This is a genomic window from Dyadobacter endophyticus, assembly GCF_014641595.1.
Classification (GTDB): Bacteria; Bacteroidota; Bacteroidia; order Cytophagales; family Spirosomataceae; genus Dyadobacter; species Dyadobacter endophyticus.
Genome location: NZ_BMIA01000002.1, coordinates 1,670,268 through 1,727,938 on the forward strand (window position 1 = coordinate 1,670,268; position 57,671 = coordinate 1,727,938).

General features: G+C 50.3%; 42 protein-coding genes (2 of these 42 cut by a window edge). 29 read left to right on the forward strand and 13 right to left on the reverse strand.

All coding sequences use genetic code 11. From position 1 onward, the window contains the following. The 3 genes in view from IEY24_RS19125 to IEY24_RS19135 are tightly spaced (at most 46 nt apart) and all read right to left on the reverse strand, a layout consistent with a single transcriptional unit that may run on beyond the window. Positions 1–616 carry the beginning of a sugar MFS transporter gene (locus IEY24_RS19125; RefSeq protein WP_188934939.1) on the reverse strand. 641 nt of this gene lie to the left of the window's left edge, so the window shows 616 of its 1,257 coding nt (coding positions 1–616); it begins with the start codon at positions 614–616; the stop codon falls past the left edge of the window. A gap of 21 nt (positions 617–637) precedes the next feature. Continuing rightward, complete coding sequence (locus tag IEY24_RS19130) at positions 638–1,468, reverse strand: ROK family protein (protein ID WP_188934941.1); 831 nt, start codon at positions 1,466–1,468, stop codon at positions 638–640. A gap of 46 nt (positions 1,469–1,514) precedes the next feature. Then, positions 1,515–4,118 (reverse strand): family 20 glycosylhydrolase, encoded by a 2,604-nt coding sequence (locus IEY24_RS19135; RefSeq protein WP_188934943.1) that lies wholly within the window; start codon positions 4,116–4,118, stop codon positions 1,515–1,517. A 189-nt stretch (positions 4,119–4,307) separates the two neighbouring features. On the opposite strand from IEY24_RS19135, the gene IEY24_RS19140 reads away from it, so the two are divergent. Genes IEY24_RS19140 through IEY24_RS19150 form a run of 3 tightly spaced genes read left to right on the forward strand, consistent with a single transcriptional unit; the run spans position 4,308 to position 8,662 of the window. Continuing rightward, positions 4,308–5,408 carry an acyltransferase family protein gene (locus IEY24_RS19140; protein WP_188934945.1) on the forward strand — a complete coding sequence of 367 codons (1,101 nt, stop codon included), beginning with the start codon at positions 4,308–4,310 and terminating at the stop codon, positions 5,406–5,408. A 3-nt stretch (positions 5,409–5,411) separates the two neighbouring features. Next, the gene (locus IEY24_RS19145) at positions 5,412–7,835 is read left to right on the forward strand and encodes a hypothetical protein (RefSeq protein WP_188934947.1); all 2,424 of its coding nucleotides are present in this window, start codon (positions 5,412–5,414) and stop codon (positions 7,833–7,835) included. A gap of 14 nt (positions 7,836–7,849) precedes the next feature. Then, the gene (locus IEY24_RS19150; protein ID WP_188934949.1) at positions 7,850–8,662 is read left to right on the forward strand and encodes an HpcH/HpaI aldolase family protein; all 813 of its coding nucleotides are present in this window, start codon (positions 7,850–7,852) and stop codon (positions 8,660–8,662) included. A gap of 6 nt (positions 8,663–8,668) precedes the next feature. Here IEY24_RS19150 and IEY24_RS19155 read toward each other — a convergent pair whose 3' ends face one another. Together IEY24_RS19155 and IEY24_RS19160 are read right to left on the reverse strand one after the other, a co-directional pair. Further along, the gene (locus IEY24_RS19155; RefSeq protein WP_188934951.1) at positions 8,669–9,643 is read right to left on the reverse strand and encodes a nucleoside hydrolase; all 975 of its coding nucleotides are present in this window, start codon (positions 9,641–9,643) and stop codon (positions 8,669–8,671) included. A gap of 101 nt (positions 9,644–9,744) precedes the next feature. After that, positions 9,745–15,132, reverse strand: coding sequence for a S8 family serine peptidase (locus IEY24_RS19160; protein ID WP_188934953.1), 5,388 nt, complete (start codon positions 15,130–15,132; stop codon positions 9,745–9,747). 256 nt (positions 15,133–15,388) lie between these two features. On the opposite strand from IEY24_RS19160, the gene IEY24_RS19165 reads away from it, so the two are divergent. Continuing rightward, positions 15,389–16,162 carry a shikimate dehydrogenase family protein gene (locus tag IEY24_RS19165; protein WP_188934955.1) on the forward strand — a complete coding sequence of 258 codons (774 nt, stop codon included), beginning with the start codon at positions 15,389–15,391 and terminating at the stop codon, positions 16,160–16,162. Here the strand turns inward: IEY24_RS19165 and ribD are convergent. Beyond that, positions 16,159–17,223 (reverse strand): bifunctional diaminohydroxyphosphoribosylaminopyrimidine deaminase/5-amino-6-(5-phosphoribosylamino)uracil reductase RibD, encoded by a 1,065-nt coding sequence (gene ribD / locus IEY24_RS19170; protein ID WP_188934957.1) that lies wholly within the window; start codon positions 17,221–17,223, stop codon positions 16,159–16,161. The two genes, IEY24_RS19165 and ribD, sit on opposite strands and share 4 nt — an antisense overlap. Positions 17,224–17,313: 90 nt before the next feature. Here ribD and prmC point away from each other — a divergent pair, with 90 nt between their 5' ends. Both prmC and IEY24_RS19180 read left to right on the forward strand, forming a co-directional pair. After that, positions 17,314–18,174: a peptide chain release factor N(5)-glutamine methyltransferase gene (prmC, locus tag IEY24_RS19175; protein ID WP_188934959.1), complete on the forward strand. Its 861-nt coding sequence runs from the start codon at positions 17,314–17,316 to the stop codon at positions 18,172–18,174. Positions 18,175–18,195: 21 nt separating this feature from the next. Continuing rightward, entirely contained in the window at positions 18,196–19,149 is a 954-nt protein-coding gene (locus IEY24_RS19180) for an AAA family ATPase (protein WP_188934961.1), read from the forward strand. Between the two features lies 1 nt (position 19,150). Here IEY24_RS19180 and yidD read toward each other — a convergent pair whose 3' ends face one another. Further along, complete coding sequence (gene yidD / locus IEY24_RS19185) at positions 19,151–19,360, reverse strand: membrane protein insertion efficiency factor YidD (RefSeq protein ID WP_188934963.1); 210 nt, start codon at positions 19,358–19,360, stop codon at positions 19,151–19,153. 50 nt (positions 19,361–19,410) lie between these two features. Between yidD and lgt the strand changes: the two genes are divergently transcribed. Both lgt and IEY24_RS19195 read left to right on the forward strand, forming a co-directional pair. Continuing rightward, positions 19,411–20,241, forward strand: a complete 831-nt coding sequence (lgt, locus tag IEY24_RS19190) for a prolipoprotein diacylglyceryl transferase (RefSeq protein ID WP_188934965.1) — start codon at positions 19,411–19,413, stop codon at positions 20,239–20,241. Between the two features lie 84 nt (positions 20,242–20,325). Continuing rightward, on the forward strand, positions 20,326–20,940 hold the full coding sequence (locus IEY24_RS19195; RefSeq protein ID WP_188934966.1) for a hypothetical protein: 615 nt from the start codon (positions 20,326–20,328) through the stop codon (positions 20,938–20,940). 79 nt (positions 20,941–21,019) lie between these two features. Here the strand turns inward: IEY24_RS19195 and IEY24_RS19200 are convergent, their stop codons facing one another. Further along, the gene (locus IEY24_RS19200; protein WP_188934968.1) at positions 21,020–21,559 is read right to left on the reverse strand and encodes an RNA polymerase sigma factor; all 540 of its coding nucleotides are present in this window, start codon (positions 21,557–21,559) and stop codon (positions 21,020–21,022) included. Between the two features lie 574 nt (positions 21,560–22,133). Between IEY24_RS19200 and IEY24_RS19205 the strand changes: the two genes are divergently transcribed. Genes IEY24_RS19205 through IEY24_RS19225 form a run of 5 tightly spaced genes read left to right on the forward strand, consistent with a single transcriptional unit; the run spans position 22,134 to position 30,984 of the window. Next, positions 22,134–24,059 carry a PfkB family carbohydrate kinase gene (locus IEY24_RS19205; protein WP_188934970.1) on the forward strand — a complete coding sequence of 642 codons (1,926 nt, stop codon included), beginning with the start codon at positions 22,134–22,136 and terminating at the stop codon, positions 24,057–24,059. After that, complete coding sequence (locus IEY24_RS19210; RefSeq protein ID WP_188935263.1) at positions 24,059–26,302, forward strand: ligand-binding sensor domain-containing protein; 2,244 nt, start codon at positions 24,059–24,061, stop codon at positions 26,300–26,302. The genes IEY24_RS19205 and IEY24_RS19210 overlap by 1 nt, the downstream gene beginning before the upstream one ends. A 15-nt stretch (positions 26,303–26,317) precedes the next feature. Then, positions 26,318–27,367: a polysaccharide deacetylase family protein gene (locus IEY24_RS19215; protein WP_188934972.1), complete on the forward strand. Its 1,050-nt coding sequence runs from the start codon at positions 26,318–26,320 to the stop codon at positions 27,365–27,367. Between the two features lie 12 nt (positions 27,368–27,379). Next, positions 27,380–29,599, forward strand: a complete 2,220-nt coding sequence (locus IEY24_RS19220) for a ligand-binding sensor domain-containing protein (protein WP_188934974.1) — start codon at positions 27,380–27,382, stop codon at positions 29,597–29,599. A gap of 56 nt (positions 29,600–29,655) precedes the next feature. After that, entirely contained in the window at positions 29,656–30,984 is a 1,329-nt protein-coding gene (locus IEY24_RS19225; RefSeq protein ID WP_188935264.1) for a DUF3748 domain-containing protein, read from the forward strand. Here the strand turns inward: IEY24_RS19225 and IEY24_RS19230 are convergent. Beyond that, positions 30,981–31,550 carry a Uma2 family endonuclease gene (locus tag IEY24_RS19230; protein ID WP_188934976.1) on the reverse strand — a complete coding sequence of 190 codons (570 nt, stop codon included), beginning with the start codon at positions 31,548–31,550 and terminating at the stop codon, positions 30,981–30,983. The two genes, IEY24_RS19225 and IEY24_RS19230, sit on opposite strands and share 4 nt — an antisense overlap. Positions 31,551–31,621: 71 nt before the next feature. After that, positions 31,622–32,650, reverse strand: coding sequence for a LacI family DNA-binding transcriptional regulator (locus tag IEY24_RS19235; RefSeq protein ID WP_188934978.1), 1,029 nt, complete (start codon positions 32,648–32,650; stop codon positions 31,622–31,624). A gap of 168 nt (positions 32,651–32,818) precedes the next feature. Between IEY24_RS19235 and uxuA the strand changes: the two genes are divergently transcribed. From uxuA to IEY24_RS19255, 4 genes are read left to right on the forward strand one after another with little or no spacing between them, the layout of a single operon-like run. Further along, a complete protein-coding gene (gene uxuA, locus IEY24_RS19240; RefSeq protein WP_188934980.1) occupies positions 32,819–34,024 on the forward strand; it encodes a mannonate dehydratase in 1,206 nt (401 codons plus the stop codon). Positions 34,025–34,047: 23 nt separating this feature from the next. Then, positions 34,048–34,839: an SDR family NAD(P)-dependent oxidoreductase gene (locus IEY24_RS19245; RefSeq protein WP_188934982.1), complete on the forward strand. Its 792-nt coding sequence runs from the start codon at positions 34,048–34,050 to the stop codon at positions 34,837–34,839. A gap of 24 nt (positions 34,840–34,863) precedes the next feature. Then, positions 34,864–35,721, forward strand: coding sequence for a ThuA domain-containing protein (locus IEY24_RS19250; protein ID WP_188934984.1), 858 nt, complete (start codon positions 34,864–34,866; stop codon positions 35,719–35,721). A gap of 41 nt (positions 35,722–35,762) precedes the next feature. Continuing rightward, positions 35,763–37,196, forward strand: coding sequence for a Gfo/Idh/MocA family protein (locus tag IEY24_RS19255; RefSeq protein WP_188934986.1), 1,434 nt, complete (start codon positions 35,763–35,765; stop codon positions 37,194–37,196). Positions 37,197–37,233: 37 nt separating this feature from the next. Here the strand turns inward: IEY24_RS19255 and IEY24_RS19260 are convergent, their stop codons facing one another. Further along, positions 37,234–38,094: an AraC family transcriptional regulator gene (locus tag IEY24_RS19260; RefSeq protein WP_188934988.1), complete on the reverse strand. Its 861-nt coding sequence runs from the start codon at positions 38,092–38,094 to the stop codon at positions 37,234–37,236. Between the two features lie 258 nt (positions 38,095–38,352). On the opposite strand from IEY24_RS19260, the gene IEY24_RS19265 reads away from it, so the two are divergent. From IEY24_RS19265 to IEY24_RS33120, 8 genes are all read left to right on the forward strand, one after another. Next, positions 38,353–38,781, forward strand: a complete 429-nt coding sequence (locus IEY24_RS19265; protein WP_188934990.1) for an META domain-containing protein — start codon at positions 38,353–38,355, stop codon at positions 38,779–38,781. A gap of 245 nt (positions 38,782–39,026) precedes the next feature. Continuing rightward, positions 39,027–39,854, forward strand: a complete 828-nt coding sequence (locus tag IEY24_RS19270) for a sugar phosphate isomerase/epimerase family protein (protein ID WP_188934992.1) — start codon at positions 39,027–39,029, stop codon at positions 39,852–39,854. A gap of 214 nt (positions 39,855–40,068) precedes the next feature. Then, the gene (locus IEY24_RS19275) at positions 40,069–42,543 is read left to right on the forward strand and encodes a TonB-dependent receptor (RefSeq protein ID WP_188934993.1); all 2,475 of its coding nucleotides are present in this window, start codon (positions 40,069–40,071) and stop codon (positions 42,541–42,543) included. A gap of 24 nt (positions 42,544–42,567) precedes the next feature. Continuing rightward, on the forward strand, positions 42,568–43,743 hold the full coding sequence (locus tag IEY24_RS19280) for a PepSY-associated TM helix domain-containing protein (RefSeq protein WP_188934995.1): 1,176 nt from the start codon (positions 42,568–42,570) through the stop codon (positions 43,741–43,743). Positions 43,744–43,914: 171 nt separating this feature from the next. Continuing rightward, a complete protein-coding gene (locus IEY24_RS19285; RefSeq protein ID WP_090151881.1) occupies positions 43,915–44,127 on the forward strand; it encodes a hypothetical protein in 213 nt (70 codons plus the stop codon). Positions 44,128–44,189: 62 nt separating this feature from the next. Continuing rightward, positions 44,190–44,474 (forward strand): hypothetical protein, encoded by a 285-nt coding sequence (locus IEY24_RS19290; protein ID WP_188934997.1) that lies wholly within the window; start codon positions 44,190–44,192, stop codon positions 44,472–44,474. 188 nt (positions 44,475–44,662) lie between these two features. Next, a complete protein-coding gene (locus IEY24_RS19295; RefSeq protein WP_188934999.1) occupies positions 44,663–45,145 on the forward strand; it encodes a Panacea domain-containing protein in 483 nt (160 codons plus the stop codon). Between the two features lie 106 nt (positions 45,146–45,251). Then, a complete protein-coding gene (locus tag IEY24_RS33120; RefSeq protein ID WP_369009292.1) occupies positions 45,252–45,575 on the forward strand; it encodes an MAG6450 family protein in 324 nt (107 codons plus the stop codon). 20 nt (positions 45,576–45,595) lie between these two features. Here IEY24_RS33120 and bioB read toward each other — a convergent pair whose 3' ends face one another. Beyond that, positions 45,596–46,576: a biotin synthase BioB gene (bioB, locus tag IEY24_RS19300; RefSeq protein ID WP_188935001.1), complete on the reverse strand. Its 981-nt coding sequence runs from the start codon at positions 46,574–46,576 to the stop codon at positions 45,596–45,598. 146 nt (positions 46,577–46,722) lie between these two features. Beyond that, on the reverse strand, positions 46,723–48,153 hold the full coding sequence (locus tag IEY24_RS19305; protein ID WP_188935003.1) for a glycoside hydrolase family 125 protein: 1,431 nt from the start codon (positions 48,151–48,153) through the stop codon (positions 46,723–46,725). A 507-nt stretch (positions 48,154–48,660) separates the two neighbouring features. On the opposite strand from IEY24_RS19305, the gene IEY24_RS19310 reads away from it, so the two are divergent. The 4 genes from IEY24_RS19310 to IEY24_RS19325 form a co-directional block, all read left to right on the forward strand. Then, the gene (locus IEY24_RS19310; RefSeq protein ID WP_188935005.1) at positions 48,661–49,785 is read left to right on the forward strand and encodes a Gfo/Idh/MocA family protein; all 1,125 of its coding nucleotides are present in this window, start codon (positions 48,661–48,663) and stop codon (positions 49,783–49,785) included. Between the two features lie 150 nt (positions 49,786–49,935). Next, positions 49,936–53,682 (forward strand): PVC-type heme-binding CxxCH protein, encoded by a 3,747-nt coding sequence (locus tag IEY24_RS19315; RefSeq protein ID WP_188935007.1) that lies wholly within the window; start codon positions 49,936–49,938, stop codon positions 53,680–53,682. A 294-nt stretch (positions 53,683–53,976) separates the two neighbouring features. Then, positions 53,977–54,849: an AraC family transcriptional regulator gene (locus IEY24_RS19320; RefSeq protein ID WP_188935009.1), complete on the forward strand. Its 873-nt coding sequence runs from the start codon at positions 53,977–53,979 to the stop codon at positions 54,847–54,849. Positions 54,850–54,926: 77 nt separating this feature from the next. Then, positions 54,927–57,671 carry the 5' portion of a hydantoinase B/oxoprolinase family protein gene (locus IEY24_RS19325; RefSeq protein WP_229222622.1) on the forward strand. It continues 1,011 nt past the right edge of the window, so only the first 2,745 of its 3,756 coding nucleotides appear in the window; the start codon lies at positions 54,927–54,929; its stop codon lies beyond the right edge, outside the window.

Sequence of the window (57,671 nt, forward strand, 5' to 3'; positions counted from 1 at the left end):
CCACTTTCGGAAACTTCACCACCGCGATTACCGCTACCATTGCCAGCGCGATCACCGCGAAAACCCAGTAAAGCGACACCCATTTTAAATTATCTGGTACCAATCCGTTCAAAATATCGATTAAAAAATTGGAAGTTTTCGAATGGACATTCAATACTAAATAGCTGTAAAGCAATGGACTCAGAAACGATGCCGCGCCAAAAAACAGCTGCGCCAGCACGGAATAGAATGCAAACTTCTCTTCTCCACCCGAAACCCTCAATAATGGATTTATGACCACCTGCAAAATGGCCATTCCAATGCCGATCAGGAACAATGAAGACAGCGCTATCGAAAAGCTGGGAACCAACGCAAATAGTAACGCCCCGCCAAATGCCAAAAGGAACGCCCCGATCAGCATAATCTTTTCACCGAACTTTTCCACCATGAGTCCCGCCGGGATCGACATGACGCCGTACGCGACGAAGAATGCAAAAGGCAGAAATCCCGCCAGACCAATGCTCAAATCGAAACTCTTGACAATATCGGGAATAATCGGACCCAGGATGTTGGTCAAGAAGGAAATGACAAAGAAGATCAGGAAGATCAGGACTACGATGAAAATGTTCCTTTGCATGAAGGGCGTGGTTTTGTTACATTAATTGTCGAGCAATGCCGCTGCACCCAGCAATGCGATATTTTCGTTTTCAGACACCAGCAGTGTCAGCTTTTTCAGAGACTCGGGATAGGCAAAGTCCTGGATGCTTTCCAGCATACTTTCCTGGAAAAACCGGTTCGCTTTGGCAATGGAACCTCCCATGACGATCGCCTCGGGGTCGTAGGTGTACATGATAGCCTTGATAACAGCACCTAAATGCACCCCGAATTCTTCCCAAACCTCAATCGCCTCCTTGCTGCCTTTCAATGCCGCTTCATGCGCGGCAAATGCGTCGATGCCCAGGGAATCGTCAAAAAACCGGCTGCATACATAGTTTTCCAGCACCGAATCCCTATAAGGCAGCATCCCGATTTCCCCTGCCCCGCAATTCCTTCCCGCGTATAAATGGTTATCGATGATAATACCCGAGCCAAGCCCCGTCCCGATGGCCATACCGATCACCGACTGGAATTTCCGCGCCAATCCGAAACGGTGCTCGCCGAGTACGAAGCAATTCACATCATTATTTACCGAAACCGGCAGATTGAACTCCTTTTCCACAATATCCCGCAATGCCACCTCTTCCCACGATGGGATGTTCAGCACATTATAAACTATGCCTTTGTTGACATCTACCACCGAAGGTACGCCTATGCCGATACCTTTGACCGGATAGGCCGTCAGGGGACGGATCACGTCCATGAGTTGGTCGAGCGTTGCCGACAGCGAATGTTTGTTGGCCAGTAATGTCTGATTTTGCCGGGTAATGTGGCCCCCCGATTCGATACCGGCACGAATGTTCGTGCCGCCGATATCTACACCAATGTTCATGGACAGAGAAGAGTTGAGCGCTGAGCTGCGTGTACGATTTGATTCGTCAACGGGCTGTTATTTCACTGCTGCGGCTCGATCGTCCGGCCAGATCGAAGCTTTTCAGTTTGACAGTGCCTGAAACCTTCACAGGGTTTTCAAAAAGCTGTGATGTTTCAGTAGGCTCGGAACCGTCGGTCGTGTAGCGGATCGCCAGGCCCGGCAGTTCCACATTCGCTTTCAGCATTCCGTTTTCTATGATCGCGCCTGGTTGAGGCAGGCGGTAATTATAGCCCCCGTTTATATACTTTAGTCTCGGCAGGTGCTTTTGGGCTATCGAGTTTGCAAAAATATTCCAGCCTTCGGCCATCATGGCTTTTCTGGCGGCATCGTCGGCCACATTTTCCCACTTTCTTTCGGCCGCCCAGGCGCTTTCAGAAAAGCCCAGCAGCTTCGGCAGGATCGAATATTCCATCATATCCCGGCCTTTGATCGTCTCACTCCAAAGCTGTGCTTCAATACCGAAAACGTTCTTGCGCGCCTCGGGCTTCATGAGCTGTTTGCCTGCAAATTCCTCCTTCATAGGCTTGCCCATCGAAGTCTCCTCCGTCGTACGGAACATATTGAATGGTGCAAACGCCCAGTTGTCGCGCGTGTCGACAAACCCGCCCCAATACAGGCCCGGCTCTTTGGGATCGTTGTTATAGGACATGTCAAAATAGAAGTTGGTAACATTGCAAAGCACCACAGGATAACCTGCATTGGCCATGCGATTACCCAAATCGACATCATACACATTGTTCCAAACGTAGGGATATACCTGGCGCCCCACGAACTCCGGATTAGCCAGGTAGGCGCCGGTCTCTGATTTGTTTAATGCGACCTCTTCCCAACCATGTACTTTAAGGTTACGCTTTTCGAGCATAGGAAGGAGTTTTCTGAAAAAATAGGTCTGCAAATAGCGCGGCCCTTTCACCTCGGGATGCTCCTGCAATAGTTTGGCAGCCATTGGCGACTTCGTCCACACGCCATCCGCCACTTCATCGCCACCAGTATGAAATGTATCCATTTTCAGGCCTGCCTGCCCGTACAGTTTCGCGATTTCATCCACCACCTTCACAAAGAAATTGTAGGTCGACTCCCGCGCCACGCTAACCACATTATTCTTGTAGCCCTGTGCAGAAATATAGACTGACTTGTCGTCCGGGTCTATCAAACGGTATTCATTTGCTTCTTTTTCCTTACCCTCCTTCATCAACCTTTCGTACCGCGCCTCCATCGACTTGATCGCCGCCAGCGCGTGGCCGGGGAAGTTCAGTTCCGGGATGATTTTAATGTGCCGCTCGTGGGCATATTTGAGTATTTCAATGAAGTCGGCCTTGGTATAATAGCCGCTTCCGTGCTTGCCTTTCTCGTTCGCAACCGGCCCTGAGCCGTAACCCGGATGCAATGCATTCGCGTTCATGCCCGACGTGTGCTGGCGTTGCGCGCCTACCTGCGTAAGCTCCGGCAAGCCGTCGATCTCGATTCGCCATCCTTCGTCTTCCGTCGTATAGAGTAATAAGTGGTTGACCTTATAGCCTGAAAGCAGGTCGATAATTCGTTTGACCGACTCTTTCGTCTGGAAATTACGTGCTACATCCAAATGCAGGCTCCTGAACTGGAACCGCGGCGCATCCTGCACCTGCACAAATCCGAAACCAACCGAAGCCACCGGTTTCTGGTAAACGTCCGTCGGAGCAAGTTGCAAAAGGCTCTGGACGCCGTAGAAGACGCCCGCAGCATCGCTGCCTTCGATGGTAATGCCGCTTTGGTTGATATTCAGATTGTATGCTTCGCTGGAAACGCCATTCACCGCAACTTTGCCGGTTTTCAAAACGATAGCAGCCCCCTCAGAACCCTTGCCTGGTAAGCCAGCCTGGATAGGCAAGTCCGTTCCGGTCAGCGTTTTCAATTTGCTGATCAGATATTTGGCCTCATTTTCAAGGCCTTCCTGATAAAATACATTTGTTTTACCCGTGAGCGTGAATGTACCAGCGCCCGGAACCAGTTTCACAGGACTTGGGATGATCTTCAAAAGCTGCTCTTCCCTTATTTTGGTAAATCCGGCATTGGCTTTATAACGCGTTTCTGCCGTCGGAACCTCCTTCAAATCCATTTTGCCGCGCAAGATTTGCTCTTTCGTAACAAATGGCTCGATCTTGTAATCTGCGACCTGAACGATTTCTTTCTCCTTGCCTTCGTTATCATAAAACACGAAGTACAAACCCAGCGGCGCATCCGTTTCCTTGACCACGCCCTCGGTACCGGTGTAGGTAATGGTCATCGAGTCCTTCGGGCGCATGATAAAATCCTTCGCGGGCACCATTTGGTACCAGTCGCCATTGATATGCTCCACTACCGCAGGCTGCGGCGTTTTGTTCGACTGGATCGGCCGTGGCGACATGTTCCAGAACAGCTTCCAGTTAGAACCGTCCAACGTAAAATCGCTTCCGTTGCGAATCGTAAACTGCGCTTTAAACGTCCCGTCAGGTTCAGTAAAATTGCTGACGAGCTTCCACGAAACCGCAATTTTTTCGGCCTGTTCTTTGGATACGTTGCCTGATCTTTTGCAGCTTGCAAGCAGCAGGACGCCGAACAGGATCAGCGAAAGCGGGAATAGTTTCTTCATAGGGTCAAAAAGGCTTGGGATGATTTTCCGGGTGTTCAGAATACAACTTCCTAATTACTGACAATTGCGCAAAATATACTAGTGCAGGGTGCAAAAAGCGTCGAGGTAAGCTGGTTATAAATGATTTTCTATCGTATACAGTAGTACGCCTGACCGCTCTTTCCGTACATAACCCTATAAACGGTTGATATGGAAAACGCTTCGGGCTCATTGTCTAGATTGCTTTCGTTGGATGCAATGCGTGGTTTTACGATTGCGGCGATGATCATGGTTAATTTCCCCGGGCATGAGGATTTTGTGTTCCCCACGCTCAGGCATACCCAATGGAACGGGCTTACTTTCACTGATCTGATCGCACCCACGTTCCTTTTTATCGTAGGCGTTTCGATTACATTGGCTTATTCGAGGAAGCTCGATGCGCCAAAAGGGGAGTTGTATCGTAAGATTGTCATCCGCTCGCTGAAAATATTTGCCGTCGGCATGTTCCTTAATATGCTGCCCGACTTTAACTTTTCCGACCTGCGTTATACCGGGACGCTCCACCGGATCGCGATCGTGTTCCTCGTGTGTGCGATCCTGTTTTTGAATACTACCTGGAAACAGCAGCTCGGTATCGCCGTCGCCATTCTCGTGCTCTACTGGCTTGCATTGACGACCATACCTACGCCAGGAATTGGCAAGGTCATGCTCGAACCTGGCATAAACCTGGCTGCCTGGGTTGATGAGCATTATTTACCAGGTAAAATGTGGCGGGGAAACTGGGACCCGGAAGGAATTCTGAGCACGTTCCCGTCCATTGCAACCACCATTACCGGAATGCTCGCGGGCAGGCTAATGCTTCAACCCATTTCACCGAACGAGAAAAGCAATTTTCTGCTAACCGCCGGCTTTGCTACTGCCGCATTGGGCTACTTCTGGAACCTGGTTTTCCCTACCAACGAAAACCTGTGGACAAGCTCGTTCGTACTCGTGACTTCGGGCTTTGCCTCCATGTTGCTCGGTGCATTGTATTTCCTGATTGACATTCGCGGCAACACCACCGGCATTAAACCGGGCATCATTTTCGGGGCCAATGCCATCGCCGCTTACGTGCTGGCGGATATTCTCGCATTGGTATTTTATATAATGCCCATAGCCGGAGATACGATAAACCACCATGCCGTAGCCGCTTTGTCGCAAACGGGAATGGACCCACGTCTTGCCAGCATGCTTTACGCACTCATTTTTGTGTGTATTAATTTTATTCCGGCTTACGTACTCTACAAAAAACGGATTTTCATCAAGCTCTGACCTATGCGTTACGGAACACCTCTGCGTTTTTTAATACTGCTCCTTCTGACCCTCAGGAGTGGCATTGCATTCCCACAATCCATTGATCTATCCAAAAGCCAGATATTCAGCACGACCGACAAAGCTACGTTGCTCAGAAGTATCGAAGTTCTTCAGAATGAGGTTGAAAAGCGGACAGGGCTCAGGCTGCCGGTCGCGAAAAAGATGCCGAAAAGCGGAGGAGTAATTTTGATTGTCCAGGAAAACGACCTGGGCAAATTGCCCGAGCCGTACAGGAAAGCGATTGCCGCCCTGCCGGAAACAAAGAGCGAGGGCTTCAAACTGACAACCGCCGGACAGCCTAATACGATCATTATAGCCGGAAAAGACGCGCGGGGGATTCTGTATGGCATCGGTCGTCTGCTGCGGAAAGCGGAAATGACACCGGGAAAATTCGGAATAAACAACCAGGTAAGCCTTAGTACCAGTCCGAAATACCCCATGCGCGGCCACCAGCTCGGTTACCGTCCTAAAACCAACGCTTACGATGCATTCACGGTCGCCGGGTTCGACCAATACATCCGCGAACTGGCCTTGTTTGGCGCGAATACCATTGAAGTACTTCCACCGCGCACCGACGACGACCCGACCAGCCGGCATATGAAAATACCGGCAGCGCAGATGATTGTGGAGCAATCCCGCATTTGTAAGTCATATGGGCTCGATGTCTCGATCTGGTATCCGAATATGGGTAAAAACTACGTCCACCCCGACTCCATTGCGAAAGAGCTGGCAGAGCGCGATCAGGTATTTGCCAGCTTGCCCAGGCTCGACGGCGTGTTCGTACCGGCAGGCGACCCCGGCGAACTGGAACCGGACGTACTTTTCGCATGGCTGGAAAAGGAAGCGGCAGTTTTACAGAAATACCATCCCAAAGCTAAAATCTGGGTTTCGCCGCAGGTATTCCGCCCCACTCAGAAATGGTTTGATGCGTTTTTTAGCCATGCCAATAAGGAATACAGCTGGTTTGGCGGGGTGGTGTTCGGGCCGTGGGTGAAAATCCCCGTCGGGAAGATCTGGGAAATGCTCAAACCGACCATCCCGATACGGCATTATCCCGACATTACGCATAACTACTCCGCACAATACCCCGTGCCGCACTGGGACCTTGCCTGGGCGATGACGCTCGGGCGCGAGAGCATCAATCCGCGGCCATTTGATGAAAAAGCCATTCACAATGCATTAGACCAATATGGCATTGGGAGCGTAAGCTACTCGGAAGGTACCAACGATGACGTTAACAAATTTGTCTGGAGCGACCAGGACTGGGACCCGGAGATGCCGGTTATGGAAACCTTGCGCGATTATTCCAGGTTGTTTTTCGGTCCTGAATACCAGGAAGCAGGCGCGCAGGCTCTCGTACACCTTGAAAAAAACTGGCGCGGTGAAGTGCTGACAAACGAAGGCATCGACATTACCCTCCGCCAATGGCAATCCATGGAAAAGAGCGCGCCATTGAAATTACTCCAAAACCCTCGTTTTCAAATGGGGTTGATCAGGGCGTATTTTGATGCATATACCCGCCAGCGGCTTGTTTACGAAACAGAACTGGAACAGCATGCCCGCCGGACGCTTACCTCGGCGGCAACAATCGGGAGCGTCAAAGCGATGCGTGAAGCCGAAACCTCGCTCGCAAAGGCATGGAAAGAACCGATATTGCCCGATTACCAACAGAAATGCTATTCGCTGGCCGATTCTTTGTACAAAAGCATTGGCGCCCAACTTACCATGAAAAAGCACGGCGCGATGTCGGGCAGGGGCAATTTTATCGACCTGATCAACATGCCGCTCAACGACGCACCTTTTTTGCTGGATCAGTTCAAAAGGATTGAACAGCTGGATAGCGAAGCGGCTATGCTGCGGGAAATTGATCAGCTGCTGCATCGTACAGACCCCGGCCCGGGCGGGTTTTACGACCATTTCGGCGATCCTGAAAGCTGGTACCGCGTTGTGCCGAACCTGCCCTGGGAAGAAGATCCGGGGAGTTTACAATCGCCTCGCATCGGTTTTGGGGTCGGCCTGGTCGGTGAAGAGTGGGTGGACGAGATCCAGGCTACCGGTTTCAAAGGGCAAGTCACACCGCGCGCCTGGATGAAGCAAGCTAAAACGCTTTACGACCAGCCGTTGCGTATTCGTTACGACAACCTCGACCCCGACGCCACTTACCGCATCCGCATTTCGTACACCGGGCGTTTCCGCTCGCGTATGAAAATGACAACGGACAACGGTCAGACCATCCACGATTTTATCCAAACCGGCGAACAGCCCACATTTGAATTCAATGTACCGAAAACCGCTACTACTGACGGGAAGGTAATATTTGAGTGGAGTTGCGGCGAAGGTGAGCGCGGCTCGCAGGTGACGGAAATATGGTTGATGAAACAATAACCAAAGATCTCGCAATGGAATCCACATTACTTGAAAAACTGAAAAACGGGGGAAACGTATACGGCACCTGCATTACCTCCACCGGCCCGATGTGGCCTGCTGCTGTTAAAAGAACGGGTGTCGATTTTGTATTTCTGGATACCGAACATGTACCCTTGGGCAGAACAGAGCTGGCTGCTTTGTGCCAGCAATTCCGTCATCTGGGCATTACACCCATTGTCCGCATTCCCTGTCCGGATCCTTACCTCGCCTGCCAGGCTATCGATGCGGGTGCCAAAGGCATTGTGGCCCCCTATCTCGAATCGGTGACGCAGATTAGAGAGCTCGTGGGTGCTACCAAATACCGCCCGCTGAAAGGCGAGGTGTTGGAGAATTACCTCAGCGGAGCTTTGCCGATGCCCCAAAATTTGCAGGATTATGTAGCGAAATACAATGCGGGGAATATTTGCATTGCCAATATTGAAAGCGTTCCGGCGATGGACAAGCTGGATGCACTGCTGTCGGTACCCGGCCTGGATGCCGTTTTCATCGGCCCCCACGACTTATCGGTAAGTCTTGGCTTGCCAGAGCAGTACGACCATCCGGAGTTTGAAAAAGCGGTTTCTTATATCATCCGCACGACGCGTGCCAAGGGATTGGCGATCGGCATCCACTTTTCGCTGGAACCGGAACGGCAGATCCAGTGGATGAAAGAAGGCGCGAATATCGTCGTGCATAGCTTCGACGTCGCGCTTTTCACCCAAAAACTGAATGCAGATTTCGATATAATAAGAACGGCAGCGGGAGATGCCCCTGCTGCCAAAAGTAACAATGCGATGGTAGTATAGATCCCCCTATTTGCCCTGCCACATCATCAGTCCTTCGATCAGCGCCGTGAGCTGTTCGAAGGGCATACTGGGCGTGAGGTAAGCGTGCGGGCCCATGGGATCGTCCTGCCAGCTGTTGTTACCGCCTTCCAGAATAATTTTCCCGCGTTTTACACCAAAATAAGGCTGAATCCCCCGGACCGCTACCAATACGGCTGTCTGGTCCCAGCTCATCCGGCCATCGGCATCGCCTTTGGACAAAGGCATTGACATCGCAAAAACTTCTTTTACCGGGCTTTTCAAATTTTCGTTAGCAATTACCCGCTTGCCGGTTTTGATCTCCTTACCTATTTCCAATCCGCTGAAAAGTATTTCGGTGGGCCATTCGGCGAAAACTTTTGCAGATGCAACCGAGTCGACCAGCACATTATACTCCCGGCCTTTCGGGAATCCGCCAGCCATTGACACAAGTTGCTTTACTTTTTTCCGGACGAGGCCACTACCTGAAAGCGGTGAGCTTGCATCGGGGCCGGAGTCCAGCAAATCTGCCAGATTTGTAAGGAAACCAACGGTCACGATGGTAACGCTCTGGTCGGGCTGTTTGGCGAGGATTTTGCGATAAATCTCTACCGCATTGGGCGCGTCCGACGTTTTGGCAATTTTGTGAGGGTATTTCTCTACCAGCATTTCCGGCCATTTTTGCGTGGCCCCGAAATTCGCTCCTTTCCCTTTCGGCGCACCGGTAGGCAATTCAGGGCGCCCGAAATAAGTATTCAGGATTTCGATAGTGGGGACTACCAACTCATTTTTGTTGGAAGAAATTACTGCCAGGGGCTTTACCTCTCCCTTATCGGCCAATGCGTGCATGACCGCCATCGCGCCGACATCGTCGTAATCGGGGCCGATATCGGTGTCCAGGATCAGTGTATTGACCGTTCTGCCGGTTTGAGCGTAGGAGGTGGAAAGGGTAAAGAGGCAAAGGATCAGTAAAACTTTGTTCATGACATTCATTATTCAAAAATGCGGTCTGTTGTAAAGCTATTCGCTTTTCCCTGCCGATATGCTGCATGGCTAGGATTTTTTAAACGATAGCAAAGGTTACATCAGTTTTTCAACACCTGGAATGCCTGTTTTGTTTCTCCGTTCACTACTTCCAACACATATATGCCCTCCTCAAATTCCAGTCCGGACAGATCAACCATGCGTTTCTTTTGCGGGCTTAACGCATTGCCGTCGAGCTGCTTCAAAATTCTGCCATGCAGGTCGTACACATTCACCGATACCGACGGGCTTGCAGGCACATCGTCACCCAGGTAAAAGACGCCTTTGGATGGATTAGGATAAACCGACCATTCGGGTTGCCCCTCGAATGCGACCGGCCGCACGCGCGAGTATTGATAAGTGCTGTCGACATCCACCATTTTGAGCCTGTAATATAAGTTGCCCCATTTGCCCGGCACCTGGTCTGTGTATTCGTATTTCCTGCCGCTTTTCAAATTACCCTCCCCGAACACCTGCGCCAGCCTTACAAACCTTCCCTGCCTGTAAGCTTCGTCACCTGCTGCGACCTCGATATCGAAATGGTCGAAATTCTCTTCCGAAGCGGTTTCCCATTCGACTATGACATCTTTTGAATGCTCAACACCCTGCTTTTTCCGGGCATTAAAACTCACCAGCGCTACCGGCAATGCGCCCGGATTTCCGACAAACGCCTTCGAAAGCCAGAATTCCGAGAAAGTTTTCAATTTCATTTCGGCATAATAGCCTTTGTCGTAAGGGACGATCGCAATTTCCCCGGCCGGGTGGAACGACCACCCGCCCTCGGTACTGTTGGCCAATGAGCCATCCTCTTTCGTCCTGGCTCCCGGATTCCGGTATTTGGAGATACCCAGTTCAAATGGATTCGCGGGTTTACCGCATGTTCCGCAACCTACCGCGTTGATCAACGCTTCGCTCTCGGTTTCGAGGAAGAAGAACCGGACCGTCGCCAAATTCGCGAGTTCGTCATTCGCCGGTTTTATCGTGAAACTTCTATCGAGATAATATTGGCCATTGCCGTTTCTGACCCCGACCGTGTTCAAATACGTCTGCACCTGCGTATTGCCCATATCCTGACCGTTGGCGTTAATAGCAGCCATCAGCTTTCCATTACTCATAAAATTCACCCATCCCGAACCAGACACCTGCTGACTGGCCACCCCGCCGGCATTGTCCAGTATGGGCGAAACCTTGTCGAAAATATGAATGTCGTCCAGGGCAATTCCTTCCCGGTGCGTAAACCCGTCAGAAATCAGGACAAAACGCAACTTGAGGTTAGCAACACCGGTGGGCAAAGGAATGCTCGCCACGTGCCACCGCAGGTAGTCTTGCATAGCCCAGGCTCCATTGCCCGAATAAGTCTTATTATACCAGTTGGTCCCCTGTCCTACCGCGCCGAGGCGTGTCCAGGGCCCGCCGTTTCCGGAATATTCGATATACACGTAATCACAAGGTGTGGGTTCGCAGACTTCGAGGTCGATCGCCACGCTGAAACTTAGTGTAGGGGTAGTCAAACTGCTTACATTGAAACAGGGTGAATACAAATAAGACTCTTCCTTGTCGTTATAGCCTCCTGCCAGGTTGGTCTTCCATACTTTCGTGCCGCTGGCCGCTTTGTTTAATGCCGCGGAGGTCGGCGTTCCATATTTCCACGAGCTATTCGTACCCTTGGCACTCCAGAAGCCGTCGCCATTTTCAAAATTTTCGAGATACGGGAAAGTGCTCAGCACCGGTGCATTGTAAACTTTGACCGCCAGGGTGTCGTTGTCTCGGTAACTGTCGGTTGCCAGCCCCGACCATGCTTTGAGATTCAATGCCCCGATCGCTGAAAAATCGGCTTTGGGTCCGAATGTAAAATCGATGGTCGTCCGTTTGGCGAGCGTAGGAATCGTGTCGCGAAGGATGGTCCCATTAGGCAAAGAAACTGCCACGGGCACGTTGGTAATATCCCGTGCCGAGCTGTTTCGGATACGGATGGCGATTGTTTCCGCATTGCTCAATCCGCAACTTTCGGTAGGCGGGGCGAGTAGTGCCAGCATCTGAATATCGTCCGTAACGGAAACAATGCGGATATCGTCAAAGGAATATCCCGCCCCATTGCTATAATCGGAAGTGATCATTTTGCCCCACTGCCCCCAGCGTACCTGGAAGCTCGACGAAAAATTCTTGGCATTCGCCGATAGCAGGGCACTTAGTTCCAGCGGAGCGGTCGTCTTATATCCGGCTGTTGAAAGATTCTGGTTGGCAAAAAGATCGTAAATCTCGATCCATGCATCGCTGTCCTTCCCCCTTATCCAAACCTTATTATTGGCATTCGCCTTTTGTCCGTGGTTTTTGTAAGAAAACGTCAGTCGCAGGTCATCGTTGTTGATATTATATCCGGCCAGGTTGAAAGTGCCGGTCAGATAACTCGTATTGCCCGCTGGAAAAGCACGGTTGACATCAAGCGTCAATGCTTTTTGACCCGACGCAGCGAACCCCGTATTAACAAACGTCCTGATCCTTCCTGATTCGGTACTGGCGCTGAAATCGTAGCGGCCGTCGCCTGTGAGCCCCATTTGCGCGACGGATACCGCCTGCGCAGGGAGGTTTTCCATGTCGTCGAGAAAGGGCAATGCCAGCTGATCATTAGGCAATTGTCTGAAAAGTTTTGCCAATGTATCGTTTGCCGATACCACATCCGCATTACTGTGGATAAACACTTTAATATTGTAATCTCCCGGATTGGCCAGGTTGGCGCCCACTGCGAATGTATGATCGTACGTTTTCCCTTTTTCTATGAAAGGGGTGATCGTCTCAACCGGTACCGCTACGCCATTGAGCACATAGCCTACGTCAACCGATCCGTTGAAATCCACGTCGTCGAGGTTCTTGATCCTCATTTTCACAAAAATGGTCCCGCTCAATTCCGTCGACGTGTTTTTCCTGCCCGACGACGCCGGCGTTACGATCGACTCCACTTTCAGGTCATTATTTGAAATAGCGCCCGCGCATGTTCCGGTATCCGGCTTGCGCGAAATAGCCAACGCTCTGCGTCCGGGCTGCCCTGCCACCCTTGCCCGAACGGAAACATAATAGGTTGAGTCTTTCAGTAAGCCGCCCAACGCGTAAGTGGTAGCTGTGGTCGTCGCTACCGGGACCATATCATTGCCCTTCAACATCATCACTTCATAGTCAGTTGCCCCGGTGACGGCCGTCCAGTCTAAAGAAATATAGCCTTCGCATTGCAGCGCCGACAGCGTGGCACCCGGAACGCCGATCACCGTGAAAGGTTCGGAAATGCTTTGGGCACCGGTGCTATTCTGGATCACCTTTACCCGCATTTTCTCGGACGACAGGCCTGCGGGTATCGTCCACGCAAGCTGGCTTGTTCCCGCGGCAACTGTCGAAAGGTTCGTCCAGGCCGTCCCGTTATTGCTACTGTATTGCACCGTGAAAGTGCTGGCGCTGTTTCCAAACGCATCCCATGAAATATAAATCGGATCACCGTCTTTCAGGCGTTCTCCGCCTATCGGGTTGGTTATGGTCAAAGAGTTTGGAATAACATCATAAACCACAAAATATTCCTGCGACGGTGTCTGGCCTACCGTGGTACCTTTGACCGAAATCGTATAGCTCCCCGCTGCCGGACTATTGACCACCACTTGTTCCATATTATTGAGATTGTCGACGCCGGTGGTTGCCGCATTATTTACATTGGCTGCCGTGCGATCGAGTATCTGTGGCAGGACCACTTTCGATGCGGGGTTCGTTACCTTGAGATCGAGGTTGTGTACCAGGTTCTGCGACGCCAGCGTGCTGCCTGCCGGGTCGTTCCAGTAAAGCATTATTTTAAGCTGCGCGGTATTGGCCGGAACATTAATGGAAAAATCATTGGAGCCCTGATGCGAAACCTGGGCCGTTGTATAGCTCTGGGATTCGAGCATTTTAACCGAGCGGAGCAGGTTAAGCCAGCCATAACCATAGCGGTAATCGGGACCTTCGTTGCCTTTGTCTACGGCGCCGTTCACCAGCAATGCCTTCATCAAACCATTTTTAGGATTCTGGTTCCCGTTCAATTGCCTGTATCGCTCATATAGCATCGCAAGACCTCCCGACACGGCGGGTGAAGCCATACTTGTCCCGCTTCCGCCGGTATACAGGTTCACCGGAATCGTAGAGGTGATTCCGCTTCCCTGGGCGGTGATCTCCGGTTTTACCCGCCCGTCCTTGACAGGCCCGCGGCTGGAACCCGACGCGATCACGCCGGTCTCGTTGGTGCTACCTACCGTGATGACGTTTTTCGCCGTCTGATAACCTCCAAGGACAGTTCCAAAACCCACCGCAAACGGTGCACAGGTAGTAGCACCGCTGTTCCCGGCGGCAAAAACGTGTTGCAGGTAAGGCATGTCGAATGCCTGCTGGTCGAGAATATATGAATACAGGTCATAAGCCCCGTTCGTTTCGCAGGTAATTACATCGGAACCGTAGGAGTTATTAGTAACGACCATGCCAAAATCCTGCACATACTGCGGCGAATAGGCTATGATCGAGGAGTAACTTTGGACCACAACGGTCGCTTTGGGGGCATAACCCGCATAGCGCTCATCCATAATGCCGGCGCCAGCCATCGTACCCATCACATGCAAGCCATGCGAACCGGCGTCGATCGGCGCCCTGTTGATGATCCGGGTATTAAAATCGATGTGCCGCAATGGGTTGGACTCATCACCGATCCCGACAACTACACCTGCTCCCGACAGCATTCTGTTTCCAGGCAATGCCGATTTGAGCACATTGGCGCGACCGTTGACGGTACTTTTATTGTTCAGCAGGCGGTCTGGCTGCGGTACTGCCTGTACATATTGTATAAATGGCTGCCCGGCAAGCCTTTTAAGCTCCTTCACCGGCACCCGGACGGTGAGTATCTGGTAATTTTTGTATTTATCCGAAACGACTTCGTAGCTATTTTTTTGCAGCGCCGCCTGAATCTCGTCGTCAGTGAAAGACTTGGGATAGCTGATCCATAAATCGACGGTCGTGGGGCCTGAAAATGCATGGGGCGGAATATTGCCGTTGGCGAGGTCGGGCTGCATTTTTTGTTCCGGGCTGAGTTCCACGATAGCCCGCCCTTGGGTCCGGGCTAATGCGCCCGGGTTACTGCCCGCGGCTATGGTCGCCGTGTAGGCGTAATTCGGTAGATAATCAAGCAATTCGATACCCTCCGTTCTCAGCTGGCGCCGCTCTTCCTCGGTAGGAATGTCGTCGAACTGTATGACAACAAATGATTTCTGCCCAGCTGTCGAAAGGCTGAATGCTGCATTGGCACGGCTCGTCGCGGAAGCAACATTGCGCTCGGGGACGAAAGAGCCACTTTTAAGGAGGATTTGAAAATCCTGCCGTTTTTGGCCCTTAGCATTGCTAAGCGGTAGCGTTGTCAGCAATAGTGTGTAGCAAAGATTTTTCCAATTCATAAATTTTAGTACAGATAAAGGATAGGTAATTCTACTTCATTTCACATTATTATGCAAGTTAATTCGGTTATAGTTTAATATAAACTAACATCAACAGCGAACTATTTGATATACAACGGAATGCCACATTGCGACTATCCAACCTTCCGCTCTATACGCGAATTTACCAGACCCTTATTTTGCACGCATTTGTAATTAGCTGATGGCTCGTATAACTTAGCAGCCTTAAATTTTCCCTGTTATTGCACGCATCCTTATGAACTTATACGGCCTGATCGGATTCCCGCTTACCCACTCTTTTTCCAAGCGATATTTCACGGACAAATTCACGAGAGAGAAGATCAAAGAGAGCAGCTATGAGCTTTTTGAGATAAAATCCCTGGAAGAATTGCCCGAATTGCTGAAACAGAAGCACGGTCTCCGCGGGCTGAACGTGACGATCCCCTACAAGAAGGATGTGATTGCCTATCTGGACGACCTCGATGATGCTTCGGCCGAGCGCATTGGCGCGGTCAATACCATCAAAATTTACGCCGACGGAAGCACCAAAGGCTTTAATACGGATTACTACGGCTTCCAGCAATCGCTTATAGAGTGGCTCGACAAACGCGGAGAGTCGTGTTCTAATTTCAAAGCCCTGATATTAGGTAACGGCGGCGCAGCGAAGGCTGTCCAGGTTGCTTTGAAGGATCTGCAAATGGAATATATGCTGGTGTCGCGCCAGAACAGCGACGATTGCGTGCCCTACGAAGGACTCACACAGGAAATAATGGACAACTACCGGTTGATCATTAATACCACCCCATTAGGAACCTATCCCAATACGGAAGAATGCCCCATGATACCCTACCAGTGGGTAACCAGAAACCATTACCTGTACGACCTTGTGTATAACCCGGCCGAAACTTTGTTCCTGAAAAAAGGCAGCGAACAAGGTGCCGCCACCATGAACGGGCTGAAAATGCTCGAATTACAGGCAGAGAAAGCCTGGGAGATATGGACGACGGAGGAAAACCTCTGGAGCGTTTAAAGCCGGTTGTAGAAAGTCCACAAATCATCCCCGATTTGCTCCCAACCCTGGAATATACCCCGGGGTACCGGAGCATTTACGCCTTCACCGATCGTCAGCTTGCCCTGGCAGCGCCGGATTTCATCCCATAAGCCACTTTCGAGGAATGCATTGATTACTGCTGCGCCGCCTTCCACCAATACCGATTGTATTTTACGCGCATGCAACCCTTCCAGGAGCTGGGCTATTTCATCACGCTCCCTGTCTATTTTTAGGTACGCGGTCGAGGGCGTTGCATAACGCTCGGGTTCGGATGGAATTTCGGTTCCACGGTCGTAGTTGACCAGGATCGTGCTTTGCGAATTATCCAATAAATGCAGGTGCGCAGGCAATTGGAGGCGCCGGTCGGTGACGATCCTCACCGGGTTCGTTCCTGTCCAGTGACGTACATTCAGGCGGGGATTGTCCATTAATGCCGTTTTATACCCTACCATAATGGAGTCCTCCTCGGTACGCCACTTATGAACGCGCATGTTGGACAATGCGCCGCTGATCTGAACCGGATTACCTGCATGATAACCCAGAAACCCGTCGGCAGTTTCGGCCCATTTCAGGATTACATATGGCCTTCCGAGCGTCATTGCCGTGAAAAATCGCTTGTTCAGTTCCAGTCCGCGCGCTTGCAGCACATCGCATTCCACTTCAATACCGGCATCGCGCAAGCGACGGATTCCACGTCCCGACACCAGCGGATTGGGATCGCTATTACAAATGACCACTTTTTTTAGCCGACGATTCACGAGCAGGTCTGCGCAGGGTGGTGTTTTACCGGTGTGGGAGCAGGGTTCCAGCGTAACATACGCTGTGGCTTGTGGCAGCAAATGCGAATTACCTTTCGCGTCCGCATCTGCGATCGCCCGCACTTCCGCGTGCGGTTCCCCGTAGGCGCGGTGCCATCCTTCCCCGATAATCCGCCCGTTATGGACAATCACACAGCCAACCATCGGGTTAGGACTTACCTGCCCGCGGCCATATTCAGCGAGCTGCAAGGCCCGTTCCATCCATTGATTGTGCGTCTCCATGTGGCAAAAATACAAATGCCCTTTTAAACTCAACTTTCGGGAGTCCTTGTAATTTGCTAACTTTCCGACATTGGATCAAAATCAGTGAAAATGACTTCCGCACGCCAGCTTTATTTATATATAGTAAAAAACATCACAGTTTATCCGGAAAAAGAGGCTCAGGCAATCTCGTACATGCTGTTGGAGCATTATATGCGCCTCCGCAACATCGATGTGCTGGTAGACCGCCCCATACCCGAAAACACGGCACAGCCCGACTGGGAAAGCATTATCAAACGCCTGAACAACAACGAACCTGTTCAGCACATCATTGGCTCCACCGAGTTCTGCGGCCTCGAATTCCGCGTTTCTTCGGCGGTGCTCATTCCCCGTCCGGAAACCGAGGAGCTGGTGCAAATGGTCACTCGCGACTATGCGGAACCTGATAAAAACATTTCCATTCTCGACATCGGGACGGGCAGCGGCTGTATCGCCATCGTGCTCGCACGCTTCCTCCCGCATGTGAGCGTACACGCGTGGGACGTTTCCGACGAGGCTTTGGAAGTGGCGAAGGAGAATGCCCGCCAGCTCATTGCGGACGTGACGTTCGCGAAACAGGATATGCTCAATGTAACGTTCCCGCTGCCCGGCAACATCGTACAGTTCGACTGCCTGGTGAGCAACCCGCCCTATGTAACCTATTCCGAGGCCGAAAGCATGCGCCCTAACGTGCTCCGTTTCGAGCCGCACGAAGCATTGTTCGTTGAAGACAGTGATCCGCTGCTTTTTTACAAAGCTATTGCCGACTTCGGTGTGCATCATCTGAAACAGCAAGGCAAATGCTATGTCGAGATCAACGAGCATTTCGGCGCCGAAACCAAAAAGGTTTTTGAAGAAAGAAATTATAAAAAGGTAGAGATCCTTCGTGATATCAATGGTAAGGACCGCTTTGTGAGAGCTATCTGGGCCTGATCCATTTCTAAATTTGTTTTCATGTATATAGAAAAAATCAGGGAGGTCCTGGACGAAATGGGCAAGGTGGTCGTGGGGCAGGACAAACTGCTGAACCGACTGCTGATTGGCCTTTTTACCGGCGGCCACATTCTGCTCGAAGGCGTCCCCGGACTAGCTAAAACCTTGACCATTAATGTAATGGCCAAGGTTCTCCACCTGGAATTCAAGCGTATTCAATTCACTCCCGACCTGCTTCCCGCGGATTTGATCGGGACCATGATCTATAAACCCAAAATAGGCGATTACGAAGTCAAAAAAGGGCCTATCTTCTCCAACCTGATCCTTGCCGACGAGGTGAACCGCTCGCCCGCGAAGGTACAATCGGCACTGCTCGAAGCAATGCAGGAAAGACAGGTGACGATCGGCGACGAAACTTTCCTGCTCGACCGCCCTTTTGTCGTTCTTGCAACCCAAAACCCGGTAGAACAAGAAGGTACCTACCCGCTGCCCGAGGCGCAGATCGACCGGTTTATGATGAAAGTTTACGTCGATTACCTCGACAAGATGAAGGAGCTGGAAGTAATGCGCCGGATGTCGGATATTAATTATGAATACAAAATCCGGCCTATTCTGAACAAAGAGGAAATTTTCGCGATCCGCGATGAAGTCAACAAGGTCAATATCTCCGACACGCTCGAACGCTACATTATCGAACTGGTATTTGCCACCCGACGTCCGCTTGACTACGGGTTGCGCGATGAGGCACGTTACATTCAGTTCGGGGCATCGCCACGGGCTACCATTTACCTCAATCGTGCCGCAAAGGCTTTGGCGTACCTGGAAGGCCGTGATTATGTGCTACCCGAGGACATCAAGGAACTCGCGCCCGATATCATGAACCATCGTATTCTTTTGAACTACGAGGCGGAAGCCGACGGCGTGCGCACGACAACCATTATCGACTCCATTCTCCGGAAGGTTGCCATAGGATAATTCATGGCACCGGGTCGTGGCCGTGGCCGCCCCAGGGATGGCAACGCGAAAAGCGTTTCAACCCCAGCCAGCCGCCTTTCCACGGGCCATGCTTCTGCACGGCTTCGATCATATATTGCGAACAGGTGGGCGTGTAGCGGCACGAATTGGGCAAATAAGGCGAAAGTGCTGCCTGATAAAACCGCACGAGGGCTATGAGTAAAAATTTCATTTCGCGTCTTGTCTCATATTAGTATATTTGACCATTAACATCACAAACGCATGCTTTCATATATTATGTGGGACGTGAGTCCCGAAATATTCACCATTCCGGAAATCGCCGGTTTTGGTCCCTTCCCTGTCCGTTGGTATGGTCTCCTTTTTGCAGCTGGTTTCCTGATCGGTCAGCAAATTATGATCTATATTTTCAAGAAAGAAGGAAAGTCGCTGGAAGATATCGACTCGCTCACGCTTTATATGGTGCTATCGATCGTCATCGGTGCCCGCGTAGGCCATTTTCTTTTCTATGAACCCGAAGTACTGTTCAAAAATCCCCTGGAAGTTATATTGCCTCCTTACGCCGGGCTTGCGAGCCATGGTGCGGTGATTGGGACAGTGACCGGGCTCTGGCTGTATGCGCGCTCGCGCCGGGGCACAGGCCAAACGTTCTTCTGGGTAACCGACCGCCTGACAATTACCTTCGCATTGGGCGGCTCTTTCATCCGCTTTGGTAATCTGATGAACTCCGAGATCGTCGGAAAACCGTCCGACGCACCTTGGGCATTCATTTTCAGGCATAATATCGAATTTACGCAAATCCCACGCCACCCGGCACAGCTTTACGAATCCATTACCTGCTTCATCCTCACGTTCGTCCTGTTCGCGATCTGGAACAAATACAAGGCCGCCACACCACGCGGGCTGATGGTCGGCGTGTTCCTCGTATGGGTGTTCACACTGCGCTTTCTGTTCGAATTCCTGAAAGAAAACCAGGAGGCATTCGAAGCGAACTATGCATTGAACATGGGACAGATACTGAGTATTCCCGCCGTATTGCTCGGCCTGTACTTTATCGTTCAGTCACGCAGGAACCCCGCGGAGCTGGCCAGCTAATCGTTCACAAATGCAGTAGGCGTGCATCAGTGCGGTGTTTTCATTACATTGTAATTAGTTTGAAACAACTCTAACAATTGTCAGATGAAAACATCCTTTATAGCCGCATTTCTTTCTTGCGCCCTGCTCTTAAATGGTTGCGGCAGCAAACAGGAAGAAAAAGAAGCCGAAGAAAAAGCAGCCAGCGACAGCCCGGCCGACGCTCTCCAGGCTATTGCCGATAAAGCCAAGGAAATGGGCGACCGCGAGGCCGTCGACCCGGTGGATTTCCGGAAGCTCAAAGACCTCCTGCCCGAAACCCTGGCCGGTATGAGCCGCACGGAAGCGACAGGCGAGAAAACCGGGGCAATGGGCTTTACCGTTTCAACGGCCCAGGCCAAATACAAAGGAAGTTCCGACGAATCATTGAATGTGGAAATCGTGGACACCGGAGGCATCGCCGGCGTTTCGACGATGGCACTCGCAGCGTGGTCCATCGCCGAAATCGATAAAGAAACAACCACCGGTTACGAGAAAACCACCAAGATCGAAGGCTACAAGGCTTTTGAGAAATACAACAATGAAAGCAAGTCCGGTGAGATTAATGTACTCGTAGCCGACCGTTATGTCGTGAATGTGGAAGGAGACAATTTGAGCGTCGACCAACTAAAAGAAGCGCTGAAAGCAATCGACCTGGGCAAGCTGGGCGAAATGAAATAAGCTATAAAAGAGAAAGCAGAAGCACTCATGCTTCTGCTTTTCAAGGTTTTAGGAATATAATTATGGGCTAACTTGGGTGCTATATCGTCGCCAGATCCACCTTTTCGCGCAGGATCTGTTTAGCCTTCACCAACTGGTTTTTGACAGTATTTTTAGATATTCTTAAAAACTCCGCTATTTCCTGATAGGATTTCCCTTCTTCAATATTCAGTTTCAAAATCTGCCGGCGCTTGATCGACAATGATTCGACGGCCGCCTGCACGACGCTCAGCCTTCTTTCGACTTCCTCCTTTTCGTCCTCCCGTGCCACACGGATCGCTTCCATATAATTCTTCCGCAGCTGTTCGTTCTTTTCCAGCTTTTTGAAATGGTCGAACGCCATGTTGCGCAGACAAGTGAAAAGATATGAGTTGAAATTATAGTCCGGCTTGATCTGGGCGCGTCTTACCCAGATTTTGATAAAGACATCCTGAACCATGTTCTCAGCTTCTTCCTCGTCTTTGAGCAATGAAATCGTAAACCGCAGTGCAGGCGTTTTGTAGTGGTTATACAACGCTGCAAAGGCCGCTTCGTCGCCTTGCGTCACTCTGATCAGGGTATTTTCGTCGGGGTAGGCCACAGTCGTACAGTTTAGCTTTATAGAAAAGGGGGACTAGATATAGAGATTTTTACTATCAATTAAAAAACTTTTATTCTTGGTTTGATCCTATTTATTAACCGGCATCAAAGCACTTCTCATATTAGTTGGCAATCAGTCGGGTACTAAAATAAAGTTATTTCCAACATCACCCTGACAGAGGAAAATTCTGCCTTCGAAACAATTGGCAATGCTTTGTATGGAGCGGCATTTTTGTAATTGTTTGATAAATCTACGCTCATGATTGTAAAATTCGAGTCGCAAACTGCGTAAAAATATCTTCATTTTGCGCAGCGTTGTACGATTTAATCATAACATAATAGTAACTTATCATTTATCACATATTTGCTCATTACCAGCGAGTTCTTATTAGAAAACGGGATGAAATAATCGGCAGTTTTCCAGCACTCCTCCCGACGGCGCATTTAACAATTTTGTAACATTTGCCGCAAATAGCGGTGCCGGCGATAGCCCTCCTTCCCGCATCAACCGTATTACCCCAAAATAGCTCAATATCCATATCCATTTTATCCTAAATCCAGACCAACCTTTGCTCATGGATCAAAGCCGCATCAATCAGATCTTGGAGAAAATCTCCGCCGTTGAGGTCGCCGTGTATGGCGATTTCTGTCTCGATTCCTACTGGGTCATGGACGACCGCACTTCCGAAGTTTCGATTGAAACCGGTTTGCAGGCCCAGGCCGTCGCCCGCCACTACTACACGCCGGGAGGCGCAGGGAATGTCGTGGCCAACCTCGCCGCCCTGAAACCCGCCGGCATCAGGGTTATCGGAGCCGTGGGCGACGATATGCAGGGACGGGAACTGACGGCGCAGCTCCAACAGCTCGGTGCTGACACGAGCGCATTCATTATCCAGAAAGAGCATTTCAATACATATAGTTATCTCAAACGGCTCGTCGACGGCCGGGAAGAGCCGCGCATTGATTTTGGTGTATATAATGAAAGGAGCATTGAAACAGACAAACAGCTCGTGGCCGCACTGGAAAAGGCCTTGCAGGAATGCGATGCATTGATTTTTAACCAGCAAGTGACAGGGAGCATTACCAATGCCTCATTTATCGACGACGTCAACAATCTATTCAATAAGTATCCCGACAAGATTGTAATGCTGGATTCCCGGCATTTCAACGACAGTTTCCGGAACATCTATCTGAAATGTAACGACCGCGAGATCGCTTCCTTGAACGGGCTGGACGTCACACCGGAAGAAAATGTGCCGGTAAGCGATGTTAAAGGTTATGGTGCGGAAGTGTTCCGTCGGTACCACAAACCGGTATTTGTGACCTGCGGAGAGCGCGGCATTATCGCATTCGACGAAGCGGGATACCACGAGGTGCCGGGCATTCAGCTGAAAGGCAAACTTGACACTGTCGGCGCGGGCGATACGGCGATCAGCGCCATTACGCTTTGCGTGGCAGCCGGATTATCCCCGGCCGAGGCGGCAATGTTCGGCAACTTTGCGGCGGCTGTAACGGTACAAAAGTTATTCACAACCGGCACGGCAACCGGTGAGGAAATTGCCGCCGTAGCTAAGGACCCGGATTACATTTACAATGCCGACCTCGCCGAAAACGAACGGGCCGCCACTTACTATCCCGAAACGGAATTTGAAATCTGTGTCCCCGAGATCCTCGACAAGCTCGGACATATCCGCTATGCCGTCTTCGACCACGACGGTACGATCAGCTCACTCCGGCAGGGATGGGAGGAAATTATGGAGCCCGTGATGATGAAATCCATTTTGGGCGAACAATATGATACGATCGATGCCGGGACATTTCATAAAGTGCAGGCGGAGTGCAAAGCATTCATACATAAAACCACCGGCATCCAGACCATTTACCAAATGGAAGGGCTGGTAAACCTTGTACGCGAGTTCGGATTTGTACCAGAAGACCAGATCCTTGACAAATTCCAATACAAGGAAATTTACAACGACGGCCTGATGGAAATGGTGAACCAGCGCATGGACAAGCTGGCCAAAGGCGAACTAGGACAGGAAGACTACACGCTGAAAGGTGCCGTTGAATTCCTGAAACAGCTTAAAGAACGAGGCGTGACCATGTACCTCGCCAGCGGCACCGATGCCGACGACGTGAGAAACGAGGCCGAAATGCTCGGTTACGCCGATTTGTTCGACGGCGGCATTTATGGTGCATTGCGGGATTATACCAAGTTTTCGAAAAAAATGGTAATCGAAAAGATCATCCGCGACAATAATCTGCAAGGCAAAGAACTGGCGGTATTTGGCGACGGTCCCGACGAAATACGGGAAGGCAGGCGCGCGGGCGGTATTTCGGTAGGCATTACCAGCAACGAAGTGCAGCGTTTCGGGCATAACCCGGCCAAGCGCCCCCGACTTGTGCGGGCAGGCGCGCAACTCCTGATCCCCGATTTTTCACAACACAAAAAACTGATCAGCCTATTGTTTCAGGAGAGCGAAAATTACGCAGAAGCGTGATGCGACCAATAGGGAAACAACTGATTGCCTGGCTGCTTTGCGGTGCTATTCCGGTACTTTTCTCGTGCCGGAATAATAAGACTGTCGATAATGAACCGTCCTTTTATCAGGATGAAGCGTTTTCACAGGAATACCATGAGGCCTATCCGATGGAGGGCAACGACGTAAGGGCGGTCCTGCCCGATCGCGACGGTAACGTATGGGCAGCCACGGCAAACGGTGTTTTTCGTAAAATGAAAGATTCGGGCAACTGGGTTCCCATACTCGACGGTAACGCGAATGGTCCCTCGTTCGCCCTAGCTCAGGATTCTACCGGAACTATATGGCTCGGTATTTGGAATGGGCTGTACCAATATAAAAACAGCACTTTTTCGAAGGTGAATGGGCCAACAGGGCCGATTTCAGCGATATGTACCAAGGCCGGAACGGTCCACGCAATTGGCCCGAATGGTTTCTGGACAGGTAATGTGAATGGTTTTAGATTGCAAAAAGCAACCCTCGCAAGGTCTGTTCGAGATGCGATCACCGACGGAAACGATGGCTTGTGGATAGCCTCAGATGTAGGACTTTATCATTGGACTCCCTCGCATTTGGAGCACGCCTACAAAACCGACGCATTGATCGCTGCTTATACCAAAGGTTTGTCATTCAATCACGATGGAAAGCTCTGGATCGGAGGCCTCGGCGGAGTTACAATTCAGCGTAATGGTAAAAAAGAGTCCGAATTGCGGACGACCGACGGCATTCCATCTACTTACGTGACGGCCCTGCGCCTCGCTCCCGACAGCGCTATGTGGGTAGGGACGCAAACCGGCGTGGTGCGTTTCCGGAAAGACGGCAGCCGTTCGCTGCTGTTTTCGAGAAGGTGGTTGCTGGACGACCAGGTAAATGACATTGCATTTGATGCGGAAGGCACTGCCTGGATCGCCACGCCGCGGGGAGTCAGCGCCATAAAAAAACGGTCAATGACGCTAGCCTCGAAAAGCAATTTCTTTTACAATGTATTAATGAAGCGCCACATCCGCGCGCCGTGGATCGCCGGCCAGGCACATTTGCGCGTGCCCGGAGATACGACTAGCTGGGAACCTGAGGACGATGATAATGACGGCGAATATACCGGCAATTACCTTGCAATGGAAAGCTTCCGGTACGCGGCTACCAAAGACCCCGCTGCCAGGGAGAATGCAAAAAAAGCATTTGGTTTCCTGAAATTGTTGCAGGAAGTGACGGGTACCAACGGCTTCTTCGCCCGCACGATCATACCCGCGACGTGGACGCACATGCACGACGGTAACCGCACATACACGGAACGCGAACGCGCGGACGAGCTCGTGAAAGAACCGCGATTCAAACCGGTGGAAACGCGCTGGCATTTGTCGGGTGATAAAAAGTGGCTCTGGAAGGGCGACACGAGCAGCGATGAGATGTGTGGGCATATGTTTGGTTACTACTACTATTATATGCTCGCTGCAAATGCCGAAGAAAAGAAGGTAATCGCTACGCATGTGGGTAAAATCGTGGATTACCTGATGCAGCACAAGCTGAACTTCGCCGATGTCGATGGAAAGGCTACCCGCTGGTCGGTGTGGTCGCCGGAGCAGTTGAACCGCGACCCGGAATGGCTGCCCGACCGCAACCAGAACTCGATGGAAATGCTCGCATTCCTGAAACTGGCCCATTTCATGACGGGTAATGCCAAATACCAGCACGAATACATCCGGCTGATCGAAAAGGAGCATTACCTCGACAATATGAAAGAGGTGACGAAGCAGAATCCGGCCTGGTTCATCTATTTCGATGTGGTATTGCAAGCTTATCTCTACCCGATCCTGATCGGTTGCGAAAAAGACCCGGAGCGTCTGAGATTTTATAAAAACCACCTGGAAGAGTGGTTCACGAAGCGCCGGGGCGACCATAACCCGCTGATCAACTTTATTTACAACCATTGCCTGGATAAAAAAGCAGAGTTGAAAAATTCGGTCGATTTCCTGATCGACACACCGTTGGATCTTGTGGACTGGCCGATCGATCACCGGAAACGGGAAGATATTCAGGTCGTGCGGGAGCCGACGCTGGAAGATGAGCAAGTGAGTGAATTGCAACCCGCCAGCATCCGGCTGACCGTCCGTTGGGATAAAAACCCGTGGACACTCGCCGGGGGTAACCCGGAAGTGGAACGTGAGCCGGTTTTCTGGCTGCTGCCCTACTGGATGGGCCGGTACCTTGGAATGATTTCGAAATAGAACCAAACATTCGATATGAAAACCTATCTTTTGCTCTTCAACCTGTTACTACTGGTCATGCAAGAAACATCAGCACAACAGACCTACGCCGAAAAACTCGGCTGGCCGAAGGGCGCGAAGGTCATCATCTTCCATGTCGACGACGCCGGGATGTCGCATTACTCGAATGAGGGAGCAAAAAAGTCAATACAGAATGGCATTGCAACGTCATCCAGCATTATGATGCCATGCCCGTGGGCGGCCAGTTTCGCGAAATTCGCCATCGCCAACCCTAAAATGGACGCAGGTCTTCACCTCACATTAACATCCGAATGGAATGATTACCGCTGGCCGCCTTTGAACGGCATAGCGCATTCGGAAGGGCTTGTGGATGATGAAGGCTGCATGTGGCATGAAGTGGAGGAAGTGATCAAACACGCCAGCCCGGATGTGGTGGAACAGGAAATACGCGCGCAACTCAGCCGCGCATTGAAACTGGGATTGAAACCTACGCATATGGATTCCCACATGGGCACGCTGTTCGCGCACATTCCTTACCTGGAAAGATATATTAAAGTCGGGGCGGAATATGGCATTCCGGTCATGTTCCCCGGTGGGAATAATCAGCTTTTGAAAGAGTGTTTGAACAATCCGTTAGTCAAAAAGCTCAAAGCCGAAGGTAAATGGAAAGAAGGAATGGAGCTTCCGGAGCCTGAGATCACCAAGCGCTCGGCAGAATTCGGGCGAAAAATATGGGCGGCGGGACTTCCGGTACTGGACGACCTGCACACGATCAGCGGCGATTGGAAACCGGAAGGCAGCGACGTTACACCTGCGCAATGGGGTAAATATAAAGCACAAAAGTTTATTGAAACGATCGGCAAAATGCAGCCCGGCGTAGCGATGATGATCGTCCATAGCAGCGACGTCACCGACGATTTCAAATTCATCAGCGCCTCAGGCGGGTCGCGGTACGCCGATATGCTCTCGATGCTCGATCCGGAGCTGAAAAGCTTCATCCAGTCGGAAGGCATTATCCTTACCACCTGGAAAGAAATGATGGAAAGAAGGAAGAAAGTCAAATAACCAATCAATACAATGCAAAAGCCCCTTTTACTATCCCTCCTGTTACTGACGAGCGTTGCGCTCACGCGGGCGCAGGTACAACCTACCTACAAAGACAAGCCATACTTGCAGGATTTCAGCGTCAAATATTATGCTGATACAACTCAAACCTCGTTATTGCAAATTGCCGCTGACCGCAATGGTATTATCCAGATGCTTGCGAAAGAAGGGTTAAGGCACACTTCTGCCGGCCAGTTTCTATATCCCGGCAAGGTTGTTCCCGACCGGAATTACCGGTATATGAAAGATAAGCACATCAGCGCCCTTACTTCTTACGAAAATCAACTGGTTTACCTGACCGATCAGGTCGTGTTCAGCAATGCCTGGGCCGGAACGTTGTTTTCGAAACACAATCTACCCAAAGCTACGTTGTTTGCAGGCGGCAAGGATTTCACGTTTCTCGTTTCCGACGGCGCCTCTTTGGAACTGATAAAGGATTCGAAAAGTCTCTGGAATGGAAAGCTCTCCGACGATTCTGCCATTGCACTGGCATTTCAGGCAAATGCAAACCAGTTCTGGATTTTAGGGAACAAATCGCTTTATAAAGTAGGTGTTCAGGATAAAAAACTAAGCAAAGTGCTTACCGGCGCCGATTTTACCGCATTTGATATTACTTCGAAAGAGTCCAAAATCGTCATCGGCACGCTCGACGGCATTCTCTCCTTTGATATACCAACCGGAAAACAAACCGGCGGCATTGACCGCAAATTGCCTGTTACTAAAATCACGGTCGTAAAAGAAGTGAACGGCAAAGTCTGGTTCGGCTCCGACCTTGGCGCATTTGCGTTACGCGCCGACGGCAAATTCGATTATTACTTCGGCGAACGCTGGTTACCGGGCAACACCGTTACCGATATTGAAAAAGGCCCCAAAAACTCAGTACTGGTCCTTACCACGAAAGGTTTAGGCCAGATCCAGTTCAAATCCATGACGCTCGAAGACAAGGCCAAACTTTTTGACGAGCAAGTACGGCTCCGCCACATCCGGAATGGGTTCAACTCACAACTGACCGGCCTGAACCATGGCGACTTGTCTTCCGGCTTTACCGAGGATTCGGACAATGACGGACTATGGACGGCTATGTACCTCGGCGGCCAAATCTTCCGGTACGCTGCCACCAAAGATCCCTACGCATTGCAGAATTGCCGTGAATCGATGGACGCGATGGAACGGCTTTATACAGTGAACCCGGTTGCAGGCTTTCCGGCGCGTTCCTTCGAGCGTTCGGGCCACATCAATGAGCTGCATGATGTCGAACGCTGGCAGCATGCACCCGAAAAAGAATGGGACTGGAAATCAACCACGAGTAGCGACGAGGTGATCGGTCATATTTTCGCATTCGGCGCGGCAGCCGAGCTGGTCGACGACCCGAAAATCAAGAAACAGGCCGTTATGCTCATTGATACCGTCATGTCGCACATTTTGAAAAACAATATGTACCTGATCGACTTCGACGGTAAGCCCACGATGTGGGGCAAATGGCATCCCGATTATGTAAACTCGTTTCCGATTAACGTCGGCGACCGTAAACTAAACTCTTCCAACATTGTGGCCATGCTGCAAACCGCCTATCATTTCACCAAAAAGGAGAAATACAAGGCAAAAGCATTTGAGCTGATGAACAAGCATGGCTATTTCGAAAACATGATGCGGTCTATGAACATCATTGGCCGTGCGCCGGAAGATGCCGATGACCACGCGAAACACATGTCCGACGGATGGAACCATTCGGATGACGAGATGTATTTCCTGGGCTATTGGGGACTCTATCGCTATGCATTCAACGATACGCTCAAGGCACAGTACAAAAAGCAGATCATCGACCATTGGCAAGCTGAAAGGCCTGAAAGAGAAGGAGCGTGGAATATTTTTACGGCGATCACCAACCCAAAAGAGTTTGACCTGAACGAATCTGTATGGTATTTGCAGGAGCATCCGATGGACCTGATCGACTGGGTGATCAAGAACAGCCATCGCAAGGATATCGACCAATTGGAGCCTAATTTCCGTAAGCAGACCACAAAGGAAGTTCTTCCACCGGACGAACGTCCGATTCAGCGCCACAATGGCAATATGTTCACCCTCGACCGGAATGGCGGCAACGGTACCGGCGAGCATAGCGCAGGTGACATTTGGCTTCTGCCCTACTGGATGGGCCGCTATTTGAACGTTATCAGCGCTCCCCAAAAGTAGATTTGCCCATGAGACTTGTTTCTATCCCGGTTTTATCGTTTTTAATACTATTCAGCATGCAATCCTGCCAGACCGACACCGCAGAAAAACAGATCACGCACGATCTGACCTACCATCACGACCTGGACAACAACGATAACTTTTCGCCCGATGGCCAATGGCTTGTCTACGACACCAGGACCGACGAAGGCGGAATCGCGGAATCGGCACGGATTGAGCGGGTGAACATCGAAACGGGAGAGAAACAAGTCCTTTTTGATATTAAGAATAACCAGACTTGGGGGCCGGGGGCCGGGGCTGTGAGTTATAGTCCCAAAGAGCATGCGGTCGTATTCATTCACGGCCTGGCCAACAGTACCCAGGAAAACCCCTACCAGCAATGGCGCCGCACAGGCGTGATCATCCACGACGCCCGCCCGAATGTGCCCGTGTATATGGACGCACGCGACGTAACGCCCCCGTACACCCCCGGCGCATTACGCGGGGGTACGCACCGGCACGAGTGGAGCGGCGATGGCCAATGGATCGGATTTACCTACAACGATGCTATCCTGAAAGCACTGGAAGACTCGACAGGTCAGAGGCACAACCTGCGAACGATCGGTGTTTCGAAGAAAATCAAGGCAGTTAGTGTTGATAAAAATGATGAGAATGTGTCTGGTGAATGGTTCAGCGCACTCGTGGTGCGGGTAGTGCCAAATCCAACGCCGGGAAGCGATGAGATTAGTCATGCGGCAAGTGACAGCTGGGTAGGAACGAATGGCTATGCTGTCCAAAATGGCATCCGGCAAATCGCCCGTGCATTTCTGGGCACCGTCAAAGACAAAAACGGCAACGATGTTCCCGAGGTTTTCATCGTAGATATTCCCGAAGACATTACCCAACCCGGGCCGCTGGGGCCGCTGGAAGGGACCGGTACTGATTTCCCAATGCCTCCGAAAGGTGCCGCACAACGTCGGCTGACGTTCACGGCCCATACCTCACACCCTGGCTGTTCCGGCATCGTTCGTTCTTCGCCAGATGGCAGCCAGCTTGCGTTTCTGGCCAAAGACGCGAAGGGTATCAGCCAGATTTTCATCATTTCACCAAATGGAGGCAAGCCCCACCAAATCACCGAATGCGCTTCCGACATTACCGGCAACCTACGCTGGCATCCGGATGGGAAACATATTACCTATGTTTATGAAGGTAGTATTGTGCTTTGCGAGGTTGGCGACGCACCGTTTAAAGAAAGAATTCAGGTATTAACCGAGCCGTCTGTTGCCGTTCTGGGGAATCTTGTCTGGTCGGCAGATGGAAAGGTACTTGCATTTAACCGGCTGGTGAAGAATGAGGCGGGAAGAGGGACGCAGCAGGTGTTTGTGTTAAGCTTTGAAAAGCACTAAAATGAAGTTGCGTTTGAAAAAGTGACCTTTTTGTAGATTGCCGACAATGGAAGTTCTGCATTAAAATAGTCTAGCTTGATCACATCTTCCTGTTTATCGAAAACTTCCACATACCAGCGCTCTCCTTCACGGACATAAACACCGACATTACATCTGGCTTGCTCGATTAGGAGATAGTATTGAAGCGATGGGATAAGTGAGTATTCCCTCAATTTTTCACCGCGATCAACGTTGGCAGTGCTTTCAGACAAGACTTCGACGATCAAAAGGGGAAGAACTGTATATTTTATAGCGTCACCTTTTTCTTCACAAATTAGAAAATCGGGAATACGAAAAGTCTTTTCCGCAACCCGCAATTTCACCGCATTCTGATAAAGTTCGTATGGGCCATCCTCCAAAGTTTTAGCAAGATAGCGATGAATATTCCCAGCAATCCGATTGGATGTAGTTGTTTCTCCAGACATCTCGATGATTTCTCCGTTGACGAATTCAAACCGGCCTTCGTGTGTTTCACAAAAGGCGAAGTATTCTTCCAGTGAATAGAGTCTTTCAGCCACAGCTTCCATGTTTCTGCTTTGTTTTCAAAAATAATGAATTACAGGAGAATGCGATTGGCAAACGTTGAATGTAATGCAATTTACGACTTCTCCAACAGAATCGACGACCTTCTGATAATCAGTTCCGAGCGCAAAATAATTGGTTCTGAATGGTCGATGGGTCTGGTTCCATTTAGTTGGCCGATCATCGTAGTCATCGCCGTTTTACCCATCTGGTAGCCAGGGTAAAAAATAGTGGTAAGTTGAGGCGATACTACTTGTGAAACGGGGTCATTATTAAAACCCACAATAGCCACATCGCCCGGAATTGCATAACCCTTTTCTTTCAAAGCCTGCATGCAGATTGCCGCGCAAAGATCGTTGGCGATGAACAGGCCATCCGGTTTTTCCTGCATTTGGTCAATTTGTTCTGCGACCGCCCTCCCGGCTTCCTGGCTAAGGTCAGTCGATAGGATCAGGCGATTATCCAATGACAGATTCTGTCCAGCCAGCGCGCGTTTAAAACCTTCCAGGCGATCGCCGTACACATTTCTTCGCAGATCGCCGGTAACGTGCATTATCCTCCGGCAGCCTTGATCCAGCAAATGGCGCGTGGCATCGTAACCGGCCTGCTCGTTGTCGATGATCACGGCACCGCATTGCGGATGGGTCAGGATGCGATCGAAGAACAGGACGGGAATGTTACGGCTGATGAATGTGGAAAAATGCCCGAACGAATAGGTATCGTAGGCAACGGAGACCAGCAAACCGTCCACACGGCTGTTAAACATCGTTTTGGCATTAGCCCGCTCCTTTACCTCCGATTCCAGGGACTGGCTGATCAACAAGTTATATCCCACATTATTAGCTACCTCCTCCATTCCAGCCAGTACAGTCGACATAAAATTACTATTCAATCTCGGCACGATCACACCAAGCGTATTGGTCTTGCGGGTCCGCAAATGGCTCGCAAATGTATTGGAACGGTAGCCGAGCTCGGCCGCCTTCTCCGCAATGAGCACCTTGGTTTTTGCGTTAATCGCAGGATGATCATTTAATGCCCTGCTCACAGTAGCGGGTGACAATGCAAGTATTTTTGCGAGGTCGTAAATGGTAATTTCTTTTTCCATTATCCTTTTATTGTAGGGGCTTACGCGGACTAACCCCGTCTTTGTGTTTATACCCGAATTTGGTGGCTTTTTTGCACGGAAAATCCCGAAGACCAAATTTACGGCAAATTAATGCAATCGGTTACAATACAAGATTATATTTATATTTTTATAAAAACTTATCCGACTATGATTCAAACCATGCGCTGGTTCGGCCCGAATGATCCGGTTTCGCTGATGGACATCCGTCAGGCGGGATGCAGCGGCGTCGTTACCGCGCTGCACCAGGTACCTATTGGCGACGTTTGGACGGAAGAGGCAATCCGGGAAAGGATCTCGCTGGTTGAAGCGGGTAACGACCGGTATACTGCTTTGAAATGGCTGGTTGTGGAAAGCCTTCCGGTGCATGAGCATATCAAGAAAGGATTGCCGTCACGTGACCAATATATTGAGAACTATAAGGAATCACTGCGTAACCTGGCAGCATCCGGTATCCGGACGGTGTGCTACAACTTCATGCCGGTACTCGACTGGTCGCGCACCGACCTCGCCTATACATTCCCGGAAGGCCATAAAACGCTCCGGTTTGTGTGGGAGGATTTCGCATTGTTCGATCTCTATATTCTCCAACGCCCTGGCGCCGAGGCTGACTACGACGAGCAGGTAAGGGAATCGGCTCGGGCGAAGTTGCGAAATATGTCGCCTGCCGATATTCAGGGCTTGACAAACACCGTTTTACTGGGCTTACCCGGCTCCGAAGAGGCATTTGAACTGGCCAATTTTCAGGAACTGCTCAATGCATATGCTAAAATCGGCGATAAAGAGCTGCGCGAAAACCTCTATTACTTCATTCGCCAGGTCGCACCGGTGGCACAGGAAGTCGGCATTAATCTTTGCATTCACCCCGACGATCCGCCGCGGCCGTTGCTCGGCTTGCCACGGGTCGTGAGCACCGAAGGCGATCTCGCGCAACTGATGAATGCATGCAACATCCGGGCGAATGGCATTACATTCTGCACGGGTTCGCTGGGGGTACGCGCCGATAATGACTTGCCGGGAATCATCCGCCGGTTCGGCGACCGTATTCACTTCGTTCATCTAAGAACCACCAAACGTGAAATGGAAGATAATCGTAATTTCCACGAAGCTCCGCATTTGAACGGGGATGTGGATATGTATGAAGTAGTTAAAGCATTGCACCAGGAAGAGTTGCGCCGCAATGCAGCCCATTATACCGACAACTTGTTGCCCATGCGGCCTGATCACGGTTTCCAAATGCTCGACGATCTGCACAAAAAGACCTATCCCGGTTATTCCATGATCGGGCGGCTCAAAGCGCTCGCGGAACTCCGAGGGCTGGAAATGAGCATTGCAAGATCGGTTCAAGAGTTTTAATCAAGATTTTAGATATTAAAATAATGTCCACTAGTAGTCCAATCGAAACAGTACCGTCATTGAATGTATTCTCACTGGAAGGCAAAATCGCCCTTGTCACCGGTGGTGGGAGTGGAATCGGCTTTTACATTGCGCAATGCCTCGCCCAAGCGGGCGCGCGGCTCGTCATCACCGGCAGGCGCGAGGAAGTTTTGAGAGAAGCATTACCGAAACTCGGCGCGAATGCACGCTATTTTGTCAATGATGTCACGGATCTTAAATCGATTCCCGCATTAATCGAGGCTATCGAGACGCAAATCGGAGCAATAGACATTTTGGTTAACAATGCCGGTATCAACATGAAAAAGCACGCTGTGGAAGTCTCCGACGAAGATTTCGACCGCGTTATCCAGACCAACTTACATGCCGTTTTCTCGATCACCCGCGAGTGCGGCAAGCGCATGGTGGAACGCAGGCGCGGTTCCATTCTCATGATCACTTCCATGGCCGCATTATATGGTATCGATCGCGTGGTGGCTTACACGGCCTCGAAATCGGCCGTCGGCGGGATGGTGAAAGCATTAACTACTGAATTTTCGCCCTACAATGTGCGTGTAAACGGCATAGCACCCGGTTTCATCGAAACGCCCATGATGCTCACCGCCATGAACGGTGATCCCTTGCGCCGCGACAAAGCGATGGACCGTACACCGATGGGCACCTGGGGCAAACCGGACGATATCGGCTGGGCAGCAGTATTCCTGAGCTCGGATGCCGCGAAATTTATCACCGGCGTTTCACTCCCTGTGGATGGCGGCAATTCAATAGGATTTTAGTTAAACCTTTTCTTAATAAGTTCAATGAAAAAACAACACATCCTGACAACATGCCTGTTCAGCTTGCTATTTCTAGGTCTAGGGCGGCCCGTAAGCACACTCGCGCAGAAAATTAAGTGGAACAAGGTCAAAGTCCTGGTTTATACCAAAAACGGGAAAGGCTATGTGCATGATAACATCGCCAATTCCAAAGTAGCGATCCTGGCTCTGGGAAAACAGCATGGCTTTGCCGTGGATACGACTTCCGACCCCTCGAAGTTTACGGACGAAAACCTGAAACAATACGACTGCCTCATTTTCTCGAATACCAACAACGACGTTTTCGATATCGACGCTCAGCGGGTCGCATTAATGCGCTACATTCAGGCAGGCGGCAACTTCGTGGGGCTGCATTCAGCTTCTGGTACGGAGCGTAAATGGCGTTGGTTCAAAGACTTGCTGGGTGGTACCTTCTTCTGGCATGAGCCGGGACAAAGCTTTTCGGTGAAGGTTCTTGACATCAAGAACCCGTCGCTGGCGCATTTGGGAAATGTCTGGCAGCGGCAAACGGATGAGTTCTATTTTATCAAAGAGCTCGGCGTGAACCTGAATGTACTCGCGGTGAATGATCATTCTACGATTCAAAAACCTGCCGGCAAGGCACTCGATACATTCGGCGACGTGTTTCCGTCGGTCTGGTGGCATGAATACGATGGTGGTCGTGCATTCTATACCTCGCTCGGGCATCAAAAGGAGGATTACGAGAAGGAAGACCTCCGCAAGCACATCCTCGGCGCCATTGAATGGGCTATCGGACCGCAGAAACCTCGAAATTACAGCAAAGCTTATGCGACCAGCCCGCAAGATGTGGTGCGAAGCACAATTCCCGCCCTCTCGAAATAACTACGAATATATCAGTCATCAATCCTAAATCTGCATACAAAATGAAAGATCAGCAGGAGCAAAATCAGGACAGAAGGTCATTTTTAAAAGCCACTGCGAAAGGCACCGCCGGTATAATTGCCGCATCGATGTTCCCTACCATCGTGCCATCGAGCGTTTTCGGTAAAAATGCGCCGAGCAACAAAATCAATATCGGACAGATCGGCTTCGGCCGCATCGGCTCCACGCATGATTTGCCGGAAGTGATCAAAAATGAGGCTGCACACGTGATAGCAGTGGCGGACCTTGACAAGAACCGCCTGGCAAAAGGCAAAGAATGGATCGAGCGGAAATACGTCGAGCGCACCGGAAAGGAGAAATATCTTGAGGTAAAAACCTATGACGACTACCACGAAATACTGGGCCGGAAGGACATCGACGCGGTGATCATCAGTACGCCCGACCACTGGCACGCACAGCCAGCTATGGAAGCGGCCGTTGCCGGTAAGCACATTTATATGCAAAAACCGACTTCGCTCACAATCCGGGAAGGTCGGCAAATGGCCGATATGATCAAGAAGAAAGGGGTTATTTTCCAATTAGGCAGCCAGCAGCGTTCGATGAATCCGTGGCCGCAGTTCAAACGCACCGCCGAGCTGGTGCGCAACGGCCGCATCGGAAAACTCAAAAAAGTATATGTAGGCCTCCCGGGTGATCCTGCGGGTGGAAATACGGCACAAATGCCGGTTCCGTCCAACCTGAACTATGATATGTGGCTCGGCTCTACGCCCGAGATTTACTATACATTAGACCGTGTGCATTCGCAGACCGACATTAACGACCGTCCGGGCTGGCTGCGCCTTGAACAGTTCGGCGCGGGTATGATCACTGGCTGGGGCTCACACCACATCGATATCGCGCATTGGGGAATGGATACCGAACTCACGGGGCCGATTGAAATCGAGGGCAAGGCTACATTCCCTGCGAAAGGCTCCGGCCTTTGGGACGTACATGGTGACTTCCTGGTGAATGCATTGTACGAAAATGGCGTAACAATGGAAATCGGCGGTACCAATCCTAATGGTGTGAAATTCGAAGGGACCGACGGCTGGATCTTCGTTTCGCGCGGAAACGTGGGCGTTACTGCTTCGGACCCCGTCGCTGCTCAGAATGCGAAAGAAAACAAGGCATTCTACGCCAGCGATCCGAAAATCCTCGGTTCAGTGATCCAGGCTAATGAGATCCATCTGTACGAAAGCCCGGAACAGCATCAGAACTGGATCGAAAGTATCCAAAGTGGCAAGCAAACGATCAGCCACGCTGAGATCGCGCACCGCTCATGTACCGCATGCCTCCTGGCGCACACGGCGATGAAACTCGGCCGCAAAGTGAAATGGGACCCGAAAAAGGAGCAATTCATTAATGACAAGGAAGCTACCGCCATGCTCTCACGCCCGCAGCGTGGGAAGTATGGGACTAATAATGTGAAAGGGTAAACAAAAACGGGGAGCGATTGGGCTCCCCGTTTTTGTTTCAATAATTCCCCTTATACTCCCTCGGCGTATGCCCGATGTACTTTTTGAAGTTCCTGTTAAAGTTCGATAGCGAATCGAAACCGCTGTCGTAGGCAATTTGCGCGATGGTCCATTTGTCTTCCAGAAGAAGCTTACAGGCGTGGCCGATGCGGATCTCATTGACAAAGTCGATAAAGGTCTTGTTGGACCGCGCCTTGAAGTAGCGGCAGAATGCGGCTTCGGTCATGCCGGCGAGGGAAGCGACATCACTTAGGCGGATTTCCTGGAAGAAATGCTGGAGCACATAGTTGTGTACCTTCTGCATCCGCTCGGTTTCTGATACTTTAAAGTTGTTGACATAACCGTAACTCGAAATGAACTCGCCGCTGTTGTCATGCGCGAGCTTGTCGAGCAAGGTTAGCAGCTGCAATATCCCTTTAAAGCCTTCGACGGCGGTGAGCGAAATCAATTCCTCGCGAATATGTTCGGCGAGCGCGCCCTTATAACAAATCCCTCTCTTTGAATCGGCCAGTAACTGACGAAGCCCGAGCATTTCCGGCTTTTCAAGAAAGTCTTTTCCCAGAAAATCTTCCTGAAAATAGAGCACGATCCCGTGGGTTATCAACTGGGAACCTGGTTCAAAATAGGCCGGGTCGCTGCGCCAAAGGTGTGGCACATCAGGGCCGAGAAATACCGTATCACCCGGACCGAACGTCTGGATCGAATCACCTATCAACCGTTTGCCAGTTCCCTCTAGAACGGTAAATAATTGGTAATGCGGGTGAAAATGCCAATTGGGGTCAAAATGGGGCTCTCTCAGCTCGTGCACCGTCACAGTACGAACCTGGCTCTCTATATTTTTATGAATGGGTGCTTTCATATTCTGTCAGAATTTTACCCAAAATATTGGCAATATTACATTATTAATATCAAAATACGATCACTATTGAATTTTATTCCTAAAAATAGATTGAGCCGCCGGCAAAAGATTATCAGTTTTCAACCGTTATAAATTATGCTGCCCACGTTCGGAACGCTGGCACATTTTTTATAAATTTATAGAGCCGCTTAACTTTTTTGCAACCTTTTTCGCGAGTTCGATGTCAATCTTAGGTAGTTCTGAAACTTATTTACGTGTATGAAAGGCCTTCTAATTCCGACAGCATACGTGCTGTTTTTTTCGCTGCTGACCGGTTGTGGAAAAACTACCACAATCAGCAGCAACGTGGAGTTGACCGGCAAATGGCAATTGGAAAGTATCGTGCAGGAGGATGACACCATCAGCAAACCCGCTACTACCAAAGGCGTGATGGATATAGGCCTCAATTTTAAAGACAAAGGCGAACTGGAAGGCACCACTTCCACGAACATTCTCACTGGTTTTTACGAAACCGCCCAGCAAAATACGATACAGATTGGAGGGGGCGGGACCGAAAGAGCGGAGACTAGTTGGGGAAACCTGTTCGTGAATGCGCTACCCAACGTGAATTTGTACGATTTGAAAACCAATAGGCTGGTTCTTTATTACGAAAACAGCAACCAGCTCATTTTCAGCCGGGTCCAGTAAATAGCATTAAAATACGCTTCATCAATGGCGGTCCTTTTTAAAAGGGCCGCCATTCTTTTTTAGGCTGTGATTCAATTTTAACCCAATATTCCCATAGGTACCTGTCAACTTATCAATATTAGCTAACTACTCGTCAAAACGTGTATATTGAACAGTACTTTTTTACTTTAAGATTGTATACTGAAAAGAACCGGGAACCTAACTCCCGACTTACCCATTCGCCAGCGAGATAAATCCGATTTTTGATGAAGTACAGCATGAACCTCCTTTTGTGGGGAACCCAGATTGACGAAAGCCTGTTTCCAACCCTCGAACTCATTAAAGAGATCGGCTTTGACGGCGTCGAAGTGCCGATTTTCAATACAAATCCCGAGCATTGGTTCAAGTTCCGCCAGAAGCTCGACAGCCTGGGCCTCGCCTGCGAGACCGATACAATCTGCGGACCTTCGGAACATTTGATCAGCGACGACCCCGCCATGCGCCGCCACACGATCGACCATTTAAAAAGCGCATTAGATTGTTCGCTTGTGCTCGGGGCGAGTCGCTTAATGGGCCCTTACCATTCCGCGTTGGGTGTTTTCACAGGACAACCGGCAACTGAGGAAGAATGGCAGTGGGGAATCGAGGGAATCCGCGAAGTAGCAGATTATGCTGAATCGCTCGACATTACCCTCGGTTTGGAATACCTAAACCGCTTCGAACTATACCTGACCAGCTGCGGTGACGAGATTATTCGCTTCGTGGACGATGTGAACCATCCGAATGTCAAGATCATGTTCGACACTTTCCACGCGAACATCGAGGAGAAGAATATCGGCGACACCATTCGTAAGGCCGGAGACCGGATTTCATTCATCCAGCTTTCCGAAAACGACCGTTCCACGCCTGGCAAGGGCAATGTGGATTGGGAAGGCGTGTTCCAATCGATCCGCGACATTAAGTATGACGGATGGATCAGCATCGAGGCATTCAGCCCGAAATTGCCGGTTGCCAATATCTGGCGCAAAATGTTCGATTCCGAAGAGCAGCTCATGCGTGACGGACTGGCATTCATTAAATCCAACCTCGGATAGTCAAATCAGGAATTATCGTCTCATTTTATAACCAATCAAATGTAACTTTTAGCCACATTTGATTGGTTATAAAAATATTGGCAGAAAAAATTGAATAATTAGAACGAATTAAAAAATGAGCGAAGAATAACAGAATTCATTATTTGGGATTGGTCTAAATAAGACTACTTTTGCCACCGCTTCGGCATTAGCTATTTTATTTAATCCCTGTATCATGAGGATATTCTGCTTACTCATCCTTTCTCTTTGCTGCTCTGGCGCTTTCGCACAAACGGGCCAGATCAAAGGCAATATTAAAAACGCCGCGGGGCAGCCTGCGGAGTCTATCAACCTGATCCTCAAAGGGACAGGCAAGGGAACACTTACCGACGCCGGCGGCGATTTTGAATTTAATGCATTGCCTCCCGGGCGTTATCAGCTGGTGGGCACAGGCGTAGGCATCAAACGTATCGACCGCAGCGTGCATCTGAAGGCGGACGAGACCGTTACACTTGAAATCGTCTCCGAAGAAAACACACAGGAACTGCAAACCGTGGAGATCACCGGTCGCCGCGAAACCACTTATAAAAACGACCTTTCTTTCATCGCCAGCAAAACCGCGACGCCCATTAAAGAGGTGCCGCAGGCGATCGCCTACATTACCAAGGAAGTAATGCGCGACCAGGGCACGTTCCTCATGGGTGATGCCGTGAAGAACATGAGTGGTGTGAATCAGTTCACGTTTTATGATGACCTGACGATCCGCGGTTTCCGTATGAATGGCGGCAGCACTACCCAGCTTGTGAATGGCCTCCGTACATTCTCTGGTTTCTGGAAACAGCCGCCGGTTAACTACCTCGAACGCGTGGAAGTGATCAAAGGCGCCGCCTCTGCACTATATGGCAATACTTCCCCGGGTGGTACCATCAATCGTGTCACCAAAAAACCGCTCGCAACGCCTCAAAAATCATTGAGTTTTACAACAGGCAGCTTCAATACCCTGCGTACGCTAGCCGATTTCACCGGCCCGATGAACGAAAGCAAGACTCTGCTTTACCGCCTCAATCTTGGTTATGTGAATGCTCAGGGCTTCCGGAATATGCAGTTTGACAAAAACATCATCATTGCGCCATCGGTATCATTTCTGCCTACCGAAAAGACCCGCATCAACTTCGACCTTGTTTTCAACCGCTCCAACAGCCGCCTCGACCGTGGGCAGTCTGTTAAAGGCAACGACCTTTATTCAAGCTCGATCCGCACGTCATTGAATGCTGTGAATGATTATCTCAATGAAGAAACCTATCTGATCACGACTTCATTGAACCATCAGTTTACCCAAAACACCTCATTCAACGTCGCTTACCTGCGCACAGGTTACTCCGAAGACCTGCTCGAACACCGCAGCAGCAACACGAATGGCGTCGACTCGGCTGGAAAGGCAATTGAAAACCTCGTCGCCCGCCAGGTATTTATCCGTAAAACGAAGTCGTTCATGGATAATGTGTCGCTGTTTTTCAACCATAACTTCAACACGGGTATCGCAGAGCACAAACTGGTGGCCGGGTATGACTTCATCCAGTCGTCGACGCCAAAAGGTTCCGGTCAGCAAACCGCTAATGGTTACCTGCTCAAAGCCGGTGGTGCGGCGGCCTACAATGCCAAAACGCCCGAAAAGTATGTTTTCTACAACTACGTGGAAAACGGCGTGACTTACAGCATTCCCAAGCCAAATATCTCACATTACGACCTGACGTTGCAGAACAACAACATGGAAGATCCTTCCAAATACATTTACAACGTGACGGCGAATGCAGCTACCACGCCGGTACTTTACAAATTGCACGGCTTGTATTTGCAGGAACAATTGAAAATCAAGCGCTTGCAAATCCTTCTTGGCCTGCGTTACGATACTTATATCGACAAGAAAGGCTACACCACCAACAACGAGTCGAATGTAACACAGCATGCATTGCTGCCGCGGATTGGGGCTGTGTATTCCTTGACTAATCATATTAATGTGTATGGTACCTACACACAGGGTTACAATCCGCAGGATCCGGTTGTACAAAGCAACCCATTGTCAGGCGGGCCGTTCGACCCGATCCGCAGCAGCCTTTCGGAAGCTGGTTTGAAAACCGAATGGCTCGATGGCCGCCTAACCGCGAACGTTTCGGTTTATAAAATCAGCCAAACCAACACATTATATTCAGCCAATGCAGCCGACAGGCCCGATCTGATGATCCAGGTCGGCAAAGAAAGCGCAAAAGGGGTAGAATTTGACGTGACAGGAAACATTCACCCAAATTGGAACGTCATCGCAACTTACAGCTACAACGACGCAAAGATCACCGACGCGGGTTCACGCGCCGCAGACCAGGTGTTCGTAAATCTGCAAAAACCGAATGCCCCGAAAAATCAGGGAAGCATTTGGACGAAATACACCTTCGTAAACAACTTCCTCAGCGGCTTCGGAGTAGGCCTCGGCGGAAACTTCGTGACCGAGCGCAACCTCTCGCTGAACAACAGCCAGACCTTGCCGGGTTATGCCTTGCTGAATGGAGCTCTTTACTACAAAATCGACAAATTTCAGTTCCAGGTGAACCTTAATAACCTGGGTAACAAAACTTATTGGGTAGGCGGTTACGATTACCTGCGCCTCTTCCCCGGCGCGCCGCGCAACTTCATGGCGACTATTTCTTACACCTTTTAAAATGCGTGCTATTTCATCAAATCCGTGAAAAAGACATTCAAGAAAATTGCATCGCAACTACACTTATGGCTGGGGGTTTCCTCCGGCCTTGTGGTTTTTATAGTGGCGCTCACCGGAAGCATCCTGGTTTTCGAAGAAGAGCTCGAACCGGTGATTTATCGCAAACTCCACGTCGTTGAAGTCCCGAAAGATCAGTCTCCGCTTCCGATGGATAATCTCCATGCCACCGTTGCGAGCGCCTATCCCAAGCAACGCATTGCTCGCATCGCCATTGAGCCTCACCCCGACCGGACGGTCATATTCGGGTTGGTGAAAGGCAAGAAAGAAAAGGATGTTCTTTCCGTGGCTGTAAATCCTTATACCGCCGAAATCACGGACACACGCCGTGAAAACGAATCGTTTTTCCACATTGTGCTTCAATTGCACCGGTACCTGTGCCTGGAAGACACAGGCAAGTTGATTACGGGGGTAGCTTGTGTGATGTTCCTCGTTATTATGATTACGGGACTCGTCCTTTGGTGGCCTAACCGCAAGCAAACCAAGCAGCGCCTCACCATCAAATGGGGGGCCAAATTCAAGCGTCTCAACTGGGATCTCCACGCTGTTTTCGGCTTTTACGTACTGCCATTTACATTTCTGATTGCATTGACCGGCCTGGTTTGGAGCTACAAATGGGTCAATAACATGATTTACATGACCTTCGACGGCAAGCCGCAACAAAAACGCGAGGCGCCTGCGAACATGGGCATTACTAATGCTGCTTCCACCGGCACATTAGCCAAAATCACCGCCGAAACCAATCGCCTGCTCCCCCATCCTGGCCGCATTCAATTCACACTTCCTGAATCCGACAGCCTTTCGATTACCATTTCCAAAGTCAACGAAAACGCTTCCATCGCCAATGTGGTCGATTTCCTTTATTTCGACCAGAACGACGGCCATTTGCTCAGCAAGCGGCTTTATGATGATGAAACCACGGGTATGAAAGTGCGTAGGTTGGTGTTTCCGATTCATACTGGGAGCCTTTGGGGGTTGCCTACGAAGATTTTAGCTTTGATTGTGGCGCTCATTACCGCTACGCTGCCGGTTACGGGGGTGATTATTTGGGTTGGGAGGAAGTTTAAGAAGGAGAAGAAGGTGATCAAAAAAAGTGTCGCGCCACATGCAGTCGGTAGCCGAGCGAAAGTGACTGTTAGTTAATCATTTTTACGCCGGATAAGTAAAATCGGTTAGTTGATAAAGGGATCCCTGATAAAACTAAGAGTCACTTAGCTTTATCAGGGATTTTTATTAGCACTTCATCACACATTCACATGTAACCAAAGGAAATCCACTTGTTGGAAATCTACACAAATTCCTATATTTGTCTTAATGAAGACATTTGCTTCCATGGAGGAGGCTTTTCAGTGGTGGCTGACGAATATCTACCCATCACTTCCAGCCGAAGTAAAGAAAGGAAAATTGACTTACGCTTGGAGAGACTTCACCTACAACAGAGGCATTTCACAAGCAAGAATGAAAGAAATCCTTTCCGAGTACGGAGAAATAGAAGTGCAAACTTTGATTAAATATTCTCCGAAGTAATTTTTTTGAATTGAACTTGTTGGAAAATTACACAAAAACGATCACTTAAATTTATCATTCCTATGGACACACTTCACGATTCACAACAAAATCAAACTACTGATTATCAACGCGACACGTTGAAACTTGCAAATTCGAGTCAACAGCAGATCATCAAAGACTTCTTCCAAAAAGACAGCGGCAGCGAAATGATAGAATCCCTCAATACGCTCATTGAAACATACCTATTTACCGAAAACCTCACCTGTGTCACTCCTGAAATGCGAGAGCACATCGTCAATCAACTTCGTGTAGCCACGTTAATTGCAAAACTAGACACCAGCAGCAACGAAATTGGAAGCGCCTGAACGAAGCTCACGAGAGGGCTATTGCCCGAAAACCCACAGTTATTGTTTGGACAGCCAGGCTTGCCGCCTGATAATTTACAATAGGAGATCGTCCCGGAAAGAGAATTACACCATTGAAAACTTGGCGTAATTCTCTTCTTTTGTGTTTGTTGAATGTCAGACTTTATTATATCAACAAGCCGAATTGTATGGAAAAGATCGACAGCTATGGATACAAAGCAACCGATATAGCCAACTGGTTCCTCTGTCATATAGACCGGGATGCAGGTGACTCCATCACGCATTTAAAGCTGCAAAAACTCCTGTACTACGCGCAAGCGTGGTGTATAGTACTTTCCGGCAAATCACTATTTGACGATGATTTTGAAGCATGGTCGCATGGGCCGGTTCTACCGAGCATATACAATGAATTTAAGCGCTTCGGATTTGAAGCCTTGCCCAGCTGTGATTGCGTGAACAACATTGAGGAAGATGTTGAAAATATACTGGACGAAGTTCAGCGGGTATACGGCGAAAAAAGTGCCAAATATCTTGAAGAGTTAACCCACCATGAGGCTCCGTGGATTGAAGCGAGAAATGGTCTTCCTCTTGAAGTCAGATGCTCCAATATCATATTGAAGGAGAATATGTTTCGTTTCTATTCTGAAATGCTTCAGGAGAATGCGGGGTAGAAAGTCTGAGCGCCACATACCCAACGCGGCCATCAACAAAAAGGATGAAAAAGGAGGCATTTTGCTCACTATTGACGAATGTAAAATATTCGGTATTCAGAGGAATATGCACGACCATCCCTATGTGAACCTAAAATATTTCGACAGCAACTATGAATGCTTGTCTGTGTGGGAAAAAGATGAATTGAAGTTGCTATCTGATTTCATTCAAAAAGTCTCTAACAGCAATTGGTTCGACATTCAGAGATCCTGCACCAAACACCAAGACAAAAGTGTTTTGCCCAAAAGCAAAAAAGTAGAAAACGTGAGTCCCGATATTACTTTTTTCGAACTAAGAGTAAGCATTAAAGCACGGGTACATGGTTTTCGATCGGCAAATGCGTTTTTTCTGTGCTGGCTGGATCGAAATCATCAGATTTACCCAATGTGAAATACTGGTTGGTCATTCATCTAAGCATTCACCTCCTCTTTAACCAAAGCTTTCAACCCCAAAACTTCCATCATCTCCCGGTCCTGGCTCATCCCCGGATTCGGCGTCACGAGCAACTCCCCATTCTCATTCGTAAAGATGGAATTAGCTCCTGCCATAAAGCAGAAGGCCTGCTCATACTCACTCATTTCCATGCGGCCGGCGCTGAGGCGGACCATCGCTTTCGGCATCAGAATGCGCGCGGTGGCGATCATTCGCACCATTTCCCAGGTGTCCACCTTTTTCATATCGCCCAACGGTGTACCCTGTACGCGAGCGAGCGCGTTTACAGGTACGGATTCGGGGTGCTCGGGCATGGTGGATAGCGTGTGAAGCATTTGAATGCGGTTTTCACGGGTTTCGCCGAGGCCGATAATGCCTCCGCAGCATACGGATATGCCCGCTTTACGCACGTGGTCGACCGTGTGGAGGCGGTCGTCGTAGGTGCGGGTGGTAATGATTTGCCCGTAATATTCGGCAGAAGAGTCGAGGTTGTGGTTGTAGGCATAAAGGCCGGCAGCTTTGAGCTTTTCGGCCTGGGTTTCGGTGAGCATGCCGAGGGTGCAGCATACTTCGAGGCCCAACGCGGCTACTTCGGTCACCATTTCCAGTACCCGGTCGAAATCGCGGTTGTCTTTCACTTCACGCCAGGCGGCGGCCATGCAGAAACGGCTCGATCCGCCCTCACGGGCGCGGCGGGCGACGGCTACCACGTCGTCCTTTTTCATCAGTGCTTTTACATTAATGCCTGTCTGGTAACGGGCCGCTTGTCCGCAATAGGCGCAGTCTTCGGGGCAGCCGCCGGTTTTGATAGACAACAATGTACATACCTGAATGCGCTCCGGGTCGTGCCACTGCCGGTGGACGGCCGCTGCGTCGTAAATCAGTTGCAGTAATGGGCGGTTGTAAATGGCTTCGATCTCGTCGGGCGTCCAGTCGTTACGGATGGTATCGGTTTGCATAGCAGCATTGTTTTCGAACCAAATGTAGTTGGCCCACCGGCGCAGGAATGCGTCCGGTTTGGAAGAAAGATAATAGTCCGGTACAATAAAAATGCCTCCCGGTTTATAGTCCGGAAGGCATCTGGCAATCGGATCGATACGCCCGATTAATATACTTTCGCCAGCAAATGCGGACGTTCTTTTTCAAGTTTCAGTATGAGCTCGCCGAACAGCGTATTCACCCACGCGAACCATTTCCGCGTAAATTTCGAATCATCATCCTTATCGAACGACTCGTGCATAAAACCGGTGTGGTTATGCGTCGTTTTGAGGAGTTTCAGCTGCGCTTCGATCTCCTTGTCGTCGGTAGAAGTAATAGCGCGGGCTATGATACCCATCGGCCAGACCTGATTCACCAGCGTATGCGGGCTGCCCAGCCCTTCGCCGGCTTTTCCTTTGAAGAAATAAGGATTGGAATCGCTCAGCACATATTTCCGGGTATTGATGTAAATCGGGTCTTTGACTGACAGGGCATTCAGATAAGGCAAGCTGATGAGCCCCGGAATGCCCGCATCATCCATCATTACATGATTTCCGAAACCATCTGCCTCGAACGCATAGATCTTCCCGAACCGGGTATGATCTATGACCGCATGCTTTTTCAATGCAGCTTCCACCTCCGCAGCCAGTGTCCGGAAATCAGCCGCCAGCTTCGCATTTTTAGTAGCGGACGCTTTTTCCAGCAACTCGGCTACTTCGCGGAAGGACACAACGGCGAAGAAGTTTGAAGGAATAAAGAATGGGAAAATGGTTGCATCATCCGACGGCCGGAATGTGCTGGCAATAAGCCCCACCGGTTTGATCGGGTTACCGTAGCCGTTACCCGGAACGGTATCGGTAGACCAGGACGTGACACGACCGAATTTGTAAGGCCCTGGCCCGTCTTTGCGCTGTTGTTCCTTACAAGTTTGCAGTACCAGTTCCATGGCCTTCAACCAATCGGCGTCGAATGGCTTGGTGTCGCCGGTAGTTTTCCAGTAGTTGTATGCCAAACGAATGGTGTAGCAGAGCGAATCGAGCTCCCATTTGCGCTCGTGGAGCATGGGGTTCATCTTGGTTTGGTCCTTGCTCCACTCGCTCTCTTTCGGGCGATCGTAGAATGCGTTCGCATAAGGGTCGATCAAAATGCATTTGGTCTGCCGGTTGATAAGCCCGGCGACCATGTCTTTTAGCTTCGGATCTTCTTTCAGCAACGGCAAATAAGGCCAAACCTGCGCCGTACTGTCACGGAGCCACATGGCGTCGATGTCGCCGGTGATCACGAAAGTATCGGGCTTGCCGTCTACCGGGTTATAATGTACGGTGGTATCGATGGTATTAGGAAAGCAGTTTTCGAAAAGCCATGCCAGTTCGGGGTCTTTGATGACCTTTTTCATGCGGGCAATGGTCGCTTCCACGGCCGGGCTTGTGAAACTGCGTTTATCGGCCGGTATGCGGACTACCGGAAAATCAGCACTTTTGGCAAACGACCATTTGGGTACGGCCAAGCCAGCGACCGCCAGCGCGCCCGCTTTTATAAAATCTCTTCTTAGGAACATGAGGTAGGTTATTAATGGGTTATGTCAGGGTTCCGTAAAATATGAAAAGCAATTTAGGGAAATTTGGGACACTATAAACTTCTTCCCCGGGCGGGAAAAAAGTAATGCCCTGTAAAGTCCTTTGGGTCAGTAGCCGACGGTTTAAATTTTTCATTCGGCTCTCTTGCGACGGGTCACTCAGCTTCTCCCGGACACACGGAAACGTGATATTGAGAATTTTGGTCAAGAAAACGGCTTAATTATCGCAAAATCGGCATTTCGGGACACTTATTCTAGCTATTTTTTGCATTAAAAATGATATTAATCTAAAAACAGGTCAAAATACGCACAGTACTAATCAAAACCTGAAAAGTTTTTAGCACTATTTTGTTTTAAAATTGTATTGTCGATTAGTATCCACACCAACTCATCTTGAAACACCGGCCAATCCGGCGGGCGATCCTGGCCGAAACAACCCGTTTTTTCGCTAAATCGCTGATCTACTGAATCATTAACCTGTTAATCAATATGTCTAAGAAAATTAATGTTGCCATTATCGGATTAGGCTTCGGCGCCGAGTTTATTCCCATCTACCAGCAACATCCCAATGCCAATATGTACGCGATTTGCCAGCGTACCGAATCGAAACTAAATGAAGTTGGCGACCAGTACGGCATTGAAGTACGCTACACCGACTATGACGAACTGCTGAAAGATCCTAACATCGACGCGGTCCACATCAACTCACCTATCCCCAACCACGCAGAGCAGACATTGAAAGCACTCCGCGCGGGCAAGCACGTGGCTTGTACAGTACCGATGGCTACGAGCGTAGAGGACTGCATCGAGATCGTGAAAGCAACCCGCGAAACGGGCAAAAAATATATGATGATGGAAACCGTGGTATATGCCCGCGAATTCCTTTTTGTGAAAGAATTGTACGAAAAAGGCGAGCTTGGTAAAGTGCAGTTCCTCAAAGCGAGCCACCAGCAGGATATGGAAGGCTGGCCCGACTACTGGCCGGGATTGCCTCCGATGCACTATGCAACGCACTGCGTAGGACCGGTGGCCGGTTTGCTGAAATTGGAAGCTGAGTACGTTTCATGCTTCGGTTCGGGAACCATCTCGGAAGACCTGATCAAGATCCACAATTCGCCGTTCGCAGTAGAATCTGCGCATATTAAGTTCAAAGACAGCGACTTGTCGGCTTATGTATACCGCTCATTGTTCGACGTGGCGCGTCAGTACCGCGAGAGCTTCGAGGTGTACGGCAGCAAAAAATCATTCGAATGGCCGCTGATCGAAGGCGAAGATCCGGTGATCCACACGGCGAAAAAGCCTGAGCATGAAATCGCTGAAAAAGTAACGACGCCTGATTATGCACATTATTTGCCGGAGGAAATCCGTCATTTCACAGGTCACGGCGTTTATAACCTGGATGAAAACGCGCACTTGTCGTTCGTGCAAGGCGGCGGCCACGGTGGCTCACACCCGCACCTGGCGCACGAGTTCATCAGCGCATTGATCGAAGACCGCGAGCCATTCCCGAATGCATGGCAGTCGGCCAACTGGACCAGCGTAGGTATCCTGGCGCACGAGTCGGCATTGCAGGGCGGGGCGATTATCAAGTTGCCGGATTTTAAGAATGTGTAAAGCGACTTAGTACATTGCCCTTCGACTTCGCTCAGGGTGACATGCGTGAATTGTCACCCTGAGCGAAGTCGAAGGGCAACGCGAGATGCCAATAAAAATCACACACTGCAAGCCAACCAATTCCATTACAACAAGAAACAATTAACCTCGATGAAAACCAAAGCGTTATCCTTTATCCTAGGTATTATCCTGCTGGGATGTGCCTCTCAGCAGACCTCCCAGAACGCGTCGGTTAAAAATGCTTCTTCCAAGAGCGAGGCGAAAGCACGCCGATTGGAAATCCTGTTTTTAGGCGACAAAGGGCATCACAAGCCCGCCGAACGCATTCCGCAGATCATGGCGGCTTTGGGTCCCAAAGGGTTCAACTTTACCTACACGGATAACCTCAACGACCTGAACCCTGAGACGCTGAACAAGTACGATGCATTGATGCTGTATGCCAACTGGGACTCGATCGCCCCGCAGCAGGCGAAGTCGCTGCTCGACTATGTGGCCAGCGGAAAAGGCTTTATCCCCGTTCACTGCGCTTCTTACTGCTTCCGTAATAATGCGGAGGTGGTGAAACTGATCGGCGGGCAGTTCTGGCGCCATACCTGGGACACGATCCAGCCGGTATGGACCAAGCCCGATCACCCGGCAATCGCAGGCGTGAAACCATTCAAAACGGTGGATGAAACGTATTTGCATACATTGCTGCAACCCGATAACATTGTCCTCACCGAGCGTCTGATCCAGAAAGACCAGGAGAAAGACCGTCCCGGACAGCAAAAAGAGCCTTATACCTGGGTGAGAACCCATGGCAAAGGCCGCATTTTCTATACGGCATACGGCCATGATGAGCGCACCTGGGGTACGCAAGGTTTCCAGGACCTGATCGAAAAAGGTATCCTTTGGGCTGTAAACGATGATGCTCGCAAAGCATTGGCTGCATTGGCCCCGAAACCATTCGAATACCGCGCGGCACAACTTCCTAACTACGAGCAGCGCCCTGGTCCGCAATTGCAGCAACTGCCGCTTTCGCCGGAAGAGTCTGTGAAACACATTCAGATCCCGGTTGACTTTACATTGGACGTCTTCGCACACGAGCCTGATGTGATGCACCCGATCGCAATGACGTGGGACGAGCGCGGCAGATTGTATGTACTCATCACCAAAGATTATCCCAACGAACGGAAAGACACAGGCGGTAGCGACTACATCCTGATCTGCGAGGATACGAACAAGGACGGCAAGGCGGATAAATTCACCAAGTTTTCCGATGATTTAAGCATTCCAACCGGCCTGGCGTTCGCCAACGGTGGACTGGTGGTGTCGCAGGCACCGCATATGCTGTTTTTGCAGGATACCGACGGCGACGACAAGGCTGATGTGAAGAAAATCCTATTCTCGGGCTTCGGGACCGGCGATACCCACGCGGGACCTTCCAACCTGCATTATGGTTTTGACAACTGGGTTTACGGTTCGGTAGGTTACTCGGGCTTCAAAGGCAAAGTGGGCAAAAGCGGGGATCTTGATTTCGGTCAGGCATTGTTCCGCTTCAAACCGGATGGTTCGGATATGGAAATCGTTGCCAAAACTTCTAACAATACCTGGGGACTCGGCTTCAACGAGGCGGGCGATCTGTTTGGTTCTACTGCCAACAACTCGCACGGCTGGTACAGCGCCATTCCAAACCGCTATTTCGGAGCCAGCAAAGTCGATAACGGAAGCCGCAGCACCGATACGCACAAAGACATGCAACCGATCACGCCAAAAGTGCGTCAGGTTGACGTTTTTGGTGGATTTACAGCCGCTGCGGGCCACAACTTCTACACCGCCCGCGCGTACCCGAAAGAATACTGGAACAAAGTAGCATTTGTTTCCGAGCCTACCGGCCACATTCTGCACCGCAACGTGATGGTGAAAAAAGGTACCGACTACGAGGATCAACTCGGTTTTAACCTGCTTGCGGGTGCCGACGAATGGGTTGCTCCCGTATTCGCGGAAGTTGGTCCGGATGGCGCCGTGTGGGTAGCCGACTGGTACAGCTACATTATCCAGCATAACCCGACTCCCAAGGGTTCTGAAAACGGAAAAGGCAATGCTTACGAAACGCCGCTGCGCGATTTCACCCACGGCCGCCTCTACCGCATTGCCTGGAAAAACGCGCCGAAATACACGCCGATCTCTCTGAGTAAAACACGCCCGGACGAGCTGGTTGCTACTTTGAAAAATAATAACCTCTTCTGGCGCCAGCATGCCCAACGCCTTTTGGTGGAACGCGGAAACAAAGATGTGGTGGCCAAACTGGTTGAACTCGTTAAAGACAAATCGGTCGACGAAATCGGCCTGAATACCGCTGCGATCCACGCATTATGGACACTCGAAGGCCTGAATGCAATCGGTGACGCGCAAGTTTTGCCGGTGGTTGTCGAAGCATTGAAACACCCATCCAACGACGTACGCAAAACAGCCGTACAGGTATTGCCTCGCACCGCCGCAAGCGGCGAAGTGTTGCTCGCAGCCGATGCATTGCACGACAAGGAGCCATTGGTAGTATTGAACTCCTTGCTTGCATTCACCGAAATTCCATTGACTCCGCAAATCGAAACAGCCGTGCTTACATTGCTCGATACCTATTCCAATGCGGAAGACCGCTGGATGCCGGATGCATTTGCCGCTGTGCTCAACTCGCATGATGGAGCTTTGCGTACTAAATACATCGCTCAACGTGTTGCGAAAGCTGGTTCGGCGGGTGCTGCACAGCAAACTTCTGCCGCTGGCCACGCAGATCACTCAACCATGAACCACGAAGGCCACGGCGCAAGCAAAGTGACCGTTCAGGGATCGGCTGATCTGGCGATCACGAACATTACCATTGAGCCAAAAACGCCTTACGTTCGCGAGTACGCACGGGTAACCATTGAAATTACAAACATTGGCTCCGTACCTGTCACCAAAGAGCAGGTGCCAACGGTGAACGTCGGTATCCGCAGCCGCTCGCTGAACACCAACTATATCAGCCGCCAACTCACTAACGGCATTGCGCCGGGCGAAACTGTGAAGCTTGTGGAAGGCAACAACGGTCCCTGGAAAACTGCATTCGGCTTCACTTCCGATGAAGCGGGCAAAGTGAATGTAACGGCGACTGTGGACGTGGATAATGTGGTTCCTGAAAAAGATGAGAACAAAAACAATACGATGAGCAAGTCGTTCGAAGTGCGTCGCCTCGACCGCCTTTCCGACTTCGCCCTCGAACGTACCGTACGCGGCTATACTTCTTACGCAAGCGGCGACGACGTGCTAAAACTCATCCAGACCTCACAGTCACTCGATCCACAGGGCCGCAATGCGATCGTAAAAGGTATCCTTGGCGCATGGAACCCGAAACGCAAGGAAGATGCCAACGACGAAGGCAAAAAGCTGCTGGCAAGCGTTAAAAGCACAATCCCTGACGATCTTAGCAACCGCTACACCACCCTGCTGGAATCTTACGGCATTAAGGAAGAAGTCGCTGCCGACCCGAATGTACAGGTGGTGACGATCAAGGCTATCCGTGAAGAAATGAAGTTCACCGTTACCGAATTCACCGCGGTAGCTGGTAAAACTGTTGAAATCGTGTTCGAAAACCCGGATGCGATGCAGCATAACATTGTGGTAGGACGTCCGAAGTCTACCGAGATCATCGGCGCTGCCGCCGACAAGATGATCACCGCCAAAGACGGCGCAGAGAAGAATTATGTACCTAATATCCCTCAGGTTTTGGCTGCGACACCGCTCGTAAACCCTGGCCAGACCTACCGCTTGAAGTTTGTGGTACCGGATCAGGTTGGAGACTATCCGTTCGTATGTACGTTCCCGGGCCACTGGCGTCTGATGACCGGGGTCATGAAAGTTGTGAAGGAAAAAGGGTTATAATTCTTAATTGATTGGCCTATTAATTCAAAATCAATTCAAGTTTAGCGTATAACAATTAGCGTTCAGATTCGCAGGGTACCAAAAGTGCCTTATGCGAATCTGAACGGCTGATTTAGAACACAAAATATGCGCACGGTTGCAAAGGTCAGCCCGAATACTATTTGTTCATAAATCCCGATCCGACAGCGGCAATGCGGCGTAGGCTTGCAACGACCATAGCTTAAAAATACAATACGCCAATTGAAAAAATCTCTGGCATGAAGCATTAACCAACCTTCCTGCGTATATTTAGTTATGAAAGTCGTACAATTCACCATTCCCGTTTCCCGCGAAAGTACAATTGTTGTTCAGGAGGAAAAGTTACCGCACTACTACCCACATTTGCATCGCCATCGCGAGGTGCAGATTGAATGGGTGGTGGAAGGTTCGGGAATTCTTGTCGCGGGGAATTATATGCAGCGGTTCGAATCGGGCGACATTTACATTATCGGGGCCAACCAGTCGCACATTTTCAAGAACGACGAGTCCTATTTCAATCCCGACGAACCCAGGCAGATCCACTCCGTTTCCATCTTTTTCGACCCTAACTATTTATCCCAGAACATCCTGAGCCTGCCGGAGATGGCCAACATCCGGAAGTTTGTCCACGGGGTCCACAATGGCTTTCAAATCCCGGAAGAAGCGCGGGAGGCCATTCAGAATATCATTTCAGAAATTATCCACCACAAAGAAAGTCAGCGGGTTGCGGCTTTCATCAAGCTGCTCTACCAGTTCTCAACCACCCGCGACCTGAAACCGCTGGCTACCAGCAACAGCGAACAAGTCATTTCCGAGGTAGAGGGGATTCGTATGGACCGTATTTTCCAATACCTTGTCACCAACTACAAACGCCACATATCCCTCGCCGAAATATCCGAAATCGCCAACCTCACTCCCCAGGCATTTTGCCGGTATTTCAAAAAACATACGGACAAGACATTCGTCAGTTTCCTGAACGAAGTGCGGATCAATGAAGCTTGTAAGATCATCCTTTCGGGTAAGTTCGACAGCTTTTCGGATATCTGCTACCAGACCGGATTCGACCACGTGACGAATTTCAACAGGGTATTTAAAAAGACCACCGGCATGTCGCCAGGGGAATATCAGAAGGGTTTCAGGGATATTTAAATCCGTTCAAAAGACGTCCTATGCACTGAAATGGGTAAATTGGGGATCAATCAAACGCCTGACATAAATCCCTTAACTTGAAAAATACGATTACCCAAAACTGGCAAATCTGGATCGACACCGGCGGTACTTTTACCGACTGCCTGGCCATCGATCCGGCCGGATACAAAACCCGTATTAAAGTACTCAGTTCCAGTTGCCTCCGAGGCCGCATTACGGAGAAATTGAGCATAAACACCTACCGGTTCGAGGCTTCTTGGCCTTATAACGGCGATCTTTTTAAAAATTATACATTTAAGTTCCATGGCGACAACACCATAAGTCGTGTTGAAAAAATCGACCGGCAGCAACATACCATTACCTTAGCAGACGATCTGCCATTTGTCCGATCCACGGATTTTGAAATAACAACCGGCGAAGAAGCGCCCATTCTGGCAGCAAGGCTTCTTACACAAACGCCGCTCGATCAACCATTGCCACCTATTGCTATGCGACTAGGTACAACAAAGGGTACCAATGCATTGCTTGAACGAAAAGGAGCCCCAACACTGCTGGTCGTTACCAAAGGTTTTAAAGATTTGCTCTACATCGGTAACCAGCAACGACCATCGCTCTTTCAGCTCAATATTCCTGAACCCAAACTGCTTTACACCAAAGTGCTGGAAGTAGACGAGCGGCTCGATGGAAATGTGATTGAAACCCTGGATTTGACCGACTTGGAATCAGAACAAAAACTTGCTGATTACAAGTCGGTTGCCATTTCTTTAATGCATTCTTACCAAAATCCCGACCATGAAAACCAAGTCGCGACCTGGTTCCGGGATAATGGTACAAAATACATATCTGCCTCGTCGGCGCTTTTTCCGTTCTCGCATTATTTAAGAAGAACGCAAACCGCCGTCGTCAACGCCTACCTCGACCCAATCCTCGATCAATATCTCACCAACATCCACCAGGCCTTGAACGGAGGGCGTCTGCAAGTAATGACCAGCACCGGCAGCCTCTCGGAAGTAAGTGGTTTCCGTGCCAAAGACAGCCTGCTCAGCGGCCCGGCTGGCGGCATGGTGGCTGCGACCAATTTTGCCCGAAAACTCGGCTTCCCAAAGGCCATTACCTTCGATATGGGCGGCACAAGCACGGATACGGCGCTTATTGATGGGCAGCCCGAGCTGAAATATATCACGGAAATCGACGGTATCGAATTTCATAACCCTACCCTGGCCATCGAAACCGTGGCCGCGGGGGGTGGCTCCATTTGCTGGTTTGACGGTTTTTCATTGCAGGTGGGACCGGAGAGTGCAGGCGCATCGCCCGGCCCGGCATGTTACGGCGCTGGTGGGCCGTTGACGGTCACCGATGTCAACCTGTTGCTCGGCAAGCTCGAAACGTCCAAATTCAGCATACCGATTGCCCCCGAAGCCGCCATTGCTAGGCTGGAAGAGCTTCAAAGCGCGATCCGATCCCGGACCGGCAACCTGCTTAGCCATCAGGAAATCCTAACCGGTCTGGAAAGCATCGCCAATGAGAAAATGGCCGACGCGATCCGCAAGATTTCAGTCGAGAAAGGCATTAATCCTAATGCATTTGCCTTGGTAACCTTTGGCGGTGCGGGCGGCCTGCACGCATGCCAGCTTGCAGAGCTGCTGGATATGGACACGGTGCTGCTCCCCTATGACGGAGGACTTTTCAGCGCGGCTGGGATTGGAGAGGCGCTGATCAGCACGATTGTTTCAAAACAAATTCTTTTGCCCTGGGTGAAAACTGCCGCGCATGTCGATGAATGGCGGGAGGTGTTGGAAAAGCAGGCGGCCGGTATTTTGCAGGATCAGGGCATCGACACTTTTGAGACGGTTTTCTGTCACGTTTACCTGCGTTTTGCCGGTCAGGAAAACACGATTGAAATACCTCACGATGGCAATGCGACTTTGGCTGCTTTTGAAGATACCTATCGTTCACAATTCGGTTACTTTCCCGCCAATGCGGTGATAGAGCTGGAAAGTGTGAAACTGAAAGTGCAGGAGAAAAATCCGCAAAGCGGCGTAGTGTCAATCATACGGACTGGACAGAAAGCTCAGGCTTTCGCGCATAGCAAGCCGTTTCTGACCGGCGTTGGTTTCTCCGAAACAGCTCTGTTTGAATGGGACAATCTACGCCCCGGCGACCAGTTGGAAGGACCTTCTATTATCCTCAATAATACTTCAACAACTTACTTACCCGAAGGCTGGACACTGGTAATCCAGCCTGGACAGGACGCTATTGCCTGGACAACGCGCGCCGCTCCAACCAGCGCTGGGCGGCAAAGCGAGGAAGTAGCATTGCAGCTCTTCACCAACCGTTTCAAGGCCATTGCCGACGAAATGGGCGTTCAGTTGCAGCGGACGGCATTTTCCGTGAATGTTAAGGAACGCCTTGATTTCTCGTGCGCATTGCTCGATGCGAGCGGTGAGCTCCTCGTGAACGCGCAGCACATTCCCGTACACCTGGGCAGCATGGGCATATGCGGGCGCCTTGTGCGCGAAGCTATCGTCATTGGCCCGGGCGACGTCGTGATCACCAACCATCCGCGTTACGGCGGGTCGCATTTGCCGGATATCACTTTAATCGCGGGGGTATTTACCGGCGACGGCACTTGCGTAGGCTACGTGATCAACCGGGCGCATCATGCGGAAGTAGGTGGTAAAACACCCGGCTCGATGCCCCCGGATGCTACATGCCTGGCAGAGGAAGGAGTGGTGATCGTGCCGCAATACCTTGTGAAGGCTGGCGCGTTTCAATGGGAGGCATTGCACGACCTTTTCACGGGTGGACCTTACCCTACCCGG

Coding starts and splice junctions, on each gene's coding strand:
- IEY24_RS19320 (WP_188935009.1), top strand. CDS start 53,977: ATGAAAGTCGTACAATTCACCATTCCCGTTTCCCGCGAAAGTACAATT.
- IEY24_RS19155 (WP_188934951.1), bottom strand. CDS start 9,643: ATGAACAAAGTTTTACTGATCCTTTGCCTCTTTACCCTTTCCACCTCC.
- IEY24_RS19260 (WP_188934988.1), bottom strand. CDS start 38,094: ATGAAAGCACCCATTCATAAAAATATAGAGAGCCAGGTTCGTACTGTG.
- prmC (WP_188934959.1), top strand. CDS start 17,314: ATGACTTCCGCACGCCAGCTTTATTTATATATAGTAAAAAACATCACA.
- IEY24_RS19210 (WP_188935263.1), top strand. CDS start 24,059: ATGCGACCAATAGGGAAACAACTGATTGCCTGGCTGCTTTGCGGTGCT.
- IEY24_RS19180 (WP_188934961.1), top strand. CDS start 18,196: ATGTATATAGAAAAAATCAGGGAGGTCCTGGACGAAATGGGCAAGGTG.
- IEY24_RS19235 (WP_188934978.1), bottom strand. CDS start 32,650: ATGGAAAAAGAAATTACCATTTACGACCTCGCAAAAATACTTGCATTG.
- yidD (WP_188934963.1), bottom strand. CDS start 19,360: ATGAAATTTTTACTCATAGCCCTCGTGCGGTTTTATCAGGCAGCACTT.
- IEY24_RS19140 (WP_188934945.1), top strand. CDS start 4,308: ATGGAAAACGCTTCGGGCTCATTGTCTAGATTGCTTTCGTTGGATGCA.
- IEY24_RS19275 (WP_188934993.1), top strand. CDS start 40,069: ATGAGGATATTCTGCTTACTCATCCTTTCTCTTTGCTGCTCTGGCGCT.
- IEY24_RS19295 (WP_188934999.1), top strand. CDS start 44,663: ATGGAAAAGATCGACAGCTATGGATACAAAGCAACCGATATAGCCAAC.
- IEY24_RS19270 (WP_188934992.1), top strand. CDS start 39,027: ATGAAGTACAGCATGAACCTCCTTTTGTGGGGAACCCAGATTGACGAA.
- lgt (WP_188934965.1), top strand. CDS start 19,411: ATGCTTTCATATATTATGTGGGACGTGAGTCCCGAAATATTCACCATT.
- uxuA (WP_188934980.1), top strand. CDS start 32,819: ATGATTCAAACCATGCGCTGGTTCGGCCCGAATGATCCGGTTTCGCTG.
- IEY24_RS19130 (WP_188934941.1), bottom strand. CDS start 1,468: ATGAACATTGGTGTAGATATCGGCGGCACGAACATTCGTGCCGGTATC.
- bioB (WP_188935001.1), bottom strand. CDS start 46,576: ATGCAAACCGATACCATCCGTAACGACTGGACGCCCGACGAGATCGAA.
- IEY24_RS19245 (WP_188934982.1), top strand. CDS start 34,048: ATGTCCACTAGTAGTCCAATCGAAACAGTACCGTCATTGAATGTATTC.
- IEY24_RS19220 (WP_188934974.1), top strand. CDS start 27,380: ATGCAAAAGCCCCTTTTACTATCCCTCCTGTTACTGACGAGCGTTGCG.
- IEY24_RS19315 (WP_188935007.1), top strand. CDS start 49,936: ATGAAAACCAAAGCGTTATCCTTTATCCTAGGTATTATCCTGCTGGGA.
- IEY24_RS33120 (WP_369009292.1), top strand. CDS start 45,252: ATGCACGACCATCCCTATGTGAACCTAAAATATTTCGACAGCAACTAT.
- ribD (WP_188934957.1), bottom strand. CDS start 17,223: ATGGAGACGCACAATCAATGGATGGAACGGGCCTTGCAGCTCGCTGAA.
- IEY24_RS19230 (WP_188934976.1), bottom strand. CDS start 31,550: ATGGAAGCTGTGGCTGAAAGACTCTATTCACTGGAAGAATACTTCGCC.
- IEY24_RS19305 (WP_188935003.1), bottom strand. CDS start 48,153: ATGTTCCTAAGAAGAGATTTTATAAAAGCGGGCGCGCTGGCGGTCGCT.
- IEY24_RS19225 (WP_188935264.1), top strand. CDS start 29,656: ATGCAATCCTGCCAGACCGACACCGCAGAAAAACAGATCACGCACGAT.
- IEY24_RS19285 (WP_090151881.1), top strand. CDS start 43,915: ATGAAGACATTTGCTTCCATGGAGGAGGCTTTTCAGTGGTGGCTGACG.
- IEY24_RS19165 (WP_188934955.1), top strand. CDS start 15,389: ATGAACTTATACGGCCTGATCGGATTCCCGCTTACCCACTCTTTTTCC.
- IEY24_RS19215 (WP_188934972.1), top strand. CDS start 26,318: ATGAAAACCTATCTTTTGCTCTTCAACCTGTTACTACTGGTCATGCAA.
- IEY24_RS19265 (WP_188934990.1), top strand. CDS start 38,353: ATGAAAGGCCTTCTAATTCCGACAGCATACGTGCTGTTTTTTTCGCTG.
- IEY24_RS19290 (WP_188934997.1), top strand. CDS start 44,190: ATGGACACACTTCACGATTCACAACAAAATCAAACTACTGATTATCAA.
- IEY24_RS19255 (WP_188934986.1), top strand. CDS start 35,763: ATGAAAGATCAGCAGGAGCAAAATCAGGACAGAAGGTCATTTTTAAAA.
- IEY24_RS19310 (WP_188935005.1), top strand. CDS start 48,661: ATGTCTAAGAAAATTAATGTTGCCATTATCGGATTAGGCTTCGGCGCC.
- IEY24_RS19150 (WP_188934949.1), top strand. CDS start 7,850: ATGGAATCCACATTACTTGAAAAACTGAAAAACGGGGGAAACGTATAC.
- IEY24_RS19160 (WP_188934953.1), bottom strand. CDS start 15,132: ATGAATTGGAAAAATCTTTGCTACACACTATTGCTGACAACGCTACCG.
- IEY24_RS19135 (WP_188934943.1), bottom strand. CDS start 4,118: ATGAAGAAACTATTCCCGCTTTCGCTGATCCTGTTCGGCGTCCTGCTG.
- IEY24_RS19145 (WP_188934947.1), top strand. CDS start 5,412: ATGCGTTACGGAACACCTCTGCGTTTTTTAATACTGCTCCTTCTGACC.
- IEY24_RS19250 (WP_188934984.1), top strand. CDS start 34,864: ATGAAAAAACAACACATCCTGACAACATGCCTGTTCAGCTTGCTATTT.
- IEY24_RS19195 (WP_188934966.1), top strand. CDS start 20,326: ATGAAAACATCCTTTATAGCCGCATTTCTTTCTTGCGCCCTGCTCTTA.
- IEY24_RS19205 (WP_188934970.1), top strand. CDS start 22,134: ATGGATCAAAGCCGCATCAATCAGATCTTGGAGAAAATCTCCGCCGTT.